Below are 56,768 nucleotides of genomic sequence, written 5' to 3' on the forward strand. Positions count from 1 at the left end.
AACTTTTCGTGATCAATTTGGTGTCGAATTACCTCGTTCAACCTCCGATCAGCAATTTGCTGGTACCAAAGTTAATCGTTCAACCTTAAAAGCGGGTGACTTAGTACTGTTTAAGACTGGTCGCACTATGCGCCATATTGGTATTTATATCGGTAATGATAAGTTTGTTCACGCGTCAACCAGCAGTGGTGTTATCGTTTCTGAAATGTCCAATGTCTATTGGAAAAATCGTTTCTATACAGCACGTCGGATCATTGATAATAATACAACAACAAGTCTTGCTGATAACTATTCTCAAGCGTCATTAAGATAAAATTTTCCCTTATATCTTATCGCAATAAAAAAGCCCCAATACTTATTGAGTATGGGGCTTTTTTATGTTGTTTTTTCTTGCATAACAGAGCCATATAGCCATCGTTAGTGAGTATTTTTATCTAAGTACATAGCAATAGATTGTGCATATGTCATAGAGAAATACCCATTAAGAACAAAAAAGAACTAGAGATAAGAGTAGTCTGTTGGAAATGGCTCAGCAATTGCAACCCCTGCATTTTTTAAGCAACAAAGTGCTGCGCACTCATCATCACTATGTAAAAATAAACAAGGTACGCCATCCCACTCAATAATCACATTTTCAATATTGAGATTATTCAGATACTTTTGTAAGTTCTGTATTGCCTCATCTAAAGTCATACCATCATGACTTAGCAGTTTTAAGCCAATCAAGGTATTTTGTCTACTAGCATCATTCTCAGGTAGAATTTCTACCCTTGTTCCTGTAAAGCCTGCTAGCCACCGATAACTCAGCGGCAGCTTATGAACCACCGAAAGTTGTACATTTTCCACAAATCAATCCTGTTTCATCAACACGTTAATTTAATACATCATCAATACGAGTTTGAACTGACTTGCTCACACACATATTAAAATATTGTTAAAAATAAAGCATGAACGTTACAATAATCTTACAAAAAGAGAGGTTTTTTAAGCTGTTTATTTCGCTTAACCTTTATCAACCTTCCTATCAGCCCTGATTACCCTTTTCAATTATTCTTTCATTTATTTAACATTTTATCAACTATATAAAATAATTGCATAAAATTTTACGCATTTAAGTAAAACAATCTATCAATTTTTATCATGATATTTCATATTACTAAAACAATAATAGATGATTATTAAAATAAACCCTAGTTAATTTAACAAAAACACAACATTAAGTGTTGATGCAAATCAAATAAGTTACATTGAAGGGAGAGAATTTAGAGAAATGTTTAGTGAAAAACATGGTGATAATGACATTTTAAAGATGAATAGAAAGGAAAACGCTATAAATACAGTGTATTTATAGCGTGATATTCTTATTTATAACGACGAGCAAGTAACAAGAAACTCATGGCACAGATAACACAAAATGCCATCGAACTCACCATCGGCCACTCAGTTTTAGCGGGTAACATTGCAATAGCGGTTCCAACTAAAGCCCCCACACCAAAACGGATAGTACCGGCTAAAGAAGATACCGTACCCGCCATATGTGGATAGTCTTCAAGAATAACGGCCATCGCATTTGAGGTTATCATGGCTATCCCACCAACATACATAGCCACTCCCACAACAAGGAAGTAAAAATGTAAATTAAGGGCGACCACCAATATTAAGAATATGCCCATTAAAAACTGCACAGTTAACCCAAAACGTAACATATTCAGTGCACCAAATCGGCGCACATAGCGCCCATTGATACTGGTCATGACAATCAAGAAAATAATATTAAAACCAAAGTACAAGCCAAATTGGTCGAATGGAATACCATGTAGTTCGATATAAACAAAAGGCCCCGCACTTAAAAATGAAAACATCCCTGCAAAAGAAAATCCCGATGCCAGGATATAGCAAAGTACTCGACGTGCTCTAAATAAGCTAATAAATTGACTAAATGTCACTCGCAGACTAAAACGTTGGCGGTGCTGTTTGGGCAAAGTTTCCGGTATATAGAGCGCAATTAATGCAGCAGCAATGATCGCCGCAATAGCGATACTCCAAAAAATAGCATGCCATGAGAACCAGTTCATCACCCAAGCACCAAGTAATGGCGCTAATAATGGGGCAATCGTCATGACTAATGCAACAAATGACATGCTTCTTGAGAACTCATCTCTTGAAAACATATCCCGCATTAAAGCATTAATGACAACACTTGCAGCGGCGGCAGCAAATCCATGTAGAAAACGCATACCAATTAGCATATCGATCGAGTCAGATAGTGCACAAGCGCTCGACGCTAACGCAAAAACAATCACACCACCTAGAATAACCGGTTTACGCCCTAGACTATCTGCCATCGGCCCATAGACCATTTGTCCAATAGCAAAACCAAAGATATAGCTACTTAATGTCATCTGAACTTGGCCACCAGGCACGCCAAAATCTCGTGCTATAGTAGGTAAACTTGGCAGATACATATCGATAGCCAGTGGCATAAGCATGGAAATAAGCCCCAATATTAAAATGAGGCTAAAGTACGACGGACGTTGCTCTTGCACGCAGTTAAACTCCAAAAAACGACAAAATATAATTATTATTTAGGTAGATGAATGCTATTGATTTCTTCTTCTGTTAGCGGTCGGTATTCTCCTGGCGCTAAAGCATCATCTAATGTGATATCACCGATACGCTCTCGATGTAACGCGACAACATGATTACCCACCGCAGCAAACATACGTTTAACTTGATGGTACTTCCCTTCACTGATGGTCAGTTTTACCTCAGTCGGTGTTATTACTTCCAATGTAGCAGGCTTAGTCAATTCTTTTTCGCCATTTAACTGGACACCTGTTTTAAATTTCTCAGCGACATCCGTAGCAATAGGCTGTTCCAACGTTACGACATACGTTTTTTCACAGTGATGTTTAGGTGCCGTTATACGATGAGACCATTGACCATTATCGGTTAATAACACTAACCCTGTAGTATCTATATCTAAACGCCCCGCAGCATGTAATTTATGTGCTAGTGGCTCATCAATAAAATAAAGAATGGTGGGGTTAACAGGATCATCCGTTGAACACACATAACCAATAGGTTTGTTCAACATAAAATAACGCGGGCCTAAAATTTGTGTCAACACATTGCCATCATAAGCAACTTCTTGTTCAGGTGTGATTTTAGTCGCCCCTGTTTTTACCACTTCACCATCTATAGTCACGAGCCCTGCTCTAAGTTCACGAGCTACTAAATTACGGCTAATCCCCAATTGCTGGGATAAAAATTTATCTAATCGCATGAATTTCTCTGAAAAATGGAAGAGTACCATCTGATATGAGGCATCTATTAAAAATGAATATTAACAATAAAACAACTAATTAATTCACCCTTAAATCATTTAGCCGTTTACTGTATTTAATTACAGTCTTTCTGTTCGCACTCACCGCTAAAAAGTGCTACGCTGATGCTCTGTTTTGCTTTTAATGTATGGTTATGGCTTTTACACTCAGACCTTATCAGCTTGACGCGGTTAACGCGACAATCACTTATTTTCGCCAACATAAAACACCAGCACTTATTGTATTACCTACCGGTGCTGGAAAAAGCTTAGTCATTGCCGAACTTGCCAAAAGAGCACGTGGACGGGTATTGGTTCTAGCACATGTAAAAGAATTAGTAGAGCAGAACCATAGCAAATATGAAGCCTATGGTCTATCTGCGGATATTTATGCCGCCGGATTACAGCAAAAAGAGAGTCGAGGCAAAGTTGTTTTCGGCAGTGTGCAATCGGTAGCACGTAACTTATCACAGTTTGAGCATGCTTTTTCTCTATTAATTATTGATGAATGTCACCGTATTAGTTTGTCTGAAGATAGCCAATACCAACGAGTGATCAAACAACTTCAAACCATTAACCCCCAATTACGCATCTTAGGATTAACTGCTACTCCTTATCGTTTACCGACTGGTTGGATTTACCAATATCACTATCACGGTATGGTAAAAGGAGATGATAATTGTTTTTTTCGTGACTGTATTTATGAATTACCTTTACGCTACATGATAAGTCACCATTTCTTAGTCCCACCAACACGTTTAGATATGCCTATTTTGCAATATGACTTTAGCCAAGTTAGAACGAGCCAAAATGGTATTTTTAATCAAGAAGATCTCAATCGCGAAGTAAAAAAACAACAGCGTATTACACCCCATATTGTGTCACAGATAATTGAATACGGTGAACAACGTCGTGGTGTGATGATATTTGCGGCAACAGTAGAACATGCGACAGAAATCTTCACATTATTACCCCAAGGGCAAGCCGCGTTAGTCAGTGCTGAAACCCCCTCTTCTGAGCGTGACGCATTAATTTCACAGTTTAAACAGCAACAGCTACGTTATATGGTTAATGTTGCTGTATTAACCACAGGCTTTGATGCGCCTCATGTTGATTTAATTGCTATTTTACGTCCAACGGAGTCCGTCAGTTTATATCAACAGATAGTAGGACGAGGATTAAGGTTATTTGCAGGAAAAACAGAATGTTTAATCTTAGATTATGCAGGTAACCCTCACGACCTTTATCTTCCTGAAGTGGGTAGTAAAAAACCCAATCCAAATAGCAAACCGGTACAAGTGTTTTGTCCTCTCTGTCAATTCGCTAACACTTTCTGGGGCATAGTTGATGCAGATGGCGATATTATTGAGCACTATGGGCGACGTTGCCAAGGTTGGGAGCTTGATGAGCAAGGACAAAAAAAACAGTGTGATTATCGCTTTCGTTTTAAATTATGCCCACACTGTAATGAAGAAAATGATATCGCCGCACGGCGTTGTGTGCACTGTAATGAAATCCTAGTTGATCCTGATGATATGCTCAAAGCCGCTTTAAAGCTAAAAGGCGCCCTTATCCTTCGCTGTGGAGGAATGCAATTACTCAGTGGTCAAGATGAAAAAGGTGAGTGGCTTAAAATCAACTATTATGATGAAGAAGGTACTTCTGTTTCAGAACGATTTCGTTTAAAAACGCCTGCCCAACGTAAAGTATTTGAACTCAAGTTTTTACGCGAACACCAGCGCGCTCCTGGCGTTCCTTTGGTATGGCATAACGCTCAAGATATTATTAATCAGTTTGATTTATTACGTTATCCTGACTTTATTGTGGCACAAAAAAATAAAAAAGACGGCTTTTGGCAAATTCGTAATAAGTTATTTGACTATCATGGACGCTTTCGTAAAGCAGATACCTTATATTAAAGTCGATTTATATTTGCTGTTAGAGTGCTTTTTCGTTAAAATGCGCCCCGCTTTATCTGTTTTTAGATAAACCAAATCTCGAGCTTGTTGCTGGGTCGCCTGTAACAAGTATGTATTTTCTTTTTCATAAGAGAAAAAAGATGTTAACTATTAATGCAACAGTACGTAAAGAGCAGGGTAAGGGTGCGAGCCGCCGCCTGCGTGTGGCTAACCGTTTTCCAGCTATCGTTTATGGCGGAAATGAAGAGCCAATCGCTATCGATTTAGATCACAACGAAGTTATCAACCAAGAACACAAATCTGAGTTCTACGCTGATTTCGTTAACCTCGTTATCGATGGTAAAGCAACTAAAGTTAAAGTTAAAGCAGTGCAACGTCACGAGTATAAGCCAAAAATTACTCATATTGACTTCCTGCGCGCTTAATAAGCCAACCTTCGAGCTTTATTTTTCGGGACGCCGAGCATGTAACGCCACTTAATGTGGCGTTATTTGTTTCTATCTATTGCCTATTTTTCTGAAACTCTACGCTGTAACTGGTCGCGTAAATTAGGTGGAGTTCCTTTTATCGTCAGTGTATCGGTAGCAGGATCCCAAAAAATTCTTTCCCCCAACAGTTTCGCATCAAAATTAACCGTTAACCCCCCACCACTTCCTGAATACTTCATTAATTGGCGTAATGTACTGCGATCTGCGGGAAAAGTTTCCGCTAATTCATACCCTTTTTCTTCTGTAAACTGTGCAAAGTTTTGATCACCTAATGGCGGTAACTCTTGTGCTAGTTCAGTTAATGCAATCTCTTCACCCGATTGCAATTGCTCATTACAATAGCTGTAGACTTGTTCACGACAAGTTTGGCGCTCTTGTTTATTCATGTCTGATGCTTCACAAAAGTCATCAACCGCTTGTAATAAGCCTTTATTTTGTACTTTAGTATTTAAACCTTCTTGCGCCCCTAAAAAGTCCATAAAGAAATCTGAAACTTTGCGTCCTACACGCCCTTTTAAGAAGGTTAAATAACGTAAAGAATCGGGTGAAGTTTCCCATTCAGTTAAATCAATACGAGCGATAATATCTGCATGAGGAATATCTAAATAGCGTGTTGAAGATACATCAAGACTGTCATTGACCCACATGCTATTACAGCTATTCAATACAGCAATTAATAAATATTCCACCGCGAGATAACGATAATGACAAAAAAGAACCGTTCCCCCTTCAGCAAAAGGGTATTTCGCTAACTCATCTTTAAGTCTAACCGTCGCTGCACGAGAAAAACCTAAAAATTCTTCTTCACCTTGACGTTGTAAACGTAATGCTTGAGCTAATTCGCTCTCTTCATTAAATAAACCATAGGCTTTACTTTTTGCACTATAAACACGATGTAACTCTTCGACCATCTCTTGAACAACCGGCTCAATGTCTAAGAGTGAATCACGTAGTACCACTTCTAATGTCTGCTCATCACGCTTAATAAGTTGGTGCAAAACTAACTGGTTAATATCTAGACTCATGGGCGCCCTCCTTTATCCCGATTCTTTTTGTGCGCGTATTCAAACATCCCCTACTTTTACTATCAAGGGGTATAACCGCAAAATAATTAATTTAATAGCAGAAAAATAACACGCCTTGCGGTAACATATAGCGTTTTATCCATTTAGTAGGAATTCAGATTTTATGCCACAAAAATCCCGTTATAGTGATGAACAAGTTGAGCAATTACTTGCAGAACTTGTCAGCGTTCTTGAAAAACATCATACTCCTACAGATCTTTCTTTGATGGTGTTGGGGAACATGGTGACAAACTTAATCAACACAAGTATTGCCCCTGCTCAACGAATGCTGATTGCAGACTCTTTTGTTCACGCTTTACGTGCTTCAATTGATGAAGGCAATATTCACTAATAAACACAGAAATATTTATAGACATGGTAACGAGAAATCAGTCCTATCGTGAAAAAGTATCCCAAATGATCAGTTGGGGTCACTGGTTTGCGCTGTTTAATATTATTCTAAGTCTTTTGCTTGGAAGCCGTTACCTGTTTATTGCTGATTGGCCAAGTACCTTTGCAGGTCGTCTTTACGCTATTGTCAGTTGGATGGGCCATTTTAGTTTTATCGTGTTTGCTATTTATATCCTTATTCTTTTCCCGTTGACCTTTGTGGTAGTTTCGCAACGATTACTTAGGGTGATATCCTGCGCCTTAGCTAGCGCAGGATTGACATTACTTATTTTTGATATAGCTGTTTACCAGCAATTTCAACTTCATTTGACCCAGTTGGTTTGGGATTTGGTTATCAATCCAGATGAAGGTGAAATGGCGCGAGAATGGCAACTTATTTTTATTGGCATCCCCATTATCTTTCTTATCGAAATGCTATTTGCTACATGGAGTTGGCAAAAGCTGCGCAGCTTAAACCGCCAGCGATGGGGAAAACCATTAGCCTGTGTATTTATTAGTTGCTTTATTTTATCCCACTCTATGTCTATTTGGGCAGATGCTAATTTTTATCGCCCTATTACTATGCAACGTGCAAACTTACCGCTGTCTTATCCAATGACTGCACGTAAATTCCTTGAACGGCATGGTTTTATTAATCAATCTGAGTATGAACAGCGCTTAATGAGCGAGGGTAATCCTGCGGCACAGAGTATCACCTACCCGCTTGCACCTCTTGATTATTCTAAAGATGAAAGCTCATATAACTTACTTATGATTGTGGTTGATGGATTAGGTAATGAAGACGTTGCCAAACTACCGAGCTTGCAACAATTTGCTGATAATAACCTCTCTTTCTCTCAACACTATTCAGCAGGCATAAATAACGAAACGGCGCTGTTTGGATTATTTTATGGCATTTCACCGTCTTATTTAGATAGTGTGTTAAGTAGCCGCAAAAACTCAGCACTCTTTGACGCTTTAAATTATCGTCACTATCAATTAGCACTATTTTCAACTAACGGATTTAAATCGCCATTATTTACACAAGCGGTGCTGGCTGATTACTCACTACCTACTTCACGTAGTGAGGATAACGACACAACGATTAATAGTTGGCGTTCATGGTTGTTAAAAAATAAACAAAGCACACCTTGGTTCTCTTTCTTACAAATCAACGGTGATAAGCATACATCAGCTTCTCAAGCACAGTTAAATAGTCAATTAGAGACCATTTTTACTACTTTAAAAGAAAGCAACATACTTGATAATACCGTTGTAGTGGTAACGTCAAATTATCATCAGAACAATGATAAACAAGATAGCCAATGGCTTGTTAATAAAGACACTTTTAACTTAAGTCAATCGCAGGTTCCACTGGTAATACATTGGCCTAATGTTACACCACAAAAACTAGATAAACTAACCAGCCACCAAGATATAATGACAACGCTAATGCAACATGTATTAGGTGTTATTAGCCCTGCAGATAACTATTCTCAAGGCGAAGATCTATTTGCTAATACGCGTAATCACCCTTGGATTTTTACTGGTGATAATGAAACTCTAGTGGTCTTTTTACAAGATAATACGTTAATGATAGATAAACATGGCAGATATGCTTTGTTTGATAAATCAGGCAAAGAGATCCAATCCGCCAAACCTGATTTACGCCTATTATTGCAAGTACTGGCTGAGCAAAAACGATTTATTGAGCGTTAGTATTAAAAAAAGACTATAAGTAAAAAGTTAATAACAACTGACGTCACTATAATGAATAAAAATACAGCAGTTAAGTATCTAAGGGGTTGCTTTAGCAGTAAAAAACAGTAATATACTAAGCACAATCGGCATGTAGCGCAGCCTGGTAGCGCACTGTCATGGGGTGTCAGGGGTCGTAGGTTCAAATCCTATCATGCCGACCATTTTTATTTAAAAAAACCAACCACTTACGGTTGGTTTTTTTATGTCTGGGATTTGCTTGGTGTAATACTGGTGTAAAACTGGTGTAAAACCCACATCAGATTTACCTTGTTTAAGTTCCAATTTTCGCCCTATTCTTATGCTATAATTACTCTCTAATTCATTAATAGAGCTTATAGAATGAGAAGCCTTGCGAACTTAGCTCAAGAAGAAAGAAACAAAATAAATGTCGATTTAGTTGCAAGTGACGTTACATATTAAAGAACGAGTCAATATGCTAATTGTTGTGTCCGAAGTTGACGACAGTGTATGATTACCTTGCAAACATACATTAAAAAATACAAATGGAATTATATGGAACTTTCTACATTACTTCTTTTTATCCCAGCCTGTTTTGCTTTAAACCTTGCACCAGGGCCAAACAACCTGCTTTCAATCAATAATGCTGCCTACTATGGGTTTGCTCGTTCATGTGCAGGAGGTCTCGGTAGATTACTCGCATTCGTGGTTATGATTGTTCTAGCTTCATTTGGGCTAGCTGTTGTATTGCAAACATCTGAGTTCATTTTCAGTGTAATCAAATTTGCTGGGGTTGCTTATCTTTTGTGGCTCGCATATCAATTATGGAAAGCCCCAACTGATGAATTCAAATTTGATTCAAATAAGAAGAATAACTCTATTGCCAAATTAGCAAGGCAAGAGTTTTTTGTTGCAGCAGGAAATCCAAAGGCAATACTTATCTTTACGGCCTTTCTTCCGCAATTCGTTAGCCCACAATTACCGGCTAGTTCCCAGTTTCTAATACTTGGTTCTTTATTCTTGTTACTCGAGTTTATTGCAATAATGCTCTACGCTTGGTTAGGCTTACACATGAAAAAGTTGCTAAAAAAACCACATGCTAAAAAAGTGTTCAATCGTATGTGCTCAAGTTTATTAGCTAGTGCAGGGATTGGGCTTTTAGTTTCACAGAAAAGCCATTAAATAACACCACACGCTGAGTAAACAGTCGCCTTTTATAAAGGTAAAGGCGACTTTTCTTTCTTTTATTTAAATGACTGATAAAAACCAATTGACGAATATTCTGATATTGTATTTATAGCTTATGCTCATTCAGCATATATTTAAAAATATCAAGCATGACTGGCAATTTAATATAGCCTTCTTTATCAAGAAAATGACCCGCATCTTCTTCAATAACAATTTGAGTTTGTAATTGACTAGCTAATTTTTTGGATGAATCAGGACTCACAATCCAATCATTGGATGATATTAATGATACCCTTTTATCCGATATTTTAATTAACTTACTATAATTCAGGTTATTATAAATATGAGAGTTCAACTCAGGTAAAGTTTTTTGTTCACTATTAAAACCAGCGACTAAAATATACCCGCCTATTGTTATATCTTCACAAGCCTGTTCAGAAAGAAAACGTAATAAAGTTATACATCCCAGACTATGCCCAATAAGAATAGTATCTTTATCAAGTATTATGTTTTCATCGGCAAGTTTTTGTTGCCACTCATTAGGGTTAGGATGATTAGGCTCAGGCATCATAGGTATACTGACATCATATCCTAATGATCCAAGCTCTTCTTTCAACCATGGAAACCAATTATCCTTGGGAGATGCAGTATAGCCATGAACAATAACAACTCTTTTGCCTTTCACTCATCCTCCTATATAGATACACATTATCAAAATAATAAGTTTAATACCTGTATACCCTAGGTATTGATAAAATTTAGTATGGTAAGTAATAAGTCACCCACGATTTAGAAATAATAAGATAATCACGGACACAACACAAGCAAGTACTGTTTTTATAAACAGTTATTTTGTATTCTTATTAAACATAGCTTCTGCACTACTCTCTTCACTGAGGACAAGGTTTTACGATACACCTGATAAAACACCGCATGAAATAGTTTGGTCTGCAAGATAAGCGTCGGCCAAGGTCCGGGGTTCCCCCTGTTCACTATCTTTTACTTTGATATATTGTAAATAGATGGCTCAACTAAAATAAAACTATCATCCGGCTCACACTTTACAGACTTACGCATTTACAAATCTAAAAAATCGATGAAAATGTCCTAGTGTAAACAACTTTTAATTCCTATCTGAGGCTTTGATGCTGGAAAATGTAATCATCTAATAACCACTATTTCGACCTTTTAGGACGAATAGCTGGTTTCAATGCGCTGTATTCTCATGCAAGCACCACAATATGTTTGCTTATATTGCATATGATGATTAAACAGGTTTTCTAGTATGGATCCATCACATCAAAAATACTATTCTTTACTTATTTCTACCCAATTTACGTTTATTGGCGCTATAGCTAGTTGTATCACTCTTATTAAAGATTATTGCCAAAATCTAGATGTCCTAACATATAAGCTTACCTTTCTAAAAAAATTAAAAAGCAAATTAAATCAGTTAGATAGTAATATTATATCAATAATATTACTAGGTTTAATAATGTTCACACTCTCTTTTATAACAATTAAAGGAAATTAAAATGGATATTCCTCGTATTTTCACTATTAGCGAAAGTGAGCATCGTATTCATAACCCTTTCACACCAGAGAAATATGCCACCTTAGGTCGAGTATTACGAATGAAAGAAAACTGGCAAATTCTTGATCTCGGAAGTGGCTCTGGTGAAATGCTATGTACTTGGGCTCACGATTACAATATTACAGGTATTGGCATCGATATAAGCCCGCTGTTTACTCTACAAGCAAAATCTAGAGCAGAAGAGTTAGGCGTCAGCCATCGAGTGCATTTTATCCATCATGATGCCTCAGATTATATTAGTGATAAAAAATGTGATATAGCAGCATGCATAGGAGCAACTTGGATTGCTGGTGGTGTAATTGAAACTATCGAGCTACTCGCAAAAAGTATTAAAACAGGTGGGCTTATTCTTATCGGAGAACCATATTGGCGGCAAATTCCAACAACACAAGAGATAGCACAAGCTTGTGGTGCTTCATCCATATCAGATTTTTTAACTTTATCTGAGCTTGTTGTCTCTTTCGACAATCAAGGATACGATCTAGTCGAAATGGTATTGGCAGATCAAGAGGGTTGGGATAGATATGAAGCTGCTAAATGGATGACTATGCGCCGTTGGCTTGACAAAAATAGTGCCGATGATTTTGCTCAAGAAATTCGAACAGAATTGACTATAGCCCCTAAACGTCATGTTAGTTTTACACGAGAATACTTAGGCTGGGGGGTATTTGTATTAATTGCTCGATAAAATAACACTAAAGGTATAGTCTAAACGGGCTATACCTTTTAAATTATTATATTTATATAAATTTAATATCCACAGATAAATATATAAAGTCATCTAAGATGGATAACCTTATATAAGACTACCCATCTTATAAACACTTCGAAAATATATATTATTTAATATAGTGATTTTTATTATTAAAAATTCATTAGCTTTTTAAAATAATAACCTTTTTTAGTTTTAGGAAATTTTCTGCCGTAGTATATTTTTCTTTCGTGTTCACGGCCTGCGTATTGATCATTCCCATAAAATTGTCCATATAAAGCAGTTTTAGGACATATATCGTTAGAAAAAAACTTATCACTATTATCCATTATTATTTTCCTCAATTATTTTAGAGTAAATGGGTTCCTCTTAGATTTGTTAAAAATAAATTTTTATTTCTTTGCTATTTTTTAATAGCTGCTAACTACCATACTACTTATATAAAAAATTTCAAATGAAGTATGGTTAAAATATAAATTATACAAAATATAATACTTCTATATTTACGGAGTAATTTTTAATATTAATTATTGAGATTTATAGCACTAAATAGAATATTTGCAGAAGGTAGTTCTGATAAAAAATTTATCTCAAGTACTTTATCCTTATTTTTTAGTCTGTTGACGGGAAAAAAACAAGAAAAATTGCAATAAAAACGCTCCATACAGATCACATTTAATAAGTTAGGGTATTAATAGCCATCAAATGATATTAATTATCATTTGCATTTAGTCAATATCCCTACTATTGTTATCTCTTCTACTACTAAGGAGAAATATCATGGTTAAACCAACAATGTCATTACGCTCTCAACATGTTAAGAATTTAGCAAAAAAGATAAAAAAAATGCGTGCCATAGAAAAGGCGATTAATTGTAATAAAGAAGCAGATCTACTTGTTATTATTAATAAAAATCCAACACTTGTTTTTATAAAATAGCTAAGCACTTGGTTTTTTATATCAAAAAATAGTAGTCACAATTTCAGTGGGGTTGACAACTCAAATGATAATGATTATCTTTTAACTCGTGAATAGTTGAGTGCGTTACTCGGTCTTTCACAACGACATTGCTCACATTGCTTCTAGTATTTATTGACCAACTCTCCTAGCGTTGGTCTTTTTTTTATTTTTGCATTTCAATAAACATAAAACCTTCCCTGTTAGTAGGAAGGTTTTATAGTTTTGAAGCAGATATAACATGACATTAAAATGAGGCTATGTTTTACCTTAATCAAAAACATTATTAATAACAGAGGCAATAATTGATGTGGTTATTGCGATTAACACCAAATCATTACCCACTATCTGCCATTCATATCCATCGTAATGCGGTAACTGACTTAGCATAATGCTGGGTACGGCTTTTTTCGCAATACCTGGAGGTAATGGCTTACCTCTTGTTAAATTCTTTGCTATTCCCGGAGGAAGGCCTTTATATCCAGTTAGATTGTTCTTTATTGCTAATGCTCTTGCATCATCATAAGTGATTGAGACAGAGAGCCCTCCTCGACTATCAATACGCAGTTGTGAAGAAAATCCATCTTGTTGGTTTACGTTCTGATGTCCTTTATTAAAACCGTTGTTACCTCTTTGATTTTGATGACTATGAGGATTACCGTTACCGTTTCCATTACCTTTACCCTTTCCGGGATCGGCGAAGGAATTCAAAGAAACCATAAAGGTCAAAGTAGCTATTAAGCCATGCTTTAATAAAGTGGGTGTTTTCATGTGAGTTATTCCTTAAAAGGACGCCTTACAACGTTATAATTCCACACATAAAAATACAACTGCCAATATTCTGATTAACTTTAGAAAGGCGAAATAAATGAGGCTATAAAAAATTAGCTTTAAATACAGCCTCTTATTATTTAATGCTATTTTTTATACGCTTCAAAAGTCATAATTTCTGTCGTATTACTGGGGGTTTGCAGATACTGGTAATCGGCTGATATTGTGATCTGTTTAAAACCAATCAAGCGTAGTATTTGTTCAAATTCAGACACACCAAACCATTTTAAGCTGAAAACTTCCCATTCACTTTCAATGATCTTGCCATCTCGCCATTTATCATAACGATGGTGTGAAGTAGTTAACTGATTTATATAATCAATTTCAGCATTAATTATCTGTAAGGTAATTAGATCGCCTTCTGGTGTATTAAATTGGCGACTAGTACATTCACCTTTAACAAAATGATGGGCAAGACTAATATCAACCAATAAGCGCCCACCAAACTCAAGCGCTTGATAACACTGTTTTAAGGCTTGGATCGCCTGCTGTTGGGTATTTAATAAGAGGAATGTCCCTGTAGGAATAATAATAGCCTCGACAGGGGTATTGACTTCAAAAGTGACTAAATTATTTTGAGTTACGTAGTTGGTTGTAAACCCATGCTCGATTAGATTTTTCTTACAAAATTCAAGCATCTCTTCGGAAATATCAAATCCCTCAATATTAAAACCTGATTGCAATAAAGGAATAAGGATGCGTCCTGTTCCTACTGCCGGCTCTAAAATTTTACCTTTAACATCTTTCAATCGCTGTTGATAGTATTCAACATCGCCAAAACTGCATCCTATCGGTTTATCCAATTGGTAAACTTGAGCCGATAAAGAGTGATAACTCTGCATAATATCCCTTAGTCTGTACTAATTTTTATGTATCTTATTAAAAACAAAAAATTATACAAGGCACCAAGGCATCTAAAGTAGGCCTTTACATTACCCTCACACTACTTATCCCCTCATAAAATTTAAGGTTGACAATCCAGTTGAGAATGATTATCTTTTAACTTGTGAATAGTTGAGTGTTTTACTAAACTATTTGCAACGACATTGCTCACATTGCTTCCAGTATTTACTGTGACCAACACTTAATGTGTTGGTCTTTTTTTATTAATAAAAACTGGCTTCACCTTTGGGTCTGGTCTTAAAGCGTCTATGAGCCCATAAGTATTGCTCTGGCGCTCGCATAATCTCAATTTCAATCAGATGATTCATTCTATCTGTATCATTTTGAATATTTTCTGTTGGATAATTATGAAGCTCTTTACCTATAATTAAGCTATATTTTTTATCATCATGACCATGGTTACGTACCAATGTTACCGTTAAAGAAGGAGCTCCTGATAACTTTGCTAATATAACAGCACCTTTTGAAGTAGACGTTTCCTTAACCGAAAAAAATGGTGAAAAGGTGGTTCCTTTTAAACCAAAATCTTGATCTGGTGCAAACCAAATGGCCTTCCCTTTTTTTAATTCAGTGACCATAAACTTTAAATTACGTCTATCAATCATACCTTTATTAGAACGGCATCTTGCCCTAGTTTGAATAAACTCCATCGCTTTATTATTATGAGGCCGATACATTGCGTTTACAGGGAAGCACAACCCCATAATACGCCCTCCAAGCTCCAGCGACATGGAGTGAATACCAATCAACAAAATACCGGTATGCTTTCGATTAGCCTCAGTAAAATTTGTTATTCCATCGACTTGATAGATATTTTTCAGTCTGTTATCGCTCCAAAACCATGCCATGCCAGTTTCGAATAGAGCAATACCTAATGCTGATAAATTTTCCATAACTAGCTTATCGATATCTTTTTTGCTCTTATTCGGAAAACATAACTCTAAATTTTTCTTTATTATCGAAACTCTTCTTTTGATAAAAAAACGCGATAGTAATCCTAAATGTTTTCCTAAGAATAAAAGCCACGTGTAAGGTAATTGTACTAATAAAAAAAGAATAAATACGCCTAGCCAAGTAAGAAAATATTTAGGGTGTAACAGATGTAGTGAAAAAGAATTTTTAGCGTACACAAGATTTGTCCTTTCGTCACTTAAAAGACTTCTTTTAAGCTTAAGTTAATTTAGACAACAGTTATTTAAGATAGTTTATTTAAGATAAGTTACTTAGTGAATACCACTTAATAAAATTTACCATTTATCTTATATAAGTTTATTTTAAACGGCTTTTTCCTATTCTTTTCTTAAAAAAAAACTACCAGTCATAGCTTTATTTTCTGATTGCTTTTATTCTAATCTTTTTGGAAAAATATGTAATAGCAAAGTAAGTAAAATTATTTTTATTTTCTTTTTTTATGTATGGTGAATATTTACCAAACTTTAATAATATCAGTTAGAATAAAATTTATTTTTATTAGCAAATAATAGATATAAAAAAACCTCACATCAGTGAGGTTTTTAAGTTATTTCGTCTAGTAAGATACACTTATATAAGTGTCTTTAAGTCTTAGACGCAATAATCCATAATTATTACAGACCGATAACATTAGCAGCTGCTGGACCTTTTGCACCATTTTCAATAGAAAATGATACTTCTTGGCCTTCTTTCAGTGATTTAAAGCTATCGCTTTGAATTGCTGAAAAGTGAACAAATACATCTTTGCTACCATCTTTAGGTGTGATAAAGCCAAAGCCTTTATCGTCGTTAAACCATTTAACTGTACCAGTCATTGTATTAGACATAGAATTTCCTTTAATAAATTTAGTTATGCCATAAGGCTAATTGCGGTTTGATTTCGGATTTTTACTTATGGGTACTATTTGAAGGAATTCGCAACGAAGAGGTATCAAGGATAGCGCTAAACGGTGAACTACTAAAAACTGGACTAACATAAATAGGTCTGTACTTCCAAACCAATGACGCTATTAAGTCATAGAATTTATTTTATAGCAAACTATTTTCACTTTTATTTTTTATAGAAGTGTAAATTTATTTTTTATTTGATTTATTTACCATGAAATTGTTAACTTTTACAAATAGATAGCTATTTATTGGGAATAAGCCTACTAAAAGTAGATACTGATAATTCTACAAAACAATCAATATCTACTGATATATTTATACCATCTACTGTTTTTATTGCTTATTTGCTCAGATTAACTAATAAGATTAGTTAAAATCTGTGATGTTTTAGTCCACAACAAAGAGCCACCTTCATTATCATAGACATAACGTTGTGCATGGGGAAAACGTTGAGACAATAACTTGCCAAAATCAGGTGAGTGAACAGTACTCGTATCCTTTAGTCCATACCATAATGTTGTAGGTGTGCTAATCATTTCAGGAGTAAATCCCCAAGGTTGCATCGTGATTAATAAATCTTGAGCATAGCCCTTATTTCCATATTTAAATGCTTCTTTCATACAAGCTTGATAAACAGGAAAAAATTTATTTTCTTGATAAAGAGCCAAATCAACATCAGCACTATAATTCAGAATAAAATCCATTAACCAGTCAGCGGTGATATTTTCAGTGATCCAGATCTTTAATCCATCAGGATCGAATAATGCCTGTTGTTGCATATTAACCACATCACTGGACAACAGTTTTTTTATTTCAGGATAATCTAGTTGATCTTGACCAGCAACAATTGCCAGCTTATCCACTTTACCATAGTAACAAATGGCCATTGCAAAAACAGCACCTTGAGAGGATCCTATCACACTGATATTCTTAATATTAAGATATGCTAATAAGAATAATACATCGCTAGAAAACGATTTTAATGTCTTTTTAGGATCAAAAGTTGATTCACCTAAACCAGGACGAGTCGGTGTAATAAGTCGAATATTTAACTTAGTTAACAGATCAGCATCCATACTTAATAGCCCACTCATCCCTGCACCTGTGCAGAATAATACCGGTTGACCATCTGATGGGCCAGATTCATACCAAGTTAACGTTCGATTATCTGGTAATAACAATGCATGTTTTTCGGCACTTGTAACTTTCATTAGACTGTATCCAAAATTAATTTATAGATAGAATACCCGTCATTAAAAAAATGATAGATATAATAAGTATTTTTCAGTTTCTTATTAAAACTGATATTAAAATTAATATTGAAACTAGCTAAGGATAAGATTTCATTTTAACTCTCAGTATGCATTGATTTATACAGTTATATTTTATCTGAGATAAAATAATCGATATTTAGATATCCTAACAAACTGCCGATAAAAAATATATAATGACTTAAAAATAAAGGCGAGTCTAGCTCGCCTTTATCTCAATAAATAATCATTAAATTATTTTACTATTTTACAAGTACGCCCTGTATCTTCAGCAATACGATCATTGACTATTTCATCTTCTGACATCGTCGCTAAATTGAACTCTTCACTACCTTTACCCCACAGTTGGAAACTTTCTCCAACATAACGCGCACCACTTGCAGCGACTGCGGATTTTAACACGATTAATTCATCATTATAATCCATTACGGCCAAATCATCATTAGGGAAAGAAACTCTGATTTTTTGCCCTTCACAGTCGTAAGTTTCTGTTTTAGCAGCTAATGCAGGTGTTGCAATAATTGAAGTTAATAAAGCAATTGCAGAGATAGAAAGTAATTTACGCATTTACATCTCCTAAAATAATTAAAGTAACTATGGTTAGTCCAATTAGGTTAGATAGCTTTTATAAAATAAAAAATAAGATATCTCCGTATTTAATTATAGAGGTAATATAAAGAAATAAGCGATTTTCTAAGCAATTATTTCCCACTGTATAATAGTCTAGATTAGTTTTACTAGCTTAATTTTTAAGGATAAACCAACTCAAATACATAACTTTACATTATTGTTATTAACTTTTACCTTAATTAGAGTAACAGAATCTGCCTAATATGATATTATTGTCAAATAATAATTTGATTAATTTTCAATAGATTAATCTAATAATATCGATAAAGTGAAATAGTGGGAAGATCAATGCTTCAAGAAAATGTAGTTAAAGATATCATTGTTTGGATCGAGCAAAACTTAGATTCACGTTTATCATTAGATATTATTGCTGAAAAATCAGGCTATACCAAGTGGCACTTCCAGCGCTTATTTAAAGCATATACAGGAATATCTTTAGGCAAATATGTCCTAGCACGCCGTTTATCTTGTGGCGCTTATGCGTTGAGGATCACTCGTAGTAGCCTTTTAGATATTTCTTTAAAATACCATTTTGATTCGCAACAAACGTTTTGTCGTGCGTTTAAAAAACAATTTAATATCACCCCTTCTGAATATAGGAAAAAGCAAGGTTGGGATATTAGTGAGCTTATCTTTCCAGCATTAGAAACTGTTGAACTTAAAGCAAAATATGAAGTAATGACCTTACCTTCTAAAGAGTTGATAGGTATGGCTCATCAATACAATAAAAATATTTCAGCATGGAATTATGATAAGAAAAAATTTAGAAAAGAATTTTGGAAGAAGTTTTTAAAAGAAATACATACCATCCCTACAGAAATGTATGCCACACATCGTGCTTCTGCAGGCTCGCTAGATGATACGACTTATATTTATACAACAGCAGTAAGTAAAGAACAATTAACAAGCTCTGCTAATATTTCCACTATGTCTAAAGTAGAATTACCCAATGGGAAATATTTAGTTATTACTTTTGAGATGGATAATATTTTAGATTCCCTCACCGGGTATGATGATATTATTTATACTGTATATACCAAAGTATTGCCAAAGATGAATTTGCTACGTCGATCTGGTCCAGATATTGAGCGCTATACCTTAAAACAATCGATTAGCTATGATAAGTTAATCGGCCATAGTGAGCAGCATCTACAAGAAATTAGTTACTATATTCCTGTTCTTTAGTCGCTAATAGAAATAAAAAGATCTCAATCTGATTACGCATCTTGAGATCTTTTTAATATTTATAATACGTTAAAATAATTAATCTTTTTTAGATTGATTAGCAAAAAAGATCTCATCTTGTATATTTTTAGTTTTAAGAGTAAAGAGTTGATTAGTTAAGTTTTCAGTTAGTTGCTCTGCATCAGCCATTACACGTAAATTAAATTCATTCAGCATGTTATCCGCTGCTGCTTTATTCTTTTTACTCAGTGACAAATAGTTAGCCTCCATTTCTTTTTGTTCTAATGCTGTTTTAGCTTCCCATTCTTGGTATGCTTTTTTAACAATAGGAGCAAATTGAGGATAATCTGTCATTACTAATGTTTGTAACTTACGATATTTCCAATAGATAGAGTCATTATCTGCTTTATCTGTTCCAATAGCATAGTGTTGCGGATATGCTTTTAATCCACTGTAATAAGGAACAAAAGCGGTTAGATCAGCCATTCCCAAACCAACATAAGTCACTTCACCAATCTCTTGCGGTAATTCAGGCCTTACTTGCATCACATGAGATTCATAAGTACGAAACACACTTATTGGTCGCCATGGTTCATTGCCATTCAATCCATTGGTATAAGGATCATGTTCTGTACCGTCAAAATGGTTGCGTAACATCGCTTTGGCGTCTTCTACTGATACTTTTTTCTCCGGTGTCAGCATAGGCGCAAATTGACGACCATCTGCCACATTCTGTTTCAGAGAAGGGTTAAATTGTTGCTGGATAACCCAAACCCTCGGGTAATTATAAGTGAGATCACGTTCATCATCACGCGTATAGGCTTTAGAAAAATTAAATTCGCCATCAGTGGCAGGATCATAAAGTCCTTTTTCTATTGCAAACTCAACTAAGTTTTTAGAACCTAAATTATCATTACTATCTATATGGTAGGCCTGTAAACGCCCTTGATTACCCGTCGCAAAATATTTATCTTTTGGTAGTTTTTGCGCCATCCATTGATGACCTGTACCTGTTTCTAGGTACCACACCTCATTTTTATCAACGACGGCAACCCCAAACCCTTCTCCCGCACCTTGTGTTTCGATGATGTTCCCCAGTAATTCAATTGCTTCACGGGCAGTTTTTGCCCTTGAGAGTAAAATATCTGGAATATCATCTTCAGTGATCCCCGTATCTTCAACATAAGGATCGAACGCCAATGCTTTAGGTGAGGCAAAAATAGATTCTGTACCACTCACCCCAACGCCTAGCTCATTAAAACCCGTTGCACCATGCAATTGAGTTTTCCAATTAGGTACAGTGGTATAACGTAATGAGTGTTTAGGTAGTGGATAAGTAAAGTTATTAGCGCCATGATGGGCTTGAGTGCTATAAATACCAGTCTGATTATTTTTGGCTGGATGAATAACAAAATGTTGTGCTTTTAAAGCATCACTATCTGCGCTACGAGCTACAATCAAAGAGCCATCATTAGTTGCTTCACTCCCTGCTAATAACGTTGTGCAGGCCAGAGCCGAAGAAACTAATGCGATATTAATTGACAAAGCGATAACAGCTTTTTTAAATAAAAACATATAATGCCTCATTTGCTTGTTATTTATAATTTATATCTCAATTAATTATCTCTATTTTAGAGTAAAAAACTTGATATTTTTTGGTCTGCAGAATATTAGCAATGAGAAACAATCAATTACCGTGATTAACATCTCAATGATTAACTATTTAAAAAATAAAAATCGCATCAGCCTAACAACTATTTTTTATAGTGTATATAAAATCAAATAATATTATATGATGTAGTCAAATATTAAAAAATATCGCAAACTATGTTGGTTGAATTGTGTATTAAAATATAATCATATGATATATCGTTAATAAAAAAACGTATTTATTTACCTAAAATATAATTATAAATTTATTATTTTATTTTTAATTATGTTTATACCAAGAACTTTTTATTCCCTATAAACTGATATATTTGATTATTGCTTTTATCACAAAAGTCTTTTGCTTTATAGCTTGTTTTTAGAACAATAAAAAAGACTATACTGTCCACCATGACGATGAGGCACCCAATAAGGTGTCACAAATATCAACTTAATTCCCCTACTGTTATTACCTTTCAGGAGAGATGTATGAGTGTTCCCGTTTTAGGTCTTGGTACTTTTCGTTTAAAAGACGATGCGGTTATAAATTCTGTAAAAACTGCACTAGAACTAGGTTATCGTGCTATTGATACAGCACAAATTTATGAAAATGAAGCTGCTATAGGACAAGCTATTGCAGAAAGTGGTATATCTCGCGATGCGCTTTACATCACAACAAAAATCTGGGTAGAAAATTTAAGTAAAGATAAATTAATTCCTAGTTTGAAACAAAGCTTAAGTGATTTACAAACAGATTATGTTGACTTAACTCTAGTACACTGGCCATCACCAAATGATGCAGTTTCTGTTAAAGAATTTATGCAAGAGTTATTAGCTGCGAAACAGATGGGATTAACGCGAGAAATTGGTATTTCAAATTTTACCATTCCATTAATGGAACGAGCTATTGCTGCCGTTGGTGTTGAAAATATCGCAACAAACCAAATCGAATTATCACCTTATTTACAAAATCATAAAGTGGTAAATTGGGCTAAACAGCATGGCATTCATATTACATCTTATATGACTCTAGCTTACGGCAAAGCATTAAAAGATGAAACAATACAAACCATTGCAAAAAAACACAATGCAACACCAGCACAAATCATTTTAGCTTGGGCGATGAATGAAGGTTATTCTGTTATTCCATCTTCAACAAAACGTGAAAATTTAGCCAGTAATTTACTCAGCGTAAATATCAAATTGGATAGTGAAGATAAACAAGCGATTGCAAAGTTAGATTGTCATGATCGTTTAGTTAGCCCAGAAGGTTTAGCGCCTCATTGGGATTAATGATTAACCAATTTAAATCGTAATATAGGTGATATTATTTTTATCACCTATATATCTTAACCTACTTTTTTAGCAATATACTCACTCAGAGAATCAATAAATACACGGATGCGTTGGCTAACCACTTTTTCACTATAATAAACGGCATTAAAAGGCATAACTATAGGTCGCAGCTTATCGGGGAATAATTCGATAAATCGACCATTTTCGATATCATTAACCACCATAAAATCGGAAAGGCAAGCAATACCATTACCTTCGAGACACAATTGTCTTATCGTTTCTCCACTATTCGACGATATTCCCATAGGAGCTTCTAATAATTGTCCATTCTCTCGCTCAATAGGCCATGTGTTTAGTGATACTGGTTCAGTAAAAGTTAGACAAGTATGGTCAAGCAGATCTTCTGCGATTTTAGGCTGTCCATAACGGGCGAGATAGTCAGGGGTCGCAACAATTTTCCGATAACTATTCAATAATGGTTTTGCCCGTAAACTGGAATCCGTTAAATTACCAACTCTAATCGCGATATCTACTTTACGTTCAATAAGATTGATAAATGTTTCAGATGAAACTAAAGAGAGGGTTATTTGAGGATATTTTTGCTGAAATTGTTTAATAAAAGGCACCAGTAGATGCAAAACAACCGGCGTTGCGGCATCAATACGTAATAGACCCTGTGGTGTTTTTTGTGTATTAATTAATTCATCTTCAGCTAATTTCATATCTTGTAAGATAACTTGCATACGATGAAAGTAATGCTCCCCCTCTTCCGTTAAACTCAATTGTCGCGTAGTTCGATTTAATAAATTAACGCCTAGCTTTGACTCAAGTTTTTTTACTGTACGACTAACAGCAGAATTGGCTAATGCTAATTTTTCTGCAGCACGTGTAAAACTACCACTTTCAACCACTGCAATAAAAACTTGGACTTCTTCTGAGGTGGCTTTCATGACTGACCTTAGAAACGAGTGAATAATAACCTAATGGTGAATCACTCTTATTATATAATATATACGCTAATTGCTTTAAAAAATGATTTCCATATCTTTATAGTTAGTTTCTCTCAAGCAATTAGCGATATATTATCTGACACTTTATTCATTATTAATAAAGCGCATAAGCTGTTGTCGAAGTTGTTTATTATCTTGCTTTAATCGTTCATTTTCATCCAACAATGTCAAGGCGATTGCAATACCATGCCAATCCAATGCTAACTCTCGATGAAGTTTTAACGCCCGATGTACAACAACAACTGCATCATCATTGAAAAACCACTCCTGGGTGGTAATTTCTACAGGCTCAATAACCCCTAATTCAACAATTTCTTGAAGTTCCTCTTTGGAAACACCAGTATGATGACAAAGCTCAGTCATAGTAAATATTGTTGTTAATTGTGCCATTATTTATTCTCCCAGTTTTTACGTGGATTATAATCGGCTTGGGCTTCGGCGAGTTGTTGCCATAATGAATGTGTTTTTTCATCCACCTTAGGTGGCATGACGACTTTCAAAATGGCATAGAGATCACCACTCTTTTGCTTGCTTACTAAGCCTTTTCCTTTAATTCTCAGGCGTTGACCTGCCTGACTAGCGGGAGGAATAGTAAGTAAAATTTTATCTTTAAGTGTAGGAATAGCAATTTTAGTACCTAATGCGGCTTCCCAAGGTGCAATAGGAACCACAATTTCAAGATCATGCCCTTTTACATCAAATAATGGGTGAGGTGCAATACGAATAGTTAGCCATAAATCACCATTTTCTCCGCCATTCTCCCCAGCAGTACCTTGGCCTTTTAAACGAATACGTTGTCCATCAACAACACCGGCAGGAATTTTGACATTCAAGGTCTTAGGAATTTCTTTCTCTATCATGCCAAAGACATTATAAACCGGTAAATGATAGCTAATGGTACGCTTATGCTCTTCTTGTGCTTCTTCAAGAAAAACCGGTAATTCAATTTCTAGATCTTGTCCACGTTGTCTAGGTGCTTGACGTGAATGGCGCCCTTCAAAAGGTGAACCTTGACCAAAGAAAGAAGCATAAAGATCGTCAAAATCTTCCTGACTAAAACTTTGTTGGTTTGAATGTGAATTGTTGTGCTGTGTAAATTGTTTAAATTTCGGATCATTGCGGTGAGCCCAAAGTTCGTCATATTCAGCTCTACGCTGTTCATCACCAAGAATTTCCCAAGCTTGTGCTATTTCTTTAAAACGCTCCTCAGCATCTGGCTCTTTACTTACATCTGGGTGATATTTTTTCGCTAAACGGCGATAAGCAGTTTTAATTGTTTTCATGTCATCAGTGGGTTTTACCCCCATAATGGCGTAATAATCCTTTAATTCCATAGTGATATCTCGATTATGTTAAACATTAAATACCCTACATCTATAGATTATAGGACAGAGAACGCTTTTTTGTTAACCAAAATAAGTTTCATAAATCCCTATTTAAGCTTATTAGAAAGCTAAACTTAAAAATTTTTTTATTTATTAAAATATTTTTAAATAAATAAAAACAAATAGTTAGAGCTAAATCGAATAACTAATCATCTAAATATCATTAAATTGCATTTGAAATACTTCTTTATTGGCGGTAAATTTTGGTCAACGAAGAAATAATTTATCAGGTGATTTATCTCTGTTTTTTATTTTCACTAAGATAAAAAGCAACAAAATAACTGACAATAATAAGGGAGAAGCAATGAAACGTATCATTATTCCCACAAACTATATTCATATACGAACAACGCCTTTTTGGACAAGGGAGACAGCCCCTAAATCAATCTGGGAGAGACATTTAGACAAAGGCACCCAGCAAGGGGTATACCCTAGATTATCCGTGATGCAAGGCACTATTATTTATTATGCCTATGCCGATCAATATAGCCCAAAGCCTACCGAAACCTTAGTGATTAAGGAGGGTGAGTTTGGTGTATTTCCACCAGAAACTTGGCACAGAATTGAAGCACAAACTGAAGACACCGTGTTTAATATCGACTTTTATGTTGACCCCAAAATACTTGCTGAAGGTTAAAAATGACTATGGAACATGATAATAAAGGTTATTTATTGACACTTATTTGTGATAACAGTAATGATAAAGTAGAGAAAATCTTCCTTAATCCTAAGATACTTTATATTCCTGATGTTGCCACTAAAGAAATTTTGTTATTAACTAACGAATTAAAGAGCAAAATAGATCTCTCAGCCCAAGCGCTAACTTTAACGCTCACCAATAAAAATAATGGTGTTTCAGTGGATAAAGAATGCGAGATAAAAGATTTACTTGATCCTGATATGGCGAGTCTAATGGTTAAAGATTTAATCAATATCGTCCGTGGTTATGATATGGATGAAGAAGCCAATGTTTGTGGTTGGTAAATTAAAAATTAATCAACAATTAAAGCAGTCACTATCTCATTCTATAAAGGAAATAGAGTTAATAAGCTACTAAATGATGAATACAATATCTTATTCATCATTTAGTACATTAACGATTGTTAATAATTAAATTTTTTAATCGTTAATTTAAAAATAAGCTCTAGGATTGGGGCTTATTTTGGTGCATTTAGAAAAATATCATATATAGCAAAATGACATTAACTTATTTTTATTTAACTATTACTCTCAGGCTTAAGTTTAAACATAATGGTTGTAGCCTCAAACTTACCATCAACTGCTTGAGCAAACTCAGGAATTTCACCACTAACTTGCCAACCAAGAAAGCGATATAAACTCACCGTCATACCTTTTGTAATGGTATCTAAAGTTAAAAGTGTTATCCCTCTCTCCCATGCTATTTGTTCAGCCTTTTGCATCAATTGCTGTGCTATTCCTTTATGCCTATGATCAGGGGATACTAATAGTTTGCAAATCTCCCCACGATGTTTGCCATTTGGTTTAGTGCATAATTCAAGACCAACAACACCGACTATTTGTCCGTCAATCACTGCAGTAATTAATTTAAACGTATTTGTTGATAATGAGTGATTAACACTAAGCCAATAATTTCTCATATCATCTATTTGAGTTTCTGCGTCAGTATACCCAACACTTGCCCCACCAAGGACACATCTATATAACAATTTGGTGAGTTGTTCTATTTTAATTTCACTTATTTTGTCATCATAACAATAAATCATCATATTGAGTGTCCCCAGTCGTAAATATATTCAACCATAATCTATTCGAAATATTTAGAGGTTACAATAATGCTCAATACTCTTTATACAAACAGAAATTTGAATAATCATGAATAAAACTATTAACTAGGAAATTTTTTAGTGGATCAAAGGAAGTTAAGGAGACACTAGGAGACGTCAGGAGACATTGAAATGGCGGAGGAGGAGAGAATAAAACAAAGAGATTAACACGTTGATTCAAATAAAAATAAATAAAAACACAAATTTTCATACCCCCATAAATACCCCCTTTGGATTTTTAGAGGCTATTTTTTGATAAGATATGAATACAGGAAAAAGAAAGGTGATACTTTTATACCACCTCTGATTTTTTAATTCCACACCCTGCTATACTCTCCAAAAACTAACCGGATCTGTTATGAACCTCGCAAACTTACCTCAAGAAGAAAAAGACAAAGTGAATGTCGATTTAGCCGCAAGTGGTGTCGCATATAAAGAACGGCTCAATATGCCAGTTGTTGCATCCGAAGTTGAACGGCAACAACCAGCACACCTGAGAGCGTACTTTAATGAACGATTAGCGTTTTATCGTGAGAGAAGTAAGCAATTGCCGGATGGAAAATCGGTGCAGTATTTGAAGACAGAATAATTAATTATAGCAATACGTCATTTTCACCCAGCCCGTATTGCTCTTTCATCTCCTCTTCTTTTTTTCTGCGTTCCTCTTCCACCTTCTGCGCTTCTTCCATCTCTCTCATTCTCACGTTATAGATGGATTGCTCTGGCATTTGTACACGAACGGAGATAAAACGACCATCAGGGATATCAATTGGGTCGCCGTCTTTGTAACCATCAATATCATTACGGGCGAATTTAGGTGCGTTAGGGTGAGTTCGATGATACGTTCTCACGAGAATAGAACCGTCCTCCATAACTTTAGAGTCTACCCATATCAACGGCTGTTTATTAACATCGAGTGGAATTTCAATACCCCCATCAACACCACCCCAACCTGCATCTGAGTTAAAGCCTAAAACGCCTTCGATAAGATATTCACCCTGAGCTACTCGAGTAACCGCAGCACCTTCTGATTCGTCGTTAGTGGTGAATGTGCCGTCGGGATTGATGTCGATGATTGGTGAGGCGCGTTTAATAAAACCGTTACTGTCTACCGTTGTGTTTTTGGCGCTCCATATCGCATTCCAAGGTGTCGTAGTATCAACAACATCATTTGATGAACTGAAACGACTCATTAATATGCCAGATGTATTCATAAATAACATAGCTCGGCGATTTCCGTTATATGTAGATTGCCAGCCGGCACCATTACTTGGAAACCCTGGTGAACCAGAAGATGAGCCATAAAAACATGAGACTAATGATGGTTCGCTAAGACCTGCACCACCAATACCGTAATCACCAATCAACATCATTGTGCCTGATAATTTTGGTATTTGAATTCCGTTATAACCCGATGCAGAATTGAGTTCGATATTGGTTCCGCCTGCATTACTGGTCGTCAATGATATTGATGTTTTACCATCTGCTGATTTTGAAGTTAGTTTCGTTGTTGCTTCTATCGCTGATGTGAATGATTGTGTTTTTGATAAGGTTAAATCAGCTTTATTACTAATATCCCCCTGCATCTTCTTGATGCTATCGAGTGTAACCTTTTGCCCATTAGATAGCTCTACTGTTACCACACCGTTATTCATCATCCATTGATCCATTGCTCGCAGAAAATACGTCGTATCTGATGCAATAGCGGTCATACGATTATTAGCGTCGCTGTATGAGTTCGGCTCAGTGAGATTAATACTGTAACTGGTGTTTTTTACGGTAAATGTAGCCGGCTGTGAAATGACTAATTCTGTATCGCTATTAACTCTATCCACCATGTAAATAAAATTAGAATTACCATTTTTAATTAAAATAATGGTGCCTGAGCGAATAGCGGGATTATTAACTGTCCATTTAGTACCTGTGCCAGAGACAATAGCAGACCCTGACACTGTGCTAACAGTGCCTGTTGTGTATATCATGATTATGAGTTCCTAAATGATGAAGAGTTTGACTTACTGGCAGTGACGAGGCAGTCGAATAGCTTAACGTAAACGTGCCCTTTCCCCGTGGTTTCCCCGTTAATGATTATCTCTACATTTTTTCTTCCTGCTGGAATTGTGAATGAATACTGAGAAAATGAGTGTGAGTAGGTAAAATTATACGCTGGAGTTCTTTGCTCTGCGGTATTAGCAACATCAAGGTACTTTTTTTCCCCATCAACTACTATTGACACCATAACGCTGGACAGATCGGTTGCCTCACCCATGACGATAACTAACGGTATAGTAATCATCACATCGTATGGCATACCTCCAGCATAAATAACTTTGGATGAAGTGACCTGTGTTTGATAACTACCGTAAGTACCCTCTGATTCCGAGCCCTTTATAACATAACTCGTAGATACATCACCGATTAACCTCTCAGCATAAACGGTTCCCTTGAAATTACCGTCAGCTCCGTCGATAGTTCCTCTAAATGTCGCATTATTAAATTCGGCGTTACCAGTATTTGCATCAATGATAAACCCAGCTTTACCTAATTCGTAATTCTTGGATTTAATAGCCTCAGATAACACCATTTCACGCACATTCGCTTTATCTAAAAACGCTTCTTTGATAAAGAACTGCCCGTTTTTGGCATACATGAATAATTCCATCTTGCCATTTACAGGGTTATACCAAGCAAAGTTATTCGCGTTATAGCCAATGAAACTTTCAAGCTTGCCGTTCTTAACCTGAGCACTAATTACTTGCCCTGCCGCGTTATAACTCACGCCATTGTGTTTAATGGTGATATTAATCGAGTGGGTCACAACACCGTCGCCTGATTGCTCAAACGTGGCCTGCATTTTCTCCTGTATCATGCCCTCTTGCTCATCAAACTTAGCCTGAACTTGCTTCTTGTTTTCAGCAAAAGCCTTATTTGTGTTGGAGATGGCTTGGGAATTTGAAATAATATCAGCTTGAGCATTATCCATATCAGTTCGGATTGCGGTAAAACGCTGACCGAACGCCTCATCGAGTTTAGTGATTGAGGTTTGAGTTTCTTCAATAGCCGATTTATTCTCACCAACAGCAGAATAAATTTCTTTGATTTCCTGCGCCCATGCCTCCTGTTGATTTGCGAAAACCTTTCTTAAATCTTTGATTCCCGCCAGTGCATTACCATCTCTAACGAGTAAGTCAGTAGATAATTCATAGGTGGCATTAACCAGTTCAGCAATAGACTCCGTATTCCAATTCAATTTTTCATCAAGTTGTTTACCTGCCTCTGCTGTCATGAAATGATTGCCGAGTTCTGGCAATATGGTGCTAGTGTCAAATTCTGACTCCCCGCGAATAAAATCAGTCCACTCAGATTGATTGCCTGTTTTATCCACCAGCCTAGCCCTAAAATAAAATACCACTCCAGCAGCTAAGCCTGCCATCTCATAGGTTTTTGAGGGATAAGGAACATCAGACAACAGCATCAGGCCTTCACCATCATTCGTTTTGCTGTACTGAATTTCAGTTTTTAAAGTATCCCCTGTATTTTCACCAAACCCCCAATCTAACTTAATGCCAAAGACTAATGGTGACACTCTGAAGTTAACCGGTTTTGGAGGGTTACCAATTTTGCCTGTTAACATTGTTTCTTGTGCGTTAGCCCAAATACTGGATATTTCAGACGCATTTATCGCACGAACTCTCACCTGATAACGACCAGCATAAATGCCATCAACTTCAAACCCACATGTTGATGTTCTTGGCATTGATACCCAGTTATTATTATCTCTCCGCCATTGAGCCTCATAGGTAATGGCATTATCAACTGCATCCCAATCAACACGCAAAGTAGTAAATGAAATGCCCTGACTAACCTGAGAATAGGATGATATACGAATGTTTTTAGGTGGTGCCTGCACACCCGGCGGAACAATGGTGATTGGGCGCTCATCTATTCTGGCGCCAGAATCAATGTGATCGTAATTGCTTGGGTTATGGATTGCGCCAGTAATAGTGTATGTATTATCGCCATTATCAGTAATGTTAACGACCCGATAAAGTTGTAATGCTAAATCATCAGCATCAACTGTCCAAACTGCGTTTTTCTCTGGCTCCTGTGAGTACTCCGTTGAAACTGTAATGATATTATCAGCAACCAGTGATACGGTTCTTCCCTCTGAGCGCCCGTTTGGCAGATTAACAATCAACCTATCACCAGCTTTAATATTAGCTCTGCGATCAAGTGTTATTTTTCTGCCTTCTACACGCGATATACGTCCACCATTATCTCTTCCAGCTAACGTAGAGTCGGCAACAGCAATGATATGACCAGGAGAAGGTATTGCCCCCTCTAGTCCTGTCGCAAAACTAATAACTCTGTCGTTAGCATTGGTGAGTAACGCCCAACGACCTCTACGGTTAGCCTCCGTCTGTCGAGTGCAACCTATCGCTGATATTTCAGTTTTGCGTACTCCGTAACGACGCTGTAGTTTAATATCGGCCACAGCCTCAATCGCATCATTACTGTGGTTATTGATGTCTGTGTAGGAAACTAATGCTTGCGTATATCGATTTTGCTGACTACCTCCTGAATAAGCAGGCTTACCTCCAACAATATTGGCATTGGTAAATGTTCTAAAAATACTATCTGGCATATCAGCGACAACATTAACCTTGTTATCAGCCCAAAATGTCATACCACGAAAAATAGCCGCTATATCTCTCAGTACTTGGTATGCTGATTCTTGCGATTGAACATAAACATCGCACAGGAATCGAGGCTCCTTACCATCACCACCATGACCATCTGGCACTAACTCATCACAATATTGTGCTATTTTGTATAAATCCCACTTTTCAATCTGCGAAGCTTTAATGCGATCACCGCACCCATAGCGGTTATTTAAAACCAAGTCATAAAATACCCACGCTGGATTATTAGTTGCTGCAAGCTTAAAAGTACCATCCCACACACCCGAATAGGTCCGGTTAATTGGGTCGTAATTCGTTGGCACTTTAATCAGTAGTCCACCCTTAGGACGAACACTAATTTTAGGAATGCGGTTATTGAATTGACGCGCATTGAAGGTAATAAATAATAGGGCCGTATTTGGATAACGCAATTTAGCATCGATAACATCCGTTACCGCAGAAATAGTAACTTTATCAGCAATTCTAGCGGTGTTCTGATTCTTAGTTAATCGTCGGACGCGGATCTGCCAACCTGTGTTTGCTTTGGGTAAGTCAATGCGGTGTGTTCGCTGGTATTCGCTGGTCGTTTTACCATCAAAAGCAGACCTCAACACCTCATTATATCCAGCGCCATCTGTAGATAAATCAATGGCATATTCAATTCTATAGCCTGTAGTGTCCCCATTGTCGTGCTGTTGAAGTAATTGAGGAACAGATAGTCTAATGCGTTCTGCAGATAACTGAGTATTGCTAATGCTACGTACATAGGGTTGATCGTCTTTTAATTCCAATCCTACCGATGTTTCGCTATCTACTGATGGGATACCCTGAATGTATTCTTGGTGTTCACTACCCGGTCTAAATTCCCAAGTGACACCCTCAAAATTCTTAGTACCGTCCGCATTGCCAATCGGTGTATCATCAAGAAAAATACGAGTATCGTCTAAGCCACCAGCAATTTCACCTTCTGAGATAGCCAATAAAATCTTAGCTGTTGATTCAGAAAGTAAGCTATCTGGTGATTCCGTGGGCGTATGTCCGCCACCGCCACCACCTTTTGCACCATGAATTAATTCCATATTTCACCCATAAAAAAAGCCACATAGTGGCTATTCTGAAATTCGTTTATGTTATTGCTGATCTTCTGTATAAATACCTGCGGAAATAATTGCCCCACCTACCTCTCGCCTGTCCAGTCCATAAAGTAAAGGAACTGGATTTCCTTGCGCAGTAGAGTTTACAGCTCCGCCAAAGGCATAAGATGGTTTGTTATCTGAATCTTGCCTCATTGATAGACCTCGCGGTTGAGGTGAAAGCATCTGGTAAACACCACCAAGTGCTACACCTAAACCTATGGTTCCGATTAAATCGCTCGCCCACAAAGCAGCCCCCCAAGGGGCAAATGTCGCGACACCGATCATGGCAATGCCCAACATAGTTTGAAAGAATCCGCCTCGTTTACTTCCTTTAATGATTGGTGCTATGCGGATCTCTTCTTTGGTATCAAGATGTAATTCATCTTCAGCAATGTTTCGTTTCCCCTTAAATACAGCAAACTCCATTCCTTTTAAATGAGCATTAGCAAGAAACTGTTCAAAACCATCATAAAGCACAGAGAGCGCCTTAATCGCCTCACGAGGTGAATCTATATCTAATTTGTGTTCACGCCCAAACTTTGCACCAAGAACGCCATATAGACGTATTGTTTTTAGGCTCATACAAACTCTTTCCTCCGCACTATTTTTACCGTCCGATCCCGCCAGTAATCGCTGTAAGGAACCAGTCTGCTCAGTTGTCCATATAAGTGATGAAGTAGCATACCATTCATAATCACACCAGCGTGATTAGGCACATCGGCTTGCACTTGCATAATCACCATATCGCCCTCTTTCGGCTCGCCAGTGACGTCAACAAAACCCGCTTTCTCGTAGTTATCCATATACAGGTTTTCGCCTTCTTCCCACCAATGCCGATCAACGCTGTAGTTATGTAACTCAATACCGTGTTTTTGGTGGTAGTAATCCATGATTAACGACCAGCAATCAGCATAACCAAGCACAAAAGGACGGCCTTCTAATTCGCGTTCACCTCGAGGGTAAATAATTCGAATATCACCCTCTGGACATGATGCGATCACCCAAGGCAATCCAGTTGCATCACACTGTAATTTATCTATTTCGCTAGGTTGAGTCGTTACACCATCACCACAATGGCTGTGCACAATTGCTATTGGCTCACCCCAGTCCTCAGCAAGAGCGTAATCTTCTGGAGAAAGCTCAAAATGCTCTGTTGGGTTATCTGAAAGATTGCTACAAGGAAAGTATTTTTTAACTCGACTTTTCTGACAGATAACTCCGCAAGCTTCTTTGGGATATTCGGCTTTTATATGTTGAAATATCGATTCTCTTAATTTTTTTGTGATCATCTCGTTAACCCCGCAGCGGGAAACCCTCCAAAATCTAATGGCTCATTCTCACCAAAGCGTTTTTTGCAATCACTAATAAGCCCACCACAACTATCTAGCGCTGGATCATCAACAGGGTTTCCTCTCTCATCAAAATATTTATTCCCTGAATATGAGCACCCATTACCACTACGATAATCGCCTTTCATGCACCAGTAACAAAGATTATGAATTTGTCGAACGGGTATCATTACTCCCTGCAAATCAAACGGGCTAGACAGCTCGAACTCTACGGATTCGCCAGCCACCTCATTAGTTTTACGATCGATGTAATAAACTTGTTTAAAGCATTCGTCTGGATTAGCTGTTGAATTTCCCTCAGGAAAGTTTTTAGCATCAAGATAGTGAGCAAATGTCTCATAAATAGTCACTTTGGCTTGCACCATGTCGTCAAACTGAAGACATAGAGATGAAATTAAGCCATCTATATTGGCAACCTTTAGAGATGGTCTCGCTGGACTACCATCACTATTTTTTGCCATTCCTTCAACTTCATAAGGCCATGCCCCGTATTCATTGCCTTGCCACCAAATTGGTTTTGGCTTGATATCACCATTAGATTGCTCTATCTCTTCTGGTGTATGAGGTAGATTGTAAGCATGGAAGCGAAGAATGGGCCCATCAAACTCACTGCCATCCACCTCAATTAATTGAACCTTATTACCCGGCTCTAATTTTTGTACATCTGCTGTGATATTCATGCGCTAAATGCCTGTTCAAACGTAGCTGACAATTTCATTACTCCACCAGATATGGGGATCATCGATATTGAATCAGCTTTAACTCGATAAAGACCTTTTTCACCAAATGGAGGTGTCCAAATAAATGATTTTGCAGTGTGTCGCCGAATGAATTTTAAAATGGGCATCACCTCATCTTTCAGCCCCATATAAGCAAATGGCCACGTTTGAGACTCTGGATTAATACCATCACCAGCAACTTGTTTGTAACCATCTCCAAATTCAATTTCTTTAATGCGATGTTTGAACTCACCACTTGGCGAATCTTGTATTTGTGTTCGCCATTTAAACTCTTCCATTGGTTACTCCAATAAAAAAGGCGACACAAAGCCGCCTGATCAAATATCAGGATATTAATAAATATCCATTAGGTTATTTTATATATTCAGCCCAGAGAAACTTACCGAAGGAATGGCTGACTTACTTCGATGGAGAATTGAATATGTTAGTTAGTGAAATGGCAAAAGACATAGAGACCCTTCAAACACGTACTCTTGCTTTAGAGTATATAATTCAAGTAATGATTAGGAATATGTCTGATATTGAAAAAGAAAAACTTATTAGTGAATTAAATAAAGTATCGCATGATAGTCCTGTAACTATCGAGGCGTTTGGTATCATTCAGTCACATTTACATAATTAGTACCATATTATAAAGGCGGTTACTGTGCCGCCTTTATGCGATCTATCATGGTTCTTGCATATTTTTCCGCTCTCCCCATAAATGAAGCAAATGTTTCATTTGGGTTATAATCCTCTGTGTACTTAAATTGTAACTTTGGTTCTTCATCTGGGGTATTATTTCCCACTATCTCCGTTACTGTAATTTCTGACGTTAATATAGGTTTTTCACTTATTTTTATAGCCCCAATGCCATATCTTTTCACATCCCCTGTAATTTCCACTCCTGAAAATTTGTTTGATAACAATGGGAACTCTACTTTGATTTTCATAACTACCTCTCATTAAAAAGCCACAGAATTTGGTGGCTGTTATTGGTTTAATTCTTTAATTGTTTTTCTTGCATATTCTTCGGATTCTTTAAAATATTCCGAAAGAGGCTTATTAGCATCAAAGCTAGTTTGATAAACCAGATATGCTTTTGGTGGTTCAAAATCAGCTTCATTTCCCATGTATACATCTACTGGAATGCTAATTTCTTTATCTTCTGGACGAATACAAATATTTCCTAATTTTAATTTCATAAATACCTCTCTTATTAAATGATTATCTATTTCCTGATACTGCTTTAATGATCTTGTACAAATCACCACCTTCTCGCCCTTCACTAATAAAAAGGCTTTTAACTTTATTCTTTAACGATTGCTCAGCAGCTCTCACATCTATATTTGGCATTGCACTTTGTTGCTGTTCGGTTTCAATCTTGACGCCGCTCATATCAATTGTCACATTCACCCCACCACCAGCAATTTGAGGATTGCGAGCGATAAATGCTGTTGGCTGTGTAACCGACATGGGCGCAGAACCACCGACATGACCACCTGAAGCATAACCTCTCTTTCCTGCATCCATTAGTCGATAGAGATTATCTACACCTAATCGTTGCGTTGCTTCCTTGGTAAAGACGAACTCGCCTTTATGTACTACACCCGCTGGATCATGTTTTCCACCATCGCCTGTATAACCACCACTTGCAAACCCAAAGAAATTACCTACCGCACTACCGCCAAATGCCGCTTTCATAGCATTTAGCATAGCCATCTGCATTATCATCTTGGTGGTCATTTCTAAGAATGAGCGAGTGAAGTCAGCAAAATTAGCTTTGCCCGTCAATACAAAATCAGAGAGACTGTTACTCATGCCTTGGAATGCTGATTGACTAATTTGAGCTACGTTGCCGTAAACATCTGTGGCTTGGTCTTGGAATTCAGCAAAGCCTTTCTTAACACCTAACTCCCAGTCAGCACGAATAGAGTCTTCCTTAGCATAATACTCCTCTAAAGCTTTTCTCTCGTCTGGTGATTTAACTTTCTCTAGTGCGATGTCTCGTTGATACATGCGGCCAGACTTACCAGCTCCCAACTCTAAGGCGCGACTTCTGGCATTAATTTCTTCAACACGTTTAAGTTGCTTATCTAACTCACGATCATGTAACTCCTGAAGCTTAACCTCATCACCAGCTATGGCCAATGCTTCTTGAGAAGCAAGAATGTAGTCCTTTTTAGCAAGCAACGCCTTTTCGTCCTTGGTTAACTGCCTTGTTTTCTGAGCTTCCTCAAGGATTGATATTTTCGCTTCCATATCCCAAAGTTTTTTACGCTCAGAGCTAATCACATCACTGACTGTTTTATGCTCTTTTAGCACCTTTAATTGTGCTTGTAGGGATAGTAGGGCTTGATTTGCTGATTCGTCTACTCTAGTACCATAATCTGGTCGGTAGGTTGGGGTTTTACCTTTACCTCTGGCTTTTTCTTTCTCGTAACGCTCTTTCTCTCGGCGGATGGCTTCATCTTTTGCAGCTTGAGATGCATACGCGTTATTTTTTATCTCATTGAGTGTTCTCTGGTGCTTTTCCTCTGCGGTTTCGTATTGTCGCTTTAATTCTTGATCGGCTCTAAATTGCGCCTTTTTACGCTCTTCCTCATCTCTTGCGGCTTTTTCACTTGCATTTTTTATAGCGATTTGAGTCTGTTTTTCTTTTAATAGAGCGAGTTTACTTTTAACTTCATCTACGGTTAACCCTGTTTTGTATCGTAGTATATCTTTTCCAGCAGGTTTTATTTGAGCTTCAATTAAAGCTTCTTCATACTCTTGAATTTGCTGCTCAAGAGTCTTCTCCCTGCCGATATTTAACATTTTATCCCATGCTTTTTCAGCTTCATTGCCAACCCATTGCCAAGCTTTTTCAAGCGTACCTAGATTTTCCTTTATCTGTTTGGTTCGCTCATCCATAGCATTGGCATATGATTCCATAGCCATTTTAGCCGCTTCTTGCTCTTTTCCTTGCGTCTGAAGTGTGGTTATTTGTTCTAATTGGGTAGCAGTTAAAAAATGTAATGATTTATCTAATTCAGTGACTGCTTTAACTGGATCTTCTTGCAATCTCTGAAATTGCTTTATTGTCTCATCAACCGATTGACCAACGGCTTTTTCCATAGCAGCAGCGGTTTTAGATACCATGTCAACATCTCGGCCCGAGAAAGCACCAGATCCAACTACTTTTGAGATAGTATCAGCCATTCCATACTGAGCGATCCCATTCCCCGATAAGCTTCTAGCCAAAGCATCCAGCTGTGCAGCTGTTCTTCCTGCATAACCACCAGTAAGAATTAACTGCTTATTATACTCGCCAAATTCTTGCGACCCTTTATACGCGGCTAACGCCACAGCTGCCGCAGCACCAGCAAAACCAAACATAGCAACTCTTGCAGGGGTAATAAGTGATGCTAACGCTTTTAGTGAGTTACCGACACCACCAAACGAGTCCTTTATCTGCCCCCCTTGTTGTATCATCACCATCCAAACAGGCATTCCTGATGCTAATGACGTAACAATATCTGTCATTTGGGCTGGTAGTTGTCGCATAGCGTTTCGATATTGACCAATAGTGATTGAGCCATTCAAGAATGCTTTTTCTTGCTCTTTTAGCTTGTTGATCATCGGCGCGGCTTGTTGCGACACGCCAAGTTGAGCCGCTTTTAACTCTAAAATCTCTGTCCTCGTTTTGCCTATAATTTCAGTTTGATTTTTCAGTGAATTTAAAAAATCATCAGCAGCTTGCTTGGCTCTATTTGTTGCCGCCTCTTGAGCTAACAACGCCCGCCCTTCAGCAGTAAGAGACATATTAACTCGTGTTAATTTATCTCTAGTCTGCTCAAGTATGGCGTTATAGTCTGCAAACTGATCCTTTGGTAATATCCCTTTTTTATTTGCCTCTATTAATTTTTGAGTAGCTTTATCAAGCGCATCAAATGCTTTATTGGTTGGATTTATTGAATTTAATAAGTCATCAAGTTCTTTCTTTTGCCTCTTTATCGCGTCGGCCGCTCTCTTTTGATGATCAACCCCTCTATTAAACTGGTCATTTAAATTTCGCGAAGAACTACTTACCTTTTCTGCTGTATCGCCGAACTCCTTTAACTTTTGTGTACCACGCTCCAGATCTGACGTATCAGCCTTTAGTGATATTGTTGCAATGTCTGCCATTTAATTTCCTCCAGATATAAAAAAACCACCCGAAGGTGGCTTGTCTATTTTCGATAAAGTTACTTTTGACTATAAATATTTATTCTTGGCGAATAATCCATGAATATCTCATATCCATTTTTATTTGGTTTTGTAAGAAGAATCATAGTCAGAAATTCATCATCACTCGCTAACCACATGTGAGTATTCCCCTCTGTGTCTTCATCGGCTTTTCTAGCTAAATTAACCTCTTTCACAAAGTCATTTTTATTAACTTTTACATTACTAACTTCAACATAAATAGGGAATTTCCCATCTATGCACACACTAGCCTTTCCTACCGCCTTTACTTTTATCCCAAATGAAAAATCATTAATGTCATAGCAAACACTCCCTCTATCATTTTTATAAGTATTACTAGGAATATTTGGTAATTCTTTTGTGAAATCAATGGAACCTAAGGATGTTAAATATTCTCCTGTTTTTTCAATTCCCGTCCATTTAAATCCTGATGTATCATACTTATACTGTGCGCTACCTTTTCTGAATATTGGTATCTCAACATACATAACATCTGATAACCTTAATGTTTCCGCAACCTCATTAGAGTTAATGAAAAAAGCAAGGTTCCTTTCATCATTAAGTCTAACAAATACACTTTTCACCGCGCCATTGCCATACCTTACCGCTATTTTGCATAAATTGGGGTTGTCGCAATCAAATCTGCCACTGAGTAAGTGTAAGCCAGCTAAACTCGACGTGGAATTATTATCGCTGGATAAGAGAAGTAACAACTCGTTATCTATATCTTTATTTATTGGCATTGATTGAAGCGATGCCGTATAGCTTTCAGATCCTCTCATCTCATCAAAATGTTTTTTGTATTCCCATTCAGCAATGGCATTTGAACCAATCAACAACAACGCTACACCAAGTAATAATTTCTTCATCCCGTCCTCTCAGTTCTTAATTTAGTTTTCTTAATGTTAGCTGAGTGTAGCCGCAAATTGAAGCAAACAAAAAACCTGCCTAATTTGGCTTTATTTTTGATGTTTGGATCAAGAAGTCTACTTTTCTATTAATATCATAGTGATGTATGAAAAATGCTTGCGTTTCACGCTTCATAACACATTGATTTATATAGAGTGGAATTTATCATTTTAGCGTATGGATCAGACAATAAAAAAACCTGCCGAAGCAGGTTGTGTATTATGGTTTGTATTTTGCTGGGTCTGACGTCTTAGGCGTTATAAGATCACGGCTAAAAAACATAAGTTCCATACCTTTTTTTCTCTCTTGGGCGCTATAAGTTAACTCATAGTCTAATGTTTTACATCCGTCATACATGTCAGAAATTTCCTTTACATTATCGTATGACACAACCCAAGGAGATTTTATTTCATTTGTTATTTTATTAGCTATAGCAACGTGATTATCATGCACATAGTGATTTTCATATAACCCCTCACCCTTTACATAATACGGAGGGTCTATATACGTAAGAGATTTTTCTGGAAGTTTTTTAACAACACTATCGATAAACTCCAGCGCATCTAAGTTATACACTGATACTTTTTCGCCGTTATTACCAATCGCTTTGATTCTTTGAATCAGATTTGTTTTGTTAAACCTAGCATCTAACTTCCAATCCCCCTCTTGCTTCTTGCCGCCAATAACTCCACCAAGCAAAATGCCTGATCGGTTAGTTCTGTTAAGAAAAAATGCAGAAAATCCCAACGCAAGCAAATCACTTGAGTCTAATTTACTCATCACATCTCTTTGCCTATGCCACTCATTCATAGTGACATCGGTGTTTTCTATCAACGAACATAACTCATCATTTCGATGTAACACAGAGTGCCAGAATGCATATACAGCAGGATTGATATCATTAAGATATACATGACCAACATATTGATGGGCTAACAAATTCAACGCAAGGCCAGCGCCTCCTGCGAATGGCTCTGCATAATGGCAGCCCTTGAGATTATTTTTATCAATGATCCCTTTAAAATACTGTGTAAGCTTTCCCTTTCCTCCAGGGTATCTTAGCGGGGTATTAAAACGCATATCATTTCCCTCTATTTTTACGATAGCTTAACAGCAAAAATATTTTATGGCCATAAAAATAAGTCATTACTATTCAATGAAATAGGCTTCTATCAAAGTATCACTAATGTGGTGTCCATTAGATAAAACAAACTTTAAAGATTCCCTCATTCTATTTACAAAAATTTCAGTTTCACTTTTGTTTCTTTTAGCCCAAACAGCGTAGGGATTAAACTCAATTTTCCCTGAAATTAGCTTTTCAATTGTACTGTTTGTATTAAAATTCTTAAAGAGGTCACGGAGCTTATTAGTCTCACTTTTGTCATTTTTATGGTTTTTAATGTACTCATATAAATCTATAGTTTCACCCTCAATATTAAGCTGTGTGATTATTTCGTTCGCTATCTTCTTAAAAACAGGCTTAGTAAGCTTTATGGGGTTGTTTTTCCAATACGGATCATCAGCTGGTAAATTGTAAAAAAATTCGAATAGCAATTGATCTGGGGCTAATTTAGTTGGAAGGAATACAAGATTATTATTCTTCAGTACCTTATCTAACCTTTTCCCTTGCTGTTCCATTACATCGCCATCCAAGACAACTATACTTTTTGATGTGAATTCTGGCACCTTGCATTGCATTAAAGAAATATAGCTACTGCAACTCATTGCTATTTCCTTTAATGGTTTCGCAATTTTATTTATCTGTCTAACTCTGATTAGTGCAGAGTACAGCTGATATGCCTGCTTATCTTCAAAGTAAACATTTACCCTTGGCAGTGATAACTCATTATTAATCTCGATAGTTTCAATATGTAAATCAGAGTTTATATCTAACCAAGTGCAATCCTCCATGGATTCTAGCTTGCCATAGGTATCAGTAAGATAAACTACCTTATAATTATTTTCTCTATCATTTTGGGATAGTTTATGCAGTGTTTCTATTAATGTCGGTGAGTGCGTTGTTAATACGACTTGTAAGTCGTACTTTTTACACTCTTTTTCCAACACTTCGATTAACCGTTTCTGCGCGGCAGGGAAAAGTCCAGCGTCTGCCTCATCAATTAAAAGCAACCCACCATGATAATCGGCATATTGTGACTTTAGCCTTCTGAATGAGAACAAGGATTGGACTATTTGGCCTATATTGTCTTCGCCGACAGATACTGATTCATGATCATAACAATCGGAGTGCATGACCATTGAGTTAATAGTTCCCACGGTTCCAGTCAACAAGTTAGAGCTGTCTTTACCTGTTAAATATTGATACATAGCTCTAATATCGCTTTTATTATCTTCCAAAAAAGAACTTGTGACCGCGTTGTATTCATCCCTTAATGTTATAGGCAATAACCTACGAAGACTTAAAAAAATAACAGGGTGAGTCAGGTTACGGCTCTCATTCTTACCTTCGATTGTTGTATTTTTTCTGACTACAGGTCTTGCTTTATTTCGGTCTGAATAATCATATATCCTCAACTCTAAATCTGGTGGAGTAATACCAGTGTACGCATCATAAACGGACAGCTTAACATGCATTTTTCCGCCTACATCATGCTTTTCAGAAAACCTAAAGTGCTCTGAAAACTCTGATTTAAAGCCCTTTCCTGTTAATGTTTTATAATCAGTCAATTTTATTGGTGGCTCTACTGATACATCATCTCTGAAGCTAAAAACCTGTGCCAAAATACCTAAAATTGTTGATTTAGATGTTCCATTTTTTCCGCAGATAGCGGTTATTCTCTTACCAAAGTTTATTGTTACGTTTTCTAGGCCTCTGAATTTAACAACCTCAATAGAATTTACTCTGGTAGGGTTTTTATTCTTTTTCATCAGTATTCCTTGCCGTAGGACATTATTCGATAGAACTCTTCAAGTATTTTTATTTCTTTTCTTCGTACATCTTCTTGACGGTTTCCATGAATAGCTCTTTGAACTTATCAGATTCTAAGTTGGCTAGCTCGTCTATGTTCTTCGGTTTTCTTTCTTCGTCTACAGCTTCCTGTAGGATCATTATTATTTCCGAGTTCATAGAGCGCCCATTTTTAAGCGCTCTCTTTTGAATTTTTTCTTTTAAATCATCAGGTATTCTAACGCCCATTGGCGTTAAGCCTCTCATGCCTTTCATTGTAGCTACCCTCTGCAATATTTAGCATCACAGTGTAGCTAAAATAATGTTGACTAAATACTTTTAAGTTGATAGCTTTATGGCTACACTTTAGCTACACAGAGGGCAAAGAAATGAGGATGAGAGAAGTTTCCCCATTGGGGTTAAGAATCGACCCCGAAATCAAAGAAATTTTGAAGATTATTGCAAAGAAAGAAGGAAGATCTCTGAATTCAGAGTTGGTTCAGAGATTAAAGCGAACGCTCATACAAGATGGTTTATTGAGCTCTTAAAACAGCGAAGCCCCAACTGCGCGAACAGTCGAGGCTTCTTATTTAGTCCGAATCTAGAGGAAACGAACTATGAGTACTATATCAACAATTAATGTGCCTTTCCACGGTGCAAATTTATGTATCGTAAATCATGATGGGAATCCATATGTACCAATGAAGCCTATCATTGAGGGCATGGGCTTAGATTGGGCATCACAGTTTACCAAGTTAAAAAAACGCTTTAGCAAAGGTATTGTGGAAATCGCAATACCTTCAAAAGGTGGTGAGCAATCAATGATTTGCTTGGCTATGCATAAATTAACTGGCTGGCTATATTCAATCATGCCGAATAAGGTTAAACCTGAAATCCGCGATAAAGTAATCAAGTATCAAGAAGAGTGTGATGATGTACTTTATGAATATTGGACTACTGGTGAAGTTAAGAAAAAACACAAGTCAACTGTTCAAGAACGCAACCCATTAAAGAATGCTGTTAATCTACTGGTTAGTAAGAAAGGCATTATGTACCCAGAAGCCTATTCTCTTGTTCACCAGAAATTTAATGTTAGTAGCATTGAAGAGCTAACAGCAGATCAGATACCCGATGCGGTTGAGTATATTCACAAGTTCGTTCTTGAGGGTGAATACATTCCTAAACAGGATGAAAATATACTTTTTGAACCAAATCAAAACTCAATCACCGTAACCATACCAAAAGAAGGAAGATGGTTAGTTTCTTATAAAAATGGAAAGCAACAAGTAGTTAGCGTTGATGGTCATAACGTTGTCAGTGTTGAATACATTCAAAAATTACAACGTGACTCTAATGCTCTCATTGAGTTGTTGCAAAACTTCCGCCTGCGCACCCAAGTTATGCAAGGTGAGAAAAGCGGAGATATTTTAAATACTCCGTTAATTGCATAACAACAGTAGTAACGCCCAAGGACGGGCTAGGTTCAGGCAACAAAAAACCCACCGGAGTGGGTTAGTTTTCAGTTGAGTAAGATTAGGTGTTTTTTAATTTAATCACACTACAGCATAGCTTGCCAAAATCAGGATTACATAATTCTGCTGCGTCATACTCCCTAGACCAATGACACAACCAATCTTCGAGATCTTCGCAACTATAATTTTTAGTGGCTAAACCAGATGCAATATCAACCATATCATCACCTGGCGCAGTAAGCTCATAGCCATTTATTAATAAAAAAACATAACCACACATCATGGCTGTTCTTTTATTGGCGTTCGCGAAAGGATGATTTTGGATTAGACTTTCAATAAGAACAGAGGATAGCCTAAACATATCCTCTGTTTGTTCATAATATCTTATTAAGCTAGGTCTAGCTTGTGAAGATTCTAGGTTGCTTTGGTTTAGAACTCGGATTGGCTCATCTGGCGTTTGCGCTTTAATAAGAGCCTCATTGATATAAATTATATCATCAACGGATAAGTAATTTACGCCTTCAAGATGATAACCAAACTCCCTAGACATCGATTACACCTTAGATAATTTATCCATAGCCGTCTCATAACGATCAAATCCAAGGATGAAAGCATTTCTCACCTGATCTTTGTGTGAGCAATTATATCCAACTACCGCTCTAGGAGACGCAATTTTACTTTTGTCACGAGGCGGTATATCTAATCGACTAGCCTTTCTCAGTGCGTGACTCATATGAATATCCTCTTACCAGGATCTCTGGCATATATACAAAATAGACAATTTTGAGGTTATTGCAGTTACTCTGCATGTACAAAACTACCCACACTCTTAGTGGGTACTGGATTATTTTTTGTGAACCTTTCGACCAGCGGCATATTTATAATAGAGTCATCTTGACGTTATTACAACCAAGATTTATCAATTAAAGCTTGTTTTTTTCATTTATAAACGGTTATAGAGGTCTATAAACGCGGTTTTAGGCGTCAGCTACCTACCAATGTCGTCACTCAGCTATCTTCGGACAAGGTTGGGATTAGCGCTTTCAGAAAACGAACCTATCTCTTCCTACTCACCAGTCGACGCTTACCACTGATCAGTTCATCATTGCGACCTCTTATGCATCACCTCTAACGCCTTAGCTTCCATAATGCGGATATCGCTAAAAACGGTCGCTCTATCTTTGATGTTGAGTAAGTCCATTATTTGGTTTAATGGGTTGTAATCCAAGCCTGTGATACCATTCATACCTACACGCCACTGTGTATTCATAGCTGAAAATACTTGATACGAATCCCAAACATCAGGCCACACCTCAACATCATCAATATCAGGCGGAAAGCCAAAAGCGCGCTCGAACTCAGTCGATTCTTTTGAACTCATTCCGCCATACATTGCCTCGGCGACCGTTAGGAGTTTTTTTCGCGGTTACCTAACAGTTCGTTGTAATACGTTGATGAAATAGCACGAGAGGCTGAAGGGTAGTTATCTAACAATATGTTTAAATTTTCTTTGTTATATGGCTCTTCGATCGCCCAGTCAGCAATAATCTGCTCAAAGAACTCAGAAATCGGTTTTTCTCGCATTCCATCAAGCTCACTTACTGAGTGATGTTTAAATGTGAATGTAACTACTTCTGGCTTTTCTTTGCCGGCAACAGGAATTTTAACGTTAGCTTTGAAGGTTGGATTTGGGACGAGTGTAAATTTAGGCATTATCAGTCCTTAAAAAGCCCCTGTTTCGGGGCTGTTGTGAGTATTTATTGATTAAGATGCGTTGGTATAAATCTGCATTTCAGATTTAAGTGAGAATCGCGCTGTTACGTTTTCAACTTCGTTGATAGCGGTGTTTGGCACACGTTGGAATGAAATTGAAGCTGTGTAATAGCGATCTTCTTCTGCGCGTTTATTGAAGAATCGGATTGCAGTAACTTGCTTACTGTCGTCCAATTTTGTTAGCAATTTACGGATAGGCAACTTGGCATCGTGAGCAAAGGTATAAACCTGTACAACACCATTTTTATAGGTATCGATAGTTTCTGCCTGCTCATCTTCAAGAAATTGAACCTCTTGAGTTTGCTGTTCCCCACCTTCGGTAGACAGTGTCATTACCTGTGGCATGACTTCCCATGATAGTACTTTCTTTAATGTTCCTGTACCGCCACCTACAGGGAATACGTTTTTATCACTGGTATCTACACCCTCTAGGGTGACTTTAGATTCAATAACACTTGCAACACGGAACGCACCAGAAGCTTTCTTCCATCCAGATGTCACATGCACAATATCGCCTTTTGCAATGTCGCCCATGTCATCAACTGTTAGAACAGCTTCTTCGGCATTGGTCGCCTCAGTAATTTTAATTTCGTCATCGTATTTACTTGCGACGTAAACACGCGACCCATTAGGAATGTTATAGGCCATTGTTAACCTCTATTTTAGGTATAAAAAAACCGCAATTAAGCGGCGTTATTGGATTGCGTTACATCGATAGGATGCACGAATAGGAATGGTATAATTTGTTTCATCTGAAATTGATGGAAATTGGCTAGGCTCTCCGTTAATGTAGACTCCCTCTCCTAATGTTAATCCGTTCTCCAATTTGGATTTAACATCATCAACAATCGTTGATAGTTGCGAGTCTCCACCCCCTACTTTGCCAACCACGTTAATTTGAATAACACCACGATAAACAGGCATATCCATAGATAACCCAATGTTATCCGTTTCTGCTGGCATAATATGGAGTTGAAGATAGGGATCGTTAATATCGTCAAAAGGGAGATTGGGCCATGCGACTTTTAGGCTTAAATCTTTGCCAATGCTCGCCAACAGCTTTCGTATTTCAGCATTAATTGTCGACTGATTCATGATTTAGTTTCCGATACGGCAGAGTTGAAAAACTGACTAAATTCCTCAGCAGTCACAGCAACCATACCGTTAGGTGCTTGTTTCGAATGCCCCATTTCGAGGCGGTAAGCATAAGGCACGTTGTTTGTAAAATAGATGGCGTTCATTCCCACTTTAAACTGCTCAATAACAACATTACCCTGAGACTTCGTTATATTACCGGCTTTATCAATATTCTCGATCTCACCATCTGCTGGCGAATCAAATGAAACCTGCCAGTTACCCTTAAAGCGACCTCCAGTATAGCCAGGAGGAGAATATTTAGATTTCCATACATCAGGATTACCAACGGGTGACATATCAACGAGCCTAGCAAGTATTTGAATACTGGCTTTTCTTACAACCGTTTCAATATCTGCATTGGATTTATCGATAAATAAGTTAATTGACCTCATAAACTGATCTGACATGTCACGCCCTCAGTTGAGACTGATAGCAGATAATAATATCAGCGGGTTTAACAGGATTCGGCTCATGAACGCGCAACCAAACGCCATCGACAAGCACCTTATCCCCTTTCTGAATATCAGTATCTGGAGGAAGTATCATTTTAATATCCGTAGAGAGAATAAGCGTGCCGTCGATTTCGTAAGGTTTATATTGCGTCTTTACTCCGGTAACAGAAAATAACGTTTCTGGCTCAAAGTGTTCCTGCCCCTCATCATCAACCCAATGCTTACCATCACGCTTAGCCTGATAGGAAACGCCATATTTTTTCAGCATCCGCAGTGCTGTGCTCTGTCCTCGCTGATAAATATTCATCACTACCTCACTGAAAATGTATTAATAGCAAATCCATCCGAGACATCAATCAAGCCAGACAATAAACCTTTTAACCAAAGAAAGTTTGGCGCACCTGTGTTAGTCCCTTCGGCATATTGCACAGTAATAGCGCCTTCAATTCGCTCAGAGGTGATTTCAGCGCCTAACGTGGGCTGCAAGTCACTTTCTACTGATTCAATCGCTAAACGGCATTGAGCTTGGATTAATTGCTTTGGTATCTGATCGCTTGGGATAGTAACGCCGTCACGAGATAACCCTGAGCGTGGGAAAGATAAAGGCTGGTTTGGATTGGTTCGTTTACCTAACCATTTCTGCGACTCAAGATAATCCATTGCCGTGATTAGCAATGCTTCTAACCCACTATCTAGTAAAGTGATATTTCTATCATCAGCGTATTTCTTCAAATCACCCACGCTAGCGTAGCTATTAAATGTTGGAGAGTTCTTATCAGGATCAATCATGCTCACCTCAAAAAAAGAGGGGCGCAAAGCCCCTTAAATTACTCGTCTGGAGAAGTTTTTTCTGTGAATGTAATTGCATCAGTATTTTGCGCAATACCATCAACAGTGGCGGTGACAATAAATTCACCTTGAGCGTCAGAAGTTAATTTCACTGTCGCACCACCAGCCTTGCCCGTCTTAGATGAAGTAACGCTTAATTTACCACCTGTTGTAGACCAATTAACGGTAGCTCCTTCGACTGGAGAGCTACCCTTGGTGTAATTAAGAGTGATCGTTACTGTATCTGTACTGTCAGCGATAGCGGACGTTTTATCCGCTGACAGGGTTACTTTCCCTCTTCGGCAGTCAGTTTAATCATGACGCCAGCGGTTAATTTGTTGCTAGTGAAATGCTTCTTCCAGTTACCTGAGGTGCCTAACTGTGTTAAATCAGGGTTTTTGCCTTTTGATTCATCCCAGCTATAGCCCAGAACGCCAACGTTAACCACGCCTTCACCACGATAACCAATTTCCAAGTTCTCCTTGTCATTGATTTCATAAGAGCGGAAAGTTGGCTCTTGGGATTCAGTGATAGTCACAGCTCCTGGCACTAAACCAAAGATAGCATCTACTGGCGCTGTATCTGTTACCAGTACGGGCTTACCTAATGTGCCAGGCTGCCCACCGTAGATAACCACCCCCGCTTCTTCATACACTTTGTTATCAATGGCCTGATCAACAATATCGAAGTAGGTTGTGGAGTGCATAACGAACAGATTTACACGGTTAAATTTATCGCCGTATTTACGTAAACCTTTGGTCAGCGTTTTCTTACCATCTGTCGCAATATCCGCAGTCACCACCATTTCTTTGTTGTTGCCAATAGCGGCACCTAAAGCAGCTAAAGAGTATTTGATATAACCCTCTAGTGAAGCATCTGCCGCATCGGTACCCACCAGCTCAGAGAACTCCGATACATCACGTCCACGGCGTTTAAATGCTTCTTCTGTCGTTGCATAAGGACCATATTTCCAAGGTGCTTTTACATCAACAGATTCGCCCGCGCCGATTTTTTTGTTCTCTACGGATGCTGTGGAGTTTACATCACGATGCTCAATCGAGCCGCCGATTTGGTAAAATGCACGCTTACGGAAGTCCCCCTCAATAAAAAGGTTATCCAGCACAATTGCGCCATTTGATGCCTGATTGAATAATGCCAAATCATCTTGACGGCGTTCTAAAAACGCAGTTTGTGCTAAATCGTTATAAATTACTAAATCATTATTAGTCGTCGTAGCCATTGCTTATATTTCCTTACTCTTTTGGAAGTTTTAAATATGCGTCACGCCCGTATCGGCGAATATAATCAGCCTTATCACTTGCGGACATTTGAGAACGTTTAAGATGCGCACCACCTTGTTTATGTTTCCCTGCATCTGTACCAGAGGCTGCGGGGAATAAGTGAGGAGCACTTTCTTTTAGGGATTCAATCCATTCAATAGGTGATAATGGCGTGCGACCATCCTTGCCCATGATTGGATTGCCATCTTCATCAACGGCTACGGCCTGACCTTCATCGTTGATCTGAAAAATGCCTTTGGCACGTAAAATTAAATCTTCTTGAGCGCTGGTTAATGCACCCGCTTTCCCTGCTGCGGAACGAATTTCATCGCCTAATACACGAGCACGGAATTTATTTGCAAACGCCTCAGCCCTTTCCACTCGGCTATTGGCTTCTTTCAGTTGTTTATCAACGTCATTGCGTAAGCGCTCAGTACGTTTATTAATGACTTCATCAATTTTGCCGTCAGCGATTAACTTGGCTTCTTCATCATTTTCAAACCGTTTGAGAATTCCACGTACAGCATCGGGATCAATACCATCAAAACGCTTGAGATTATCGTTTTGCTCTTTGAGCTTGCCTAGCAACTCACTGTTTTTAGCCTTTAGCCCTGAAACCTGCTGGTCGATAATAGCTTGAATTTCTGGAGTGATTTCCGGTGTTCCCCCCCCCCCACCTTGCGAGCCATCATCAGCCTGTGAATAGTATTTGCGTTCGATATTCATAAATAACATGTAATTCCCCTTGGGATTGAATGCGCCTTGCGCGTTGTGATAAATCAGCCCTGAGCTGAATTCGGTTAATAAAAAAGGCCACCGAGGTGACCTTGTTAAATGGTTTATTGATTAGCTATATCCAGCCTCTCTAAATGCCTGCTTGTCTATCTCCCTGAGTTGTTCGAGAGAAATAAACTCACCTTTGTCCGTGTAAAATTCGGATGGATGCATACCGCCCTCTTTCATCAACCTGAACCTTGTCTCTCCAAATACCTGTCGCTGTCGCCACTCAGGTTGTCGCTGTATCCAGTCAAGAAAATTAGTATCCGCTGGCACTTGCCCGTCCATTGATGCTCTCGTTCCTGCATCCATCTCATCTAAATCAATGCCTAATTCACGCCATGATTTGGTAACCAGCGTTTCTGTTGATCGGCAATTAAAGTGGATTTTTCCGGGGCCTTGTAGGTAAGGAACTTTATGACCAATAGGCTTACCTTCCAGCGTGTATCTCAACCTATCCCGAATAATGCAATCGTGAGATGTTTTATTATCGAGGGTAGATAACCATTGCTTACAATCAAGAATGTCTTTATTGGCATCAGCAAATTGATCTCGCGCTGTTGCTTGTAAATGGCTAATGGCAGTTTTAGCTATTGTCGTCGCATTAGCTCGGCTTAGTTGCAATACGCCATCTTTATAACCTTGGTTTGCATGCCCTCTGATTTTACGTCCGATTTCTACCGCACTATCACCATTTAAATAACCATTCCGAACAGCGTTATTTATGCGTGTCATGCGATCTGATTCTAATCCATCTGCCCATTCAGAAAGTAATTTCCCTTGAAATGGGCGAGACATAACTGAGGAAAATAGCATTTCCTCTGTAATGCTCATTAGTGGATATTTGCGTAGAACAACATCAGGTAGTAGAGAATCAAAAAGGGATGGGTAATAACCAGCCTCATATAATGTATGCGCTCTCATTTCTTCCGTCAGTAGAGAAAAAGCGCTATCAACAGCTCGCTTATTAATACTTCTAACGCTGGATAGTAACGACTCCAATCTCCTTGCAGTGAAGCTATTAACATCGATAGAGGCATCATCTAAGGCAACAATAAGTGAAGCAGTTAATTCAGCATCAAACTCATTAAGAGCTTTTATCATGCGTCTCGCCACCCCTGTAGAATAGCGACCAGAAAACAGGGAGTGAGCAATCAATTCATCCATTAACCGCTCATTCACTGATCTCATGTCTCACCTACCATTGTTGGCTCTTGATTATTAAGCTCATCCACCACCACATCAACATCATCAGCGGGGTCGATAACATCATATTTTTGCAAACTACGAACCAAATCAGATTTACGCGTTGCGCCAGATTGCCATGCTGCGACGATTTCACGGATCATCGAACTATCGGCAATGTGATTAACGAGGTCTTTGTTAATTTCAAAAGAAATATCTTTCGTGTCTAAACCTAAGTATTCAGCACACCATGTTAGCGATTTACTGCATGCATCGGAAACGTTAGAGCAACAGATGCTCAGGATAGAGGTTTGTGCGTTCTGTTCACCGACAGACTGAATAACCGTTTTAACTTTGCTATCAGCAGAAACCAATTGAGCACCGAGCGCAACCATATAATCGCGCTTACTGTCCATTGCCTCCTTTGCCAGCATGTTAGGTTGAGCCTGAGCGTAACCAAAGAAACCTTTTTCTGGCAACATAATTGGCGAGCGAGAACCAACCATAACGCCTTTCTTTTCTAGATAGTCACGCCATTCTGTTTCTAGCCCACCTAGATAAGGTTGTATTTGCCCACAGAAGAAAACAGAATCTTCATAATCAGCAGAGTTTCGATAATGCCCTAGGTTGATTTTTGCTAACCCTAGCAGTGGGGCCTCATCAATAGTGTGATCATTATTCTGTGCACCAATAAATGTAAATGGAATTTCATTCCACACACCGTTACCAGCACGCGCAGGTATATACTCAGAAGAAATTTCAAAAACGCTACTTCCACTGGGCTTGCGATACACGCGGCAGATAAACTTACCTTCTTCTATCGCCAATACACGGTATTGAATTGCGTCTTTAAATCCAAACCCGTCCTCTTCTTCGACTGTCTCACGCAATACCACCAGCGTTAACATAGTGCGACCATTTATGCGGTCAGTGCGCCAATTAATGATATCTTCAGCTCGATATTGAAATATGTACGGAAGTTTAGAATCACTATTGTAATCAACATATAGCCCGTGTCGCCCTACCTCTAATACCGACTCAAGTGAAGACTGGGCCAATTGATAGATACTTGAACCCGCCCCGTCAGCATCGTCTTTTAAACACGACAGCTTTTCGACAACAGCAACTAAGGGATCTTTTTTAAATGCCATCCCTATCATGCCGTTGCGAGTATTGCCCGTTATTGGATAGAACACCGCACGGTCTTGATAATCTTTATTGCGCTTCTTTTTACGCTCACTATCTTGCTCTTCAAGCTCAGGAAGATAGCTTTTTATATCTTCACCACCTCGACAAACAGAGCGCACTAACTCCCACTGAGGAGCAGCCGTTTTATACTCCGGTCGAGTGAAATCTACATTTGTTGTACTCATCAGAAGGTTGTTCCTAGGTTAATTTCGAATGCTGGGCGGATAGGTTTATGCAATACACGATAGCGAGTAGCATCCCAATCATGATCCTCTTGCTCAGTATCCACATCATCAGGGTTTTTAGAGTCTCTAACTAAAACAGGTACACGGCTAATCCACCCTCGGCAATAATCAAATACATAGAAAGCAGGTTTTTCTGGCATGCCTGACTCTGTTTTTTTACCCTCAATCACCGCCTCAAGCATGTCAGCAAATAAAGACGCTCCGTTAATACGTGAACCTGGGTTCTTGTTTGCTTTCATCCAGCCAACACCTTGAGCTTCCATTTTTTGGGCGATAGAGTCTTCATCATCGCTCGGTGTATAAATAGCGTTATCAGCAGGCCCTTTAATTACCTTTTTACAAATACCCGGCATGATATTTAATTGCCCCTGAGTCTTTCCGTCCTTACTAATTTCACTAGGGATGACGGAATCAACTCCAATTAAACGCTCATCAATCCACTTAATTCCTTTAGCAACATTGGTTGATGACATGTTTAACCCTTTATTCAGCTCATCAGGAGGACAGCCGTACCACTCACCTATCAAAATTAAGGAGCCAGCAGGAGGGCAGAATTTCCTCCCATCAGGTAATGTAGCTTCCGTGCCATCTGATTGCGCCCACCACAGGTTAGAAAATGGCTTTGATTCTCCCCAGTCATGGGAGCGGTCAACAATCCAACTGTCGGGGATCTGAAACGGTTTAATAACGTGATGCGTTGCATTCCAAAGGTGGTCAAAACGCCCACCGCTCGTCACATCCCAAGAACCCTCTACCCACGCTTTGCGACGATTTGGGTCTTTGATACCCATCAATGTTGCAATGTACTGAGGATCTAAGTAAGGGTTTTCCTTGAATGAGCCATGAATAGCGACGCGAGTTAATGTAATTTCCTCATCACGTTCAGTTTGTGGGTTAAAGACTTTTTGCGTTTCACGAATAACTGTTCCACGAGGAGCTGGCTCTATAAATCTTTTCTTTACCCATGTGTGACCAATACCAAATGGATTCGTAGTACTGAATGTTTCTAAAGGGATAGGTTTTAACAGCGAACCATTTTCAAGTGGATAGTCTTCGGGGCGGAATGACGAACGACGACAGGAGAACATCGCTTCATAAAAATCGGCTGATTTTTGCTTGGTTAATTCGTTAAATCCAATAAATGGGAACTCTTGACCATGGTAATCCCAGTAATCATCTGCTTCTTTACCAAATCGGAACAACAGTTCTTCACCTGTCGGCCACACCCAACGTAATTCAGAAGCAGAAGCAAGAAAACGAGCACCATCTTTAAACAGGCGATACATACGCTTCGATTGTGTGATGATGTCAGCGAGGTTTTTATATTCTGTATCAAATATAACACCACGCCAAAATGTGCCATAACCCACTCCAACATTGCGCCTAAAACGCGCCAATTGAGCCGCTGTTTTACCGGGGCCGCGTGTTCCTTCATACAATATTTCGTTACACGGACAACTTAGTGATAAAGACTGAGAGCCGGGCAAAGGTTTCCATACTACGTTGTAATTCATCCACCTAATACCTCACCTTGTTGCTGTTGCGCAGCCTTTTCCCAGTCATCCACATTGTCACAAGATGGAACGGGCATAATGTTATGTGTAGCTTCGACTTTTTGCTCAATTTGCTCTTTGAATGCTTGCACTTTGACGTGCTTACCAAGAAGCTCAAGGTTCTTAACTTTGTCAGGCCATTTTATTTTTTTGAGTAAAGTATCGGTTCCTTCCTCACCTGTAGAAATTGACATGACATCTAAACCGCTTAATGTTGTACGCCAAGCTTTAGGCCAATCCCTTACAGGCTTTAAATCGCCACTCTCGTTGAGTATGTCCAATACATCCATTTGGTCTATTTCAACTAAGCGCTTGAGCACATAATCAGCGTCTACTTCAACACGCTCATTCCTATTTGATTTAAGTTCTTGAATTCTATTTTGGATGTTAACATTTACTAACAATCGGCTTGCTTGTGCGTTAGCAGTTTTCTCGCTGTACCCCGCACGAATAGCCGCTTGTGTAGCGTTTAAATCGATGAGGTACTCGCGACAAAACATTTCTTGTTTGTCGGTGAGTGCCATTTATTTATCTCTAATAAAGGTGTTATATGGGAAATCTTACAATTCATGCGGGATTAGTTAATGGTGATTTAATGCCAATTATTGACGATGACAAAACCTCATCAGAAATCGTTAAGGCATTTACTGGTGATGATACTGGTGCACCACCTAGTTCAGTAACAATAACAGTGATAACAGCCTCAGGGAAAAAAGTGGAAATTTATATCCCTAACAGTAATGCAAATACATCTGTTATGGTTGATGGAAAATCAATTTAATTTTCTACTCTACAATAAGATTAGACTAAAATTATTCTAGTAATAGTTTATGTAAATAAAAAGCCACCTTTTTTGGTGGCCTAGTATTAATATATTCAGCTTTCTAATGCTTCTTGAATTGCATCAGCTAGTTTGCTTACCTCTTCTTTTGCCCAGCTAAGATCACCAGCCATCTTCGCGCCTGTTGTCGAGGAACTACTGGAAGCAGACGCTTTTGCAATCTCAAGAGCGGCCTGAACTGCAAGTAGTCGCTTACGAGCCTTGATGTAATCTTCACCCTCAAGCTTATCAAAATCCATATAACCATTCAGCATAACTTTCTCCAGATAAAAACAAATGTTTAATAGTTATCTGGGCTAATTAATAAAATTCAAACTACCATATTGATAACTGCCATAGAGATCACATATTCCACCCAATAAAAAAGGCCACTAGGGCCTATTTGGTTTTCTGTTTGTTAACTAACTTGCCTAACTCGCGCTCGACGATTTCAGCAACTATCCTGCCATCATTAACTCTGCCACAGTGTAAGTATTCAAGTGATTGCTGTAATTGACGATGGAGAATGGATAAGTTTGCTTTTTCTTGTTTGGTCATACTTTCTCCTTAGCAAACTTACTTGCCCACACTTTGGCAATATGTAAGCAGTCGTCAAACATTCGCCCTTTTCTACTTGCTTGAGAGCTTCGGCGATAATGATCTACCGCCATGTAACTTGCTCTACGACAAACAGGCAAAGAAAAGCCGAGCTTTTTTAACTCGGCTAGTACGTTCTGCTCTATGAATTGTTCGTGGTTCATGCTGGCTCTTCTCCATCTGGAAAACCCCCTAGGTCAGGAATAGAGAATTGCGTCAGTTTTAAAGCTAGTGCAGTCGCTTCCTTTACTTTCTTTATATCTCTCTTTCGTTGAGCCATTAATCCGCTTCCTTTCTGTCCTCGATGTATGAATGACGCTTTATTAAAGACTTCAATCATATCGTGCATTTT

At 37.9% G+C, this 56,768-nt stretch carries 64 protein-coding genes, 1 tRNA gene and 1 pseudogene (2 of these 66 running past the window's edge); 18 read left to right on the plus strand and 48 right to left on the minus strand.

The features are described 5' to 3' along the window. On the plus strand, positions 1–313 hold the 3' portion of the coding sequence (gene mepS / locus AACV01_RS15825) for a bifunctional murein DD-endopeptidase/murein LD-carboxypeptidase (protein WP_004247050.1). Its footprint begins 302 nt before the window's first position; only the last 313 of its 615 coding nucleotides appear in the window; the start codon falls outside the window, past its left edge; its stop codon occupies positions 311–313. Positions 314–498: 185 nt separating this feature from the next. Here mepS and AACV01_RS15830 read toward each other — a convergent pair whose 3' ends face one another. The 3 genes from AACV01_RS15830 to rsuA form a co-directional block, all read right to left on the minus strand. Continuing rightward, positions 499–846, minus strand: a complete 348-nt coding sequence (locus AACV01_RS15830; protein ID WP_004247049.1) for a YejG family protein — start codon at positions 844–846, stop codon at positions 499–501. A gap of 515 nt (positions 847–1,361) precedes the next feature. Continuing rightward, a complete protein-coding gene (locus AACV01_RS15835; protein ID WP_004247802.1) occupies positions 1,362–2,546 on the minus strand; it encodes a Bcr/CflA family multidrug efflux MFS transporter in 1,185 nt (394 codons plus the stop codon). Positions 2,547–2,581: 35 nt separating this feature from the next. Then, positions 2,582–3,286, minus strand: coding sequence for a 16S rRNA pseudouridine(516) synthase RsuA (gene rsuA, locus AACV01_RS15840; protein ID WP_049197359.1), 705 nt, complete (start codon positions 3,284–3,286; stop codon positions 2,582–2,584). 194 nt (positions 3,287–3,480) lie between these two features. On the opposite strand from rsuA, the gene AACV01_RS15845 reads away from it, so the two are divergent. Then, entirely contained in the window at positions 3,481–5,244 is a 1,764-nt protein-coding gene (locus tag AACV01_RS15845; RefSeq protein WP_161683219.1) for a DEAD/DEAH box helicase, read from the plus strand. Positions 5,245–5,384: 140 nt separating this feature from the next. Further along, positions 5,385–5,669, plus strand: a complete 285-nt coding sequence (gene rplY / locus AACV01_RS15850; protein WP_004247799.1) for a 50S ribosomal protein L25 — start codon at positions 5,385–5,387, stop codon at positions 5,667–5,669. An 83-nt stretch (positions 5,670–5,752) separates the two neighbouring features. On the opposite strand, the gene yejK is transcribed toward rplY, so the two are convergent. Next, complete coding sequence (yejK, locus tag AACV01_RS15855; protein ID WP_004247043.1) at positions 5,753–6,757, minus strand: nucleoid-associated protein YejK; 1,005 nt, start codon at positions 6,755–6,757, stop codon at positions 5,753–5,755. A gap of 163 nt (positions 6,758–6,920) precedes the next feature. Here yejK and AACV01_RS15860 point away from each other — a divergent pair, with 163 nt between their 5' ends. From AACV01_RS15860 to AACV01_RS15875, 4 genes are all read left to right on the plus strand, one after another. After that, a complete protein-coding gene (locus AACV01_RS15860; protein ID WP_004247042.1) occupies positions 6,921–7,148 on the plus strand; it encodes a YejL family protein in 228 nt (75 codons plus the stop codon). Between the two features lie 23 nt (positions 7,149–7,171). After that, a complete protein-coding gene (gene yejM / locus AACV01_RS15865; RefSeq protein WP_017628394.1) occupies positions 7,172–8,905 on the plus strand; it encodes an LPS biosynthesis-modulating metalloenzyme YejM in 1,734 nt (577 codons plus the stop codon). Between the two features lie 126 nt (positions 8,906–9,031). Next, positions 9,032–9,108: transfer RNA gene (locus AACV01_RS15870), tRNA-Pro, on the plus strand. A gap of 352 nt (positions 9,109–9,460) precedes the next feature. Beyond that, a complete protein-coding gene (locus AACV01_RS15875) occupies positions 9,461–10,087 on the plus strand; it encodes a LysE family translocator (protein ID WP_060555094.1) in 627 nt (208 codons plus the stop codon). Between the two features lie 112 nt (positions 10,088–10,199). On the opposite strand, the gene AACV01_RS15880 is transcribed toward AACV01_RS15875, so the two are convergent. Next, complete coding sequence (locus AACV01_RS15880; protein ID WP_071233580.1) at positions 10,200–10,778, minus strand: RBBP9/YdeN family alpha/beta hydrolase; 579 nt, start codon at positions 10,776–10,778, stop codon at positions 10,200–10,202. Between the two features lie 850 nt (positions 10,779–11,628). Here AACV01_RS15880 and AACV01_RS15885 point away from each other — a divergent pair. After that, positions 11,629–12,375 (plus strand): annotated as a pseudogene (locus AACV01_RS15885) (SAM-dependent methyltransferase); the annotation flags it as partial. 176 nt (positions 12,376–12,551) lie between these two features. Here AACV01_RS15885 and AACV01_RS15890 read toward each other — a convergent pair. Next, positions 12,552–12,728 (minus strand): hypothetical protein, encoded by a 177-nt coding sequence (locus AACV01_RS15890; RefSeq protein ID WP_004247793.1) that lies wholly within the window; start codon positions 12,726–12,728, stop codon positions 12,552–12,554. Between the two features lie 451 nt (positions 12,729–13,179). Here AACV01_RS15890 and AACV01_RS15895 point away from each other — a divergent pair, with 451 nt between their 5' ends. Continuing rightward, complete coding sequence (locus AACV01_RS15895; protein WP_004247025.1) at positions 13,180–13,338, plus strand: hypothetical protein; 159 nt, start codon at positions 13,180–13,182, stop codon at positions 13,336–13,338. A gap of 288 nt (positions 13,339–13,626) precedes the next feature. Here AACV01_RS15895 and AACV01_RS15900 read toward each other — a convergent pair whose 3' ends face one another. The 6 genes from AACV01_RS15900 to AACV01_RS15925 form a co-directional block, all read right to left on the minus strand. Further along, on the minus strand, positions 13,627–14,127 hold the full coding sequence (locus tag AACV01_RS15900; RefSeq protein WP_012367748.1) for an anti-virulence regulator CigR family protein: 501 nt from the start codon (positions 14,125–14,127) through the stop codon (positions 13,627–13,629). 146 nt (positions 14,128–14,273) lie between these two features. Beyond that, on the minus strand, positions 14,274–15,029 hold the full coding sequence (locus tag AACV01_RS15905; RefSeq protein WP_046335278.1) for a class I SAM-dependent methyltransferase: 756 nt from the start codon (positions 15,027–15,029) through the stop codon (positions 14,274–14,276). 264 nt (positions 15,030–15,293) lie between these two features. After that, positions 15,294–16,220 (minus strand): LpxL/LpxP family Kdo(2)-lipid IV(A) lauroyl/palmitoleoyl acyltransferase, encoded by a 927-nt coding sequence (gene lpxL / locus AACV01_RS15910; RefSeq protein WP_017827330.1) that lies wholly within the window; start codon positions 16,218–16,220, stop codon positions 15,294–15,296. Positions 16,221–16,676: 456 nt separating this feature from the next. Further along, positions 16,677–16,889: a transcription antiterminator/RNA stability regulator CspE gene (gene cspE, locus AACV01_RS15915; protein ID WP_004247021.1), complete on the minus strand. Its 213-nt coding sequence runs from the start codon at positions 16,887–16,889 to the stop codon at positions 16,677–16,679. 414 nt (positions 16,890–17,303) lie between these two features. Then, on the minus strand, positions 17,304–18,161 hold the full coding sequence (locus tag AACV01_RS15920; RefSeq protein WP_161683221.1) for an alpha/beta fold hydrolase: 858 nt from the start codon (positions 18,159–18,161) through the stop codon (positions 17,304–17,306). 294 nt (positions 18,162–18,455) lie between these two features. After that, a complete protein-coding gene (locus tag AACV01_RS15925; RefSeq protein WP_004247019.1) occupies positions 18,456–18,788 on the minus strand; it encodes an MliC family protein in 333 nt (110 codons plus the stop codon). 351 nt (positions 18,789–19,139) lie between these two features. On the opposite strand from AACV01_RS15925, the gene AACV01_RS15930 reads away from it, so the two are divergent. Next, complete coding sequence (locus AACV01_RS15930; RefSeq protein WP_161683223.1) at positions 19,140–20,036, plus strand: AraC family transcriptional regulator; 897 nt, start codon at positions 19,140–19,142, stop codon at positions 20,034–20,036. A gap of 78 nt (positions 20,037–20,114) precedes the next feature. Here the strand turns inward: AACV01_RS15930 and AACV01_RS15935 are convergent, their stop codons facing one another. Further along, positions 20,115–21,611: a C69 family dipeptidase gene (locus tag AACV01_RS15935; protein ID WP_161683225.1), complete on the minus strand. Its 1,497-nt coding sequence runs from the start codon at positions 21,609–21,611 to the stop codon at positions 20,115–20,117. A gap of 561 nt (positions 21,612–22,172) precedes the next feature. Between AACV01_RS15935 and dkgB the strand changes: the two genes are divergently transcribed. Beyond that, positions 22,173–22,976 carry a 2,5-didehydrogluconate reductase DkgB gene (gene dkgB / locus AACV01_RS15940; protein WP_017827333.1) on the plus strand — a complete coding sequence of 268 codons (804 nt, stop codon included), beginning with the start codon at positions 22,173–22,175 and terminating at the stop codon, positions 22,974–22,976. A 56-nt stretch (positions 22,977–23,032) separates the two neighbouring features. Here dkgB and yafC read toward each other — a convergent pair whose 3' ends face one another. The 3 genes from yafC to cbpA form a co-directional block, all read right to left on the minus strand. Further along, the gene (gene yafC, locus AACV01_RS15945) at positions 23,033–23,929 is read right to left on the minus strand and encodes a DNA-binding transcriptional regulator YafC (RefSeq protein WP_161683227.1); all 897 of its coding nucleotides are present in this window, start codon (positions 23,927–23,929) and stop codon (positions 23,033–23,035) included. A gap of 144 nt (positions 23,930–24,073) precedes the next feature. Then, the gene (gene cbpM, locus AACV01_RS15950; RefSeq protein ID WP_004247011.1) at positions 24,074–24,379 is read right to left on the minus strand and encodes a chaperone modulator CbpM; all 306 of its coding nucleotides are present in this window, start codon (positions 24,377–24,379) and stop codon (positions 24,074–24,076) included. Continuing rightward, positions 24,379–25,323 (minus strand): curved DNA-binding protein, encoded by a 945-nt coding sequence (gene cbpA / locus AACV01_RS15955; RefSeq protein WP_004247010.1) that lies wholly within the window; start codon positions 25,321–25,323, stop codon positions 24,379–24,381. Before cbpA ends, cbpM begins: the two co-directional genes overlap by 1 nt. A 355-nt stretch (positions 25,324–25,678) precedes the next feature. Here cbpA and AACV01_RS15960 point away from each other — a divergent pair, with 355 nt between their 5' ends. Together AACV01_RS15960 and AACV01_RS15965 are read left to right on the plus strand one after the other, a co-directional pair. Beyond that, the gene (locus AACV01_RS15960; RefSeq protein ID WP_004247785.1) at positions 25,679–26,011 is read left to right on the plus strand and encodes a DUF1971 domain-containing protein; all 333 of its coding nucleotides are present in this window, start codon (positions 25,679–25,681) and stop codon (positions 26,009–26,011) included. A 2-nt stretch (positions 26,012–26,013) separates the two neighbouring features. Then, complete coding sequence (locus AACV01_RS15965) at positions 26,014–26,358, plus strand: DUF1869 domain-containing protein (RefSeq protein ID WP_161683228.1); 345 nt, start codon at positions 26,014–26,016, stop codon at positions 26,356–26,358. A 233-nt stretch (positions 26,359–26,591) separates the two neighbouring features. On the opposite strand, the gene AACV01_RS15970 is transcribed toward AACV01_RS15965, so the two are convergent. After that, positions 26,592–27,122, minus strand: a complete 531-nt coding sequence (locus tag AACV01_RS15970; RefSeq protein ID WP_036908197.1) for a GNAT family N-acetyltransferase — start codon at positions 27,120–27,122, stop codon at positions 26,592–26,594. Between the two features lie 415 nt (positions 27,123–27,537). On the opposite strand from AACV01_RS15970, the gene AACV01_RS15975 reads away from it, so the two are divergent. Then, positions 27,538–27,768, plus strand: a complete 231-nt coding sequence (locus AACV01_RS15975; RefSeq protein ID WP_161683230.1) for a DNA polymerase III subunit theta — start codon at positions 27,538–27,540, stop codon at positions 27,766–27,768. A gap of 4 nt (positions 27,769–27,772) precedes the next feature. Here AACV01_RS15975 and AACV01_RS15980 read toward each other — a convergent pair whose 3' ends face one another. The 6 genes from AACV01_RS15980 to AACV01_RS16005 are packed head-to-tail and all read right to left on the minus strand — an operon-like array spanning position 27,773 to position 35,364. Beyond that, positions 27,773–29,161: a phage tail fiber protein gene (locus AACV01_RS15980; protein ID WP_161683232.1), complete on the minus strand. Its 1,389-nt coding sequence runs from the start codon at positions 29,159–29,161 to the stop codon at positions 27,773–27,775. Between the two features lie 2 nt (positions 29,162–29,163). Next, positions 29,164–32,940: a TipJ family phage tail tip protein gene (gpJ, locus tag AACV01_RS15985; protein WP_161683235.1), complete on the minus strand. Its 3,777-nt coding sequence runs from the start codon at positions 32,938–32,940 to the stop codon at positions 29,164–29,166. A 51-nt stretch (positions 32,941–32,991) separates the two neighbouring features. Next, positions 32,992–33,579: a tail assembly protein gene (locus AACV01_RS15990; RefSeq protein WP_161683236.1), complete on the minus strand. Its 588-nt coding sequence runs from the start codon at positions 33,577–33,579 to the stop codon at positions 32,992–32,994. Then, positions 33,576–34,286 (minus strand): C40 family peptidase, encoded by a 711-nt coding sequence (locus AACV01_RS15995; protein ID WP_161683238.1) that lies wholly within the window; start codon positions 34,284–34,286, stop codon positions 33,576–33,578. Before AACV01_RS15995 ends, AACV01_RS15990 begins: the two co-directional genes overlap by 4 nt. After that, positions 34,283–35,026 (minus strand): phage minor tail protein L, encoded by a 744-nt coding sequence (locus AACV01_RS16000; protein WP_004245940.1) that lies wholly within the window; start codon positions 35,024–35,026, stop codon positions 34,283–34,285. The genes AACV01_RS15995 and AACV01_RS16000 overlap by 4 nt, the downstream gene beginning before the upstream one ends. After that, positions 35,023–35,364 (minus strand): phage tail protein, encoded by a 342-nt coding sequence (locus AACV01_RS16005; protein WP_112843560.1) that lies wholly within the window; start codon positions 35,362–35,364, stop codon positions 35,023–35,025. Before AACV01_RS16005 ends, AACV01_RS16000 begins: the two co-directional genes overlap by 4 nt. A gap of 143 nt (positions 35,365–35,507) precedes the next feature. Here AACV01_RS16005 and AACV01_RS16010 point away from each other — a divergent pair, with 143 nt between their 5' ends. Next, complete coding sequence (locus AACV01_RS16010; protein ID WP_004245944.1) at positions 35,508–35,708, plus strand: hypothetical protein; 201 nt, start codon at positions 35,508–35,510, stop codon at positions 35,706–35,708. A 19-nt stretch (positions 35,709–35,727) separates the two neighbouring features. Here the strand turns inward: AACV01_RS16010 and AACV01_RS16015 are convergent, their stop codons facing one another. The 7 genes from AACV01_RS16015 to AACV01_RS16045 form a co-directional block, all read right to left on the minus strand. Beyond that, positions 35,728–36,018: a hypothetical protein gene (locus AACV01_RS16015; protein WP_004247513.1), complete on the minus strand. Its 291-nt coding sequence runs from the start codon at positions 36,016–36,018 to the stop codon at positions 35,728–35,730. Positions 36,019–36,057: 39 nt separating this feature from the next. Further along, entirely contained in the window at positions 36,058–36,270 is a 213-nt protein-coding gene (locus tag AACV01_RS16020; RefSeq protein ID WP_004247512.1) for a hypothetical protein, read from the minus strand. A gap of 22 nt (positions 36,271–36,292) precedes the next feature. Next, entirely contained in the window at positions 36,293–39,232 is a 2,940-nt protein-coding gene (locus AACV01_RS16025; protein ID WP_161683240.1) for a phage tail tape measure protein, read from the minus strand. A 59-nt stretch (positions 39,233–39,291) separates the two neighbouring features. After that, complete coding sequence (locus tag AACV01_RS16030) at positions 39,292–40,161, minus strand: hypothetical protein (protein WP_046334561.1); 870 nt, start codon at positions 40,159–40,161, stop codon at positions 39,292–39,294. A gap of 259 nt (positions 40,162–40,420) precedes the next feature. Continuing rightward, positions 40,421–41,281, minus strand: a complete 861-nt coding sequence (locus tag AACV01_RS16035; protein ID WP_154611305.1) for a DNA adenine methylase — start codon at positions 41,279–41,281, stop codon at positions 40,421–40,423. 69 nt (positions 41,282–41,350) lie between these two features. Further along, on the minus strand, positions 41,351–43,090 hold the full coding sequence (locus AACV01_RS16040) for an AAA family ATPase (protein ID WP_161683242.1): 1,740 nt from the start codon (positions 43,088–43,090) through the stop codon (positions 41,351–41,353). A gap of 49 nt (positions 43,091–43,139) precedes the next feature. Beyond that, positions 43,140–43,385 (minus strand): Arc family DNA-binding protein, encoded by a 246-nt coding sequence (locus tag AACV01_RS16045; RefSeq protein ID WP_131679895.1) that lies wholly within the window; start codon positions 43,383–43,385, stop codon positions 43,140–43,142. Between the two features lie 119 nt (positions 43,386–43,504). Between AACV01_RS16045 and AACV01_RS16050 the strand changes: the two genes are divergently transcribed. Together AACV01_RS16050 and AACV01_RS16055 are read left to right on the plus strand one after the other, a co-directional pair. Beyond that, a complete protein-coding gene (locus AACV01_RS16050; protein WP_230089741.1) occupies positions 43,505–43,657 on the plus strand; it encodes an Arc family DNA-binding protein in 153 nt (50 codons plus the stop codon). Between the two features lie 69 nt (positions 43,658–43,726). After that, the gene (locus tag AACV01_RS16055; RefSeq protein WP_161683244.1) at positions 43,727–44,560 is read left to right on the plus strand and encodes a phage antirepressor N-terminal domain-containing protein; all 834 of its coding nucleotides are present in this window, start codon (positions 43,727–43,729) and stop codon (positions 44,558–44,560) included. An 82-nt stretch (positions 44,561–44,642) separates the two neighbouring features. Here the strand turns inward: AACV01_RS16055 and AACV01_RS16060 are convergent, their stop codons facing one another. The 15 genes from AACV01_RS16060 to AACV01_RS16135 all read right to left on the minus strand — a co-directional run bounded on the left by AACV01_RS16060 (position 44,643) and on the right by AACV01_RS16135 (position 55,523). Beyond that, complete coding sequence (locus AACV01_RS16060) at positions 44,643–45,131, minus strand: type II toxin-antitoxin system death-on-curing family toxin (RefSeq protein WP_049195202.1); 489 nt, start codon at positions 45,129–45,131, stop codon at positions 44,643–44,645. A 552-nt stretch (positions 45,132–45,683) separates the two neighbouring features. Then, on the minus strand, positions 45,684–45,962 hold the full coding sequence (locus AACV01_RS16070; RefSeq protein ID WP_080972380.1) for a DUF1799 domain-containing protein: 279 nt from the start codon (positions 45,960–45,962) through the stop codon (positions 45,684–45,686). 26 nt (positions 45,963–45,988) lie between these two features. Further along, complete coding sequence (locus AACV01_RS16075; protein WP_004245960.1) at positions 45,989–46,294, minus strand: phage tail assembly chaperone; 306 nt, start codon at positions 46,292–46,294, stop codon at positions 45,989–45,991. A 51-nt stretch (positions 46,295–46,345) separates the two neighbouring features. Beyond that, positions 46,346–47,002: a phage tail tube protein gene (locus AACV01_RS16080; protein WP_161683246.1), complete on the minus strand. Its 657-nt coding sequence runs from the start codon at positions 47,000–47,002 to the stop codon at positions 46,346–46,348. A 45-nt stretch (positions 47,003–47,047) separates the two neighbouring features. Then, entirely contained in the window at positions 47,048–47,449 is a 402-nt protein-coding gene (locus tag AACV01_RS16085) for a phage tail terminator-like protein (RefSeq protein WP_161683248.1), read from the minus strand. Next, the gene (locus AACV01_RS16090; protein WP_161683250.1) at positions 47,446–47,898 is read right to left on the minus strand and encodes a hypothetical protein; all 453 of its coding nucleotides are present in this window, start codon (positions 47,896–47,898) and stop codon (positions 47,446–47,448) included. The genes AACV01_RS16085 and AACV01_RS16090 overlap by 4 nt, the downstream gene beginning before the upstream one ends. A 1-nt stretch (position 47,899) precedes the next feature. After that, positions 47,900–48,211: a hypothetical protein gene (locus AACV01_RS16095; RefSeq protein ID WP_237585045.1), complete on the minus strand. Its 312-nt coding sequence runs from the start codon at positions 48,209–48,211 to the stop codon at positions 47,900–47,902. A 41-nt stretch (positions 48,212–48,252) separates the two neighbouring features. Beyond that, positions 48,253–48,732 (minus strand): DnaT-like ssDNA-binding protein, encoded by a 480-nt coding sequence (locus tag AACV01_RS16100; protein ID WP_161683254.1) that lies wholly within the window; start codon positions 48,730–48,732, stop codon positions 48,253–48,255. A 38-nt stretch (positions 48,733–48,770) separates the two neighbouring features. Beyond that, positions 48,771–49,055 (minus strand): Ig-like domain-containing protein, encoded by a 285-nt coding sequence (locus tag AACV01_RS16105; RefSeq protein WP_161683272.1) that lies wholly within the window; start codon positions 49,053–49,055, stop codon positions 48,771–48,773. Between the two features lie 2 nt (positions 49,056–49,057). Then, a complete protein-coding gene (locus AACV01_RS16110) occupies positions 49,058–50,011 on the minus strand; it encodes a major capsid protein (RefSeq protein WP_161683256.1) in 954 nt (317 codons plus the stop codon). A 13-nt stretch (positions 50,012–50,024) separates the two neighbouring features. Beyond that, complete coding sequence (locus AACV01_RS16115) at positions 50,025–50,786, minus strand: hypothetical protein (protein WP_161683258.1); 762 nt, start codon at positions 50,784–50,786, stop codon at positions 50,025–50,027. Positions 50,787–50,897: 111 nt separating this feature from the next. Then, positions 50,898–52,019: a phage minor head protein gene (locus AACV01_RS16120; protein ID WP_161683260.1), complete on the minus strand. Its 1,122-nt coding sequence runs from the start codon at positions 52,017–52,019 to the stop codon at positions 50,898–50,900. Continuing rightward, positions 52,016–53,386, minus strand: a complete 1,371-nt coding sequence (locus AACV01_RS16125; RefSeq protein WP_161683262.1) for a DUF4055 domain-containing protein — start codon at positions 53,384–53,386, stop codon at positions 52,016–52,018. The genes AACV01_RS16120 and AACV01_RS16125 overlap by 4 nt, the downstream gene beginning before the upstream one ends. Then, a complete protein-coding gene (locus AACV01_RS16130; protein ID WP_161683264.1) occupies positions 53,386–54,960 on the minus strand; it encodes a terminase in 1,575 nt (524 codons plus the stop codon). Before AACV01_RS16130 ends, AACV01_RS16125 begins: the two co-directional genes overlap by 1 nt. Further along, positions 54,957–55,523: a terminase small subunit gene (locus AACV01_RS16135; RefSeq protein ID WP_161683266.1), complete on the minus strand. Its 567-nt coding sequence runs from the start codon at positions 55,521–55,523 to the stop codon at positions 54,957–54,959. The genes AACV01_RS16130 and AACV01_RS16135 overlap by 4 nt, the downstream gene beginning before the upstream one ends. A 26-nt stretch (positions 55,524–55,549) precedes the next feature. Here AACV01_RS16135 and AACV01_RS16140 point away from each other — a divergent pair, with 26 nt between their 5' ends. Next, positions 55,550–55,780: a hypothetical protein gene (locus tag AACV01_RS16140; RefSeq protein WP_161683268.1), complete on the plus strand. Its 231-nt coding sequence runs from the start codon at positions 55,550–55,552 to the stop codon at positions 55,778–55,780. Between the two features lie 95 nt (positions 55,781–55,875). Here the strand turns inward: AACV01_RS16140 and AACV01_RS16145 are convergent, their stop codons facing one another. The 3 genes from AACV01_RS16145 to AACV01_RS16155 form a co-directional block, all read right to left on the minus strand. Then, positions 55,876–56,094 (minus strand): hypothetical protein, encoded by a 219-nt coding sequence (locus AACV01_RS16145; RefSeq protein ID WP_126656366.1) that lies wholly within the window; start codon positions 56,092–56,094, stop codon positions 55,876–55,878. A gap of 124 nt (positions 56,095–56,218) precedes the next feature. Then, positions 56,219–56,377, minus strand: coding sequence for a hypothetical protein (locus AACV01_RS16150; protein WP_202611886.1), 159 nt, complete (start codon positions 56,375–56,377; stop codon positions 56,219–56,221). 199 nt (positions 56,378–56,576) lie between these two features. After that, positions 56,577–56,768, minus strand: the 3' portion of a protein-coding gene (locus tag AACV01_RS16155) for a BRO-N domain-containing protein (RefSeq protein ID WP_074561830.1). 387 nt of this gene lie beyond the right edge of the window; the window shows 192 of its 579 coding nt (coding positions 388–579); its start codon lies beyond the right edge, outside the window; the stop codon is at positions 56,577–56,579.

The sequence above is a fragment of the Proteus sp. G2609 genome (assembly GCF_963896135.1).
Taxonomy (GTDB): Bacteria; Pseudomonadota; Gammaproteobacteria; order Enterobacterales; family Enterobacteriaceae; genus Proteus; species Proteus mirabilis.

What these genes read in the sequence shown, in the direction of transcription:
- AACV01_RS16110 (WP_161683256.1), bottom strand. Translation starts at nt 50,011, where the DNA reads ATGGCTACGACGACTAATAATGATTTAGTAATTTATAACGATTTAGCA.
- dkgB (WP_017827333.1), top strand. Translation starts at nt 22,173, where the DNA reads ATGAGTGTTCCCGTTTTAGGTCTTGGTACTTTTCGTTTAAAAGACGAT.
- gpJ (WP_161683235.1), bottom strand. Translation starts at nt 32,940, where the DNA reads ATGGAATTAATTCATGGTGCAAAAGGTGGTGGCGGTGGCGGACATACG.
- yafC (WP_161683227.1), bottom strand. Translation starts at nt 23,929, where the DNA reads ATGAAAGCCACCTCAGAAGAAGTCCAAGTTTTTATTGCAGTGGTTGAA.
- AACV01_RS16125 (WP_161683262.1), bottom strand. Translation starts at nt 53,386, where the DNA reads ATGAGTACAACAAATGTAGATTTCACTCGACCGGAGTATAAAACGGCT.
- AACV01_RS15995 (WP_161683238.1), bottom strand. Translation starts at nt 34,286, where the DNA reads ATGATCACAAAAAAATTAAGAGAATCGATATTTCAACATATAAAAGCC.
- AACV01_RS15960 (WP_004247785.1), top strand. Translation starts at nt 25,679, where the DNA reads ATGAAACGTATCATTATTCCCACAAACTATATTCATATACGAACAACG.
- yejM (WP_017628394.1), top strand. Translation starts at nt 7,172, where the DNA reads ATGGTAACGAGAAATCAGTCCTATCGTGAAAAAGTATCCCAAATGATC.
- AACV01_RS15975 (WP_161683230.1), top strand. Translation starts at nt 27,538, where the DNA reads ATGAACCTCGCAAACTTACCTCAAGAAGAAAAAGACAAAGTGAATGTC.
- AACV01_RS16060 (WP_049195202.1), bottom strand. Translation starts at nt 45,131, where the DNA reads ATGTCTAGGGAGTTTGGTTATCATCTTGAAGGCGTAAATTACTTATCC.
- AACV01_RS15935 (WP_161683225.1), bottom strand. Translation starts at nt 21,611, where the DNA reads ATGTTTTTATTTAAAAAAGCTGTTATCGCTTTGTCAATTAATATCGCA.
- AACV01_RS15990 (WP_161683236.1), bottom strand. Translation starts at nt 33,579, where the DNA reads ATGAGCCTAAAAACAATACGTCTATATGGCGTTCTTGGTGCAAAGTTT.
- AACV01_RS15930 (WP_161683223.1), top strand. Translation starts at nt 19,140, where the DNA reads ATGCTTCAAGAAAATGTAGTTAAAGATATCATTGTTTGGATCGAGCAA.
- AACV01_RS16020 (WP_004247512.1), bottom strand. Translation starts at nt 36,270, where the DNA reads ATGAAATTAAAATTAGGAAATATTTGTATTCGTCCAGAAGATAAAGAA.
- AACV01_RS16115 (WP_161683258.1), bottom strand. Translation starts at nt 50,786, where the DNA reads ATGTTATTTATGAATATCGAACGCAAATACTATTCACAGGCTGATGAT.
- AACV01_RS16090 (WP_161683250.1), bottom strand. Translation starts at nt 47,898, where the DNA reads ATGTCAGATCAGTTTATGAGGTCAATTAACTTATTTATCGATAAATCC.
- AACV01_RS16095 (WP_237585045.1), bottom strand. Translation starts at nt 48,211, where the DNA reads ATGCTGAAAAAATATGGCGTTTCCTATCAGGCTAAGCGTGATGGTAAG.
- AACV01_RS15905 (WP_046335278.1), bottom strand. Translation starts at nt 15,029, where the DNA reads ATGCAGAGTTATCACTCTTTATCGGCTCAAGTTTACCAATTGGATAAA.
- AACV01_RS16080 (WP_161683246.1), bottom strand. Translation starts at nt 47,002, where the DNA reads ATGGCCTATAACATTCCTAATGGGTCGCGTGTTTACGTCGCAAGTAAA.
- AACV01_RS16055 (WP_161683244.1), top strand. Translation starts at nt 43,727, where the DNA reads ATGAGTACTATATCAACAATTAATGTGCCTTTCCACGGTGCAAATTTA.
- AACV01_RS16000 (WP_004245940.1), bottom strand. Translation starts at nt 35,026, where the DNA reads ATGAATATCACAGCAGATGTACAAAAATTAGAGCCGGGTAATAAGGTT.
- cspE (WP_004247021.1), bottom strand. Translation starts at nt 16,889, where the DNA reads ATGTCTAATACAATGACTGGTACAGTTAAATGGTTTAACGACGATAAA.
- AACV01_RS16085 (WP_161683248.1), bottom strand. Translation starts at nt 47,449, where the DNA reads ATGAATCAGTCGACAATTAATGCTGAAATACGAAAGCTGTTGGCGAGC.
- AACV01_RS16070 (WP_080972380.1), bottom strand. Translation starts at nt 45,962, where the DNA reads ATGAGTTCAAAAGAATCGACTGAGTTCGAGCGCGCTTTTGGCTTTCCG.
- AACV01_RS16030 (WP_046334561.1), bottom strand. Translation starts at nt 40,161, where the DNA reads ATGAAGAAATTATTACTTGGTGTAGCGTTGTTGTTGATTGGTTCAAAT.
- AACV01_RS15845 (WP_161683219.1), top strand. Translation starts at nt 3,481, where the DNA reads ATGGCTTTTACACTCAGACCTTATCAGCTTGACGCGGTTAACGCGACA.
- AACV01_RS16135 (WP_161683266.1), bottom strand. Translation starts at nt 55,523, where the DNA reads ATGGCACTCACCGACAAACAAGAAATGTTTTGTCGCGAGTACCTCATC.
- rplY (WP_004247799.1), top strand. Translation starts at nt 5,385, where the DNA reads ATGTTAACTATTAATGCAACAGTACGTAAAGAGCAGGGTAAGGGTGCG.
- AACV01_RS15895 (WP_004247025.1), top strand. Translation starts at nt 13,180, where the DNA reads ATGGTTAAACCAACAATGTCATTACGCTCTCAACATGTTAAGAATTTA.
- cbpM (WP_004247011.1), bottom strand. Translation starts at nt 24,379, where the DNA reads ATGGCACAATTAACAACAATATTTACTATGACTGAGCTTTGTCATCAT.
- AACV01_RS15965 (WP_161683228.1), top strand. Translation starts at nt 26,014, where the DNA reads ATGACTATGGAACATGATAATAAAGGTTATTTATTGACACTTATTTGT.
- AACV01_RS16010 (WP_004245944.1), top strand. Translation starts at nt 35,508, where the DNA reads ATGTTAGTTAGTGAAATGGCAAAAGACATAGAGACCCTTCAAACACGT.
- AACV01_RS16045 (WP_131679895.1), bottom strand. Translation starts at nt 43,385, where the DNA reads ATGAAAGGCATGAGAGGCTTAACGCCAATGGGCGTTAGAATACCTGAT.
- AACV01_RS16100 (WP_161683254.1), bottom strand. Translation starts at nt 48,732, where the DNA reads ATGATTGATCCTGATAAGAACTCTCCAACATTTAATAGCTACGCTAGC.
- AACV01_RS15925 (WP_004247019.1), bottom strand. Translation starts at nt 18,788, where the DNA reads ATGCGTAAATTACTTTCTATCTCTGCAATTGCTTTATTAACTTCAATT.
- cbpA (WP_004247010.1), bottom strand. Translation starts at nt 25,323, where the DNA reads ATGGAATTAAAGGATTATTACGCCATTATGGGGGTAAAACCCACTGAT.
- AACV01_RS16140 (WP_161683268.1), top strand. Translation starts at nt 55,550, where the DNA reads ATGGGAAATCTTACAATTCATGCGGGATTAGTTAATGGTGATTTAATG.
- AACV01_RS16025 (WP_161683240.1), bottom strand. Translation starts at nt 39,232, where the DNA reads ATGGCAGACATTGCAACAATATCACTAAAGGCTGATACGTCAGATCTG.
- AACV01_RS16050 (WP_230089741.1), top strand. Translation starts at nt 43,505, where the DNA reads ATGAGAGAAGTTTCCCCATTGGGGTTAAGAATCGACCCCGAAATCAAA.
- AACV01_RS16130 (WP_161683264.1), bottom strand. Translation starts at nt 54,960, where the DNA reads ATGAATTACAACGTAGTATGGAAACCTTTGCCCGGCTCTCAGTCTTTA.
- AACV01_RS16035 (WP_154611305.1), bottom strand. Translation starts at nt 41,281, where the DNA reads ATGCGTTTTAATACCCCGCTAAGATACCCTGGAGGAAAGGGAAAGCTT.
- AACV01_RS15970 (WP_036908197.1), bottom strand. Translation starts at nt 27,122, where the DNA reads ATGATGATTTATTGTTATGATGACAAAATAAGTGAAATTAAAATAGAA.
- yejK (WP_004247043.1), bottom strand. Translation starts at nt 6,757, where the DNA reads ATGAGTCTAGATATTAACCAGTTAGTTTTGCACCAACTTATTAAGCGT.
- AACV01_RS16075 (WP_004245960.1), bottom strand. Translation starts at nt 46,294, where the DNA reads ATGCCTAAATTTACACTCGTCCCAAATCCAACCTTCAAAGCTAACGTT.
- AACV01_RS15900 (WP_012367748.1), bottom strand. Translation starts at nt 14,127, where the DNA reads ATGAAAACACCCACTTTATTAAAGCATGGCTTAATAGCTACTTTGACC.
- AACV01_RS16040 (WP_161683242.1), bottom strand. Translation starts at nt 43,090, where the DNA reads ATGAAAAAGAATAAAAACCCTACCAGAGTAAATTCTATTGAGGTTGTT.
- rsuA (WP_049197359.1), bottom strand. Translation starts at nt 3,286, where the DNA reads ATGCGATTAGATAAATTTTTATCCCAGCAATTGGGGATTAGCCGTAAT.
- AACV01_RS16015 (WP_004247513.1), bottom strand. Translation starts at nt 36,018, where the DNA reads ATGAAAATCAAAGTAGAGTTCCCATTGTTATCAAACAAATTTTCAGGA.
- AACV01_RS15890 (WP_004247793.1), bottom strand. Translation starts at nt 12,728, where the DNA reads ATGGATAATAGTGATAAGTTTTTTTCTAACGATATATGTCCTAAAACT.
- AACV01_RS16145 (WP_126656366.1), bottom strand. Translation starts at nt 56,094, where the DNA reads ATGCTGAATGGTTATATGGATTTTGATAAGCTTGAGGGTGAAGATTAC.
- AACV01_RS16120 (WP_161683260.1), bottom strand. Translation starts at nt 52,019, where the DNA reads ATGAGATCAGTGAATGAGCGGTTAATGGATGAATTGATTGCTCACTCC.
- AACV01_RS15875 (WP_060555094.1), top strand. Translation starts at nt 9,461, where the DNA reads ATGGAACTTTCTACATTACTTCTTTTTATCCCAGCCTGTTTTGCTTTA.
- AACV01_RS15920 (WP_161683221.1), bottom strand. Translation starts at nt 18,161, where the DNA reads ATGAAAGTTACAAGTGCCGAAAAACATGCATTGTTATTACCAGATAAT.
- AACV01_RS15860 (WP_004247042.1), top strand. Translation starts at nt 6,921, where the DNA reads ATGCCACAAAAATCCCGTTATAGTGATGAACAAGTTGAGCAATTACTT.
- AACV01_RS16005 (WP_112843560.1), bottom strand. Translation starts at nt 35,364, where the DNA reads ATGGAAGAGTTTAAATGGCGAACACAAATACAAGATTCGCCAAGTGGT.
- AACV01_RS16150 (WP_202611886.1), bottom strand. Translation starts at nt 56,377, where the DNA reads ATGACCAAACAAGAAAAAGCAAACTTATCCATTCTCCATCGTCAATTA.
- AACV01_RS15980 (WP_161683232.1), bottom strand. Translation starts at nt 29,161, where the DNA reads ATGATATACACAACAGGCACTGTTAGCACAGTGTCAGGGTCTGCTATT.